The sequence below is a fragment of the Saccharococcus sp. Marseille-Q5394 genome (assembly GCF_946901335.1).
GTDB lineage: Bacteria > Bacillota > Bacilli > Bacillales_A > Planococcaceae > Sporosarcina > Sporosarcina luteola_C.
Genome location: NZ_CAMPPQ010000001.1, coordinates 518,403 through 576,073, shown reverse-complemented (window position 1 = coordinate 576,073; position 57,671 = coordinate 518,403). Strand labels below are relative to the sequence as shown.

Here is a 57,671-nt window from a genome sequence, read left to right as displayed (position 1 = left end):
TGCTTCTGCTCATGCACCGGTTAGTAATATGTTTGAATTTATTACGGCATTTGCAATGATGGTTGTTGGCGCGTTCATCTTACTATTTTTCCTTTACAGAACACCATCCCTTGGGTTGTTTGCATTACCACTAGCTGTTGTGATGATCGGATATGCAAGTATGTTCCCTCGGGAGCTCACGCCATTAATTCCAGCGTTGCAAACCCATTGGTTGACGATTCATGTTATTACTGCAGCAATTGGTGAGGCTATTCTCGCAATTAGCGCGGTTGCAGGTCTCGTATTTCTATTGAAAAACATTGATCTAACGAAGAGATCAAAGCAACGTTTTTGGTTGGAGTCAGTAATGTTCACTCTTATTCTTGTTGTCGGATTTATATTGTCATCCTCCACGTTTGCGATCATGGGGTATGAAGCGAAGTTCACCTATATTAATAAAAATGAACAAACAGCACAAATAGTATATAATTATCCGCCATTATTTGGGATGAATGAGTATGAATCACTTACTCCCGACAAGATGACGCCGCTGGCTGAAATGCCTCCAATCGTTAATGCGAAGACGCTTACGACTTTCGTTTGGTCAGTTGCAACAGGCATAGTCCTTTATATACTGCTAAGACTTATTTTGCGTCGCCCGATTGCAGCATTGTTTCAGCCGTTCGCGAAAAAGGCGAATTCTGAGATTATGGATGAAATTGGTTACAGGTCAGTCCTGATCGGATTCCCGGTATTTACCCTTGGGGCACTCGTTTTTGCAATGATTTGGGCACATGAAGCATGGTCCAGATTTTGGGGGTGGGATCCGAAAGAAGTATGGGCGCTCATTACGTGGTTATTCTATTCAGCCTACTTACATCTTCGGCTCTCCCGCGGATGGGAAGGTGAGAAATCGGCCTGGCTTGCAGTAATTGGTTTTATCATTATCATGTTTAACTTAATTGCAGTTAACTTGATTATTGCAGGACTGCATTCATACGCATGATTCTGAAAAATAAACTGCTGATAATAAAACCTGAGGCATTTTCTATACGGCCATAGAGGAATCTCGGTGCTATTGTCTCTTTTGTTACAGTGGCGATTAAACTAAAATTCCGGTGTGTATGATACTACTACACGCCGGAATTTTTTTATTGGAAATCTATTTCATTTGTCAGTTTGGGAAAATCGATAAACGGATTTCGGTTTCCCTGAATCTCAAAAATAGCTTTATTTCTATGCTTTTCGTAGATGTTTACCGGGAATTGTTCATGCCACCGGACCAATAAAGGGAGACTAATGGTTTTTTTATAGTGCTGTAAGATTTCTGTTGGGTATCGCAATAAGAAATAAAGGGTTGCACGGGCAACTTGTCCTTTACCATACTCTGGTTCAAATTGGTTGATATCAAATAAGCCGCAGTAACTACGTTTTCTAACCGACGCTGCTGATGAATTGAATTCATAATAGGGAAAGTTAGACCGTGTACTATTACACACCGGCTCACATGCAAAGAGATGGTGTAAATCTCCTTTCATAGGTTCCCTCGCTTTAAACCAAGATTGGGGAACAACGTGTTCAGCATTGAATTTATGTTCATTCGAAACTCTTCTGACATGCCTGCCGATTTCTTTGCTAGAGTACCTTTGCTTAAAGACGAGTTTTCGGTACTTTTGAAACCGGTTTTGAACCGTATTGAAATCTTCTTCAATGACTACTTTAGGATTTTTTTGCACACCGGAATAGATGTTTTTTAGTTGACCGTCTGGTTGAAGGTCAACCCAAGTGTAAAGATACTGATCTTTACTTATGTGATAAGGGTGCTGATATTTGTGAGTTTCGGTTACAAGTTTACATAGGTCCTGGAATAAACGCTTAGGTGTAGTTTCACTAAAAGAAATTTGGCAGTAATAATGCTCGATCCATGATTGATCCTGTTCCTCCTTATAATATAGCTCACGGCTTGATGTAATTAGTTGTTGATTTTTTGTTAATTGGGCCACAAGGACATCGGAATCGCATTCCTCCATACACTCTAATTCTTTCAGCTCTTTTTGAATCAAGTCGTTATTCTCCATGACTCCACCGCCTTCAACTACTTTTTGCATAATCTCAGTAGTCCTTAAAGTTTCAGAAGTCTTGCATTGATTGCTACAATGATCGTACTTAAAGACATTAATATGGCTCCTACAGCTGGGCTTAGAACAATGCCGATTGGATAGAGAACACCTGCCGCTAATGGGATTGCAGCGATATTATATCCTGCAGCCCACCACAAGTTTTGTGTCATTTTACGATAGGTAGCCCTTGAAAGCCTGATAATATTTACTACATCAAGCGGATTGCTTTTAACAAGAACGACATCAGCGGTTTCGATGGCTACATCAGTTCCTGCCCCTACAGCAATACCTAAATCTGCTTTTGCGAGAGCAGGTGCATCGTTGACCCCATCTCCAGTCATTGCTGTTCGGAGTCGCTCAACGTTTTGGATATGCTCAATCTTTGCGGACTTCTCGTGTGGAAGGACTTCAGCGAAGATCTCCTCCATTCCAAGTTGTCCTCCTACATATTGGGCTACTTTTACATTATCACCCGTAAGCATGATGGATTTGACGTTCATTTCTTTTAGTATATTGATGGCATCTATGGCCGTCTCACGGACGATATCCGCAAGGGCGATCATACCGGCAAGTTGTTTATCAATCAGCGTGAATACGACCGTTTTTCCTTCCGAAGACCACTGATCGAATTGAACCGTATCAAATTTGAGGTTCAACTCTTTCACATAACCAGGACTGACGACCATAACCTGTTTTCCATCTACTGTCCCTTCAAGCCCTTTACCGGTTAGTGATTGGAAATTCTCCACTCGTTGAAGAGGGATGCCCATCTCTTCTGCTTTCCTAGTGACACCTTTCGCAAGAGGGTGTTGAGATTGAGCTTCGACTGTGGCTGCATAGGAAATGACATCTTCTTCACTGAAGTCCCCAAATGTATAGATGTTGGTTACACCGAACTCACCTTTCGTCAATGTACCGGTTTTATCGAAAACGACGGCCTCGATATTCCGGGCACCTTCAAAAGCGGCTCGATTTCGGATGAGAAGTCCATTTTTAGCTGCAATGGATGTTGAAACGGCCACAACCAATGGAGCTGCCAATCCTAAAGCGTGTGGACAAGCAATAATAAGTACGGTCACCATTCTTTCCATTGCGAATGAAACAGGATAGCCAAGGGAAATCCAAATAATGAATGTAATCAGGCCTGCAGCGAGTGCACCGTAAAACAACCACTTAGCAGCACGGTTCGCAAGGTCTTGGGCGCGTGATTTGGATTCTTGGGCTTCCTTTACTAAGGTAATGACTTGTGAAAGGTATGTTTCGCTACCTGTTTTCGTGACAGAAATAACAAGGGATCCTTCCCCATTAATTGATCCGCCAATTGCCTCTAATCCAGCTTCTTTTTCAACTGGAACCGATTCTCCGGTAAGCATCGACTCGTCAATCGTCGATTTTCCTTCAAGTATTTTTCCATCTACCGGTACCTTTTCGCCAGGTTTAACAAGTACACGATCGCCTTGTTTCAACTCCGTTACGTCAACTTCTTTAATAACTCCATCCTCATCAATGAGATGTGCCTCGGAAGGCATCAACTTGGCTAGCTCTTCCAATGCTTTTGAGGCACCCATTACGGAACGCATTTCAATCCAGTGACCAAGTAACATAATGTCTACAAGTGTAGCCAGTTCCCAGAAGAAATCATTTTCTGCAAAGCCGAATACTGCAGCTGTACTGTACACATATGCAACGGTAATGGCTAATGAAATCAGCGTCATCATGCCCGGGGTTTTATTTTTCAGTTCATCCTTAGTCCCTGCAAGGAAAGGCCAACCCCCATATAAAAATACAAAAGTAGACAGTGCAAACAGGATATACATATCCCCAGTAAAACGCCAGTCCACGTTCAAAAACATTTGAATCATTGGTGACAAGATTAATATAGGGATCGTAACAATGAGCGAAATATAGAAACGCCTTTTGAAATCTTCGACCATATGTGCATGGTGATCATGATGTCCATGATGTTCTTCGTGAGAATGTTTGGAATGCTGATCATGTTTGTGCTCAGGAGCAGAATGTTTTTCCGGTTTGTGGTGATGATGTGAGTGGTTCGACACACCATTACCTCCTCTCTAATGTTCGATTTTAAGTATGTGTTAATTATACCCATTACTTATGCAAAGACTATGCACTTTTTGGAATTTATCATGGAAGTGTGAATTCTGACTGTAGATTAATCATGTAGTTCAGTTTCGCAACATACCCTTATAAGGTATATAGCCGTAGAATGAAATTAGATTATTTGACATTAAAGGTGGGAGATCAATGGGGGATTTTCAGTTATTTGTGCTAGGTTCACTTGGTTTTTTAACGTTCATAGTTGTTATCTGGGCTGGTAGATTGAAAAAAGTATTAGGGACTATGCAAGGCATGATCATTTCAATGTTCTATGGCATGAACGTGGGCTTGACTGCGGGTATTCTACTAGGTGTAACTTATCAAGGGGATCTATTCCTATCAACAATCATCTCAATAGCCATTGGAGTGTTAGCTGGCTCGTTATGTGGCCTGCGTTTTGGAGTCCTCTCTGTATTAGAGGGATTTATGGCTGGATTAATGGGCGGTATGATGGGGGCGATGGTTGGAGAGATGATTCGTGAAGACCAGTCTATAAGTTTGGTTCAGATTTTCTTGTTTTTATCAGTCAGCACTATTTTTATTATAGCTATTGTGAAAACTCCTCGAAATGCAAAGGTGCACACAAAAAAGTGGTTATTAAAACCTTTGGTGATCTCAACATTAGTTGCTGTTTACTTAATTGGTGGCAATTCCATCGCGGAGAAAAATAGAATGCTAGGGGAATCGTCATCATTTAATAGTCATCATTCAGCAACATCTAATCCAACCGAAAAAATTAATAAAGAAAGACAAATTATTGTTGTAGATTCTATTGATATGAAGTACTCAAATAATAAAATTATTGTTGAGAAAGACAGGGAGGTCACCTTGACACTCAAAAACCTTGATAATATAGAGCATGATATTGAAATTAAAGTTCCGTCCCTTCCAAATAATAATGAATCACATCATAATCATGAAACAGGAAGCAATGTAATACATCTCCATGCCTCACCAAAAAGTACTGAAACTCTTACATTTACACCTACTGAATCAGGAGTTTATGAATTTTATTGTACTATTCCAGGGCATAAAGAATTTGGTATGATTGGTCAATTCATTGTAAGCTAGCACTTATCAGAAGGGATGAATGTGATTAAATGGACCGTAGGTATTGTTATAGCAGTACTAATTATCAGTGGATTTATGGTTAAAATGGTCAAGTCAAATACAGAAATAACTGAGCCGATCGATACAGTTCAAGCCGTGTATGTAACATCGGTAATAGATGATGAATCAGGACTTGAAAAAGGAAAAGCACCACCGAATTTTGAGCTTCCTACGCTTTCGGGTGAAAAAGTGAAGCTAACTGATTATAAAGGGAAAATAGTTATTCTTAACTTCTGGGCGTCATGGTGTGGCCCATGCAAGGTAGAAATGCCCCATATGCAAAATTATTATAAGAATAAGAAGGATGCTGCAAATGTGGAAATCATTGCAGTTAATATGACCTCCGAAGAGAGAGGAGGGAAGAAAAGTATTGAGAAGTTTGTCAAGGAGTACGGACTAACTTTTCCTATCCTACTGGATAATGATGGGGATGTATTGGATTTGTATAATATCATAACCATTCCGACCACGTACGTAATTGGCACGGATGGAGTTATTAGTCAAAAGATACTTGGACCTATGGATGAAAAGATGATAAATGAACTTGTTGAGAATCTTAATTAGAAGCTCTCAATAAATGTGATAATCTATATAACGAAAACGCTTAGATGAATATATCTAAGCGTTTTTTGATGTGCTCTTCAAATAATCTCCTTAAAAAATCCTAAGTTTAGTAATGTTAATGTCATGATACTGTAAAGCGGAATTCATATTCTTTGTGCTAAAGTTTACCTATAAACAGGATAGAACAAATAGATAGATAATAATACAGTTGGGGTGGAAAATGAGAATACGAGTTTATCAATTAGTTATGGCAGTGTTTCTTATGAGCACTATACAATTTATGACTCTAAATAAAGTCAGCGCAAGTTCTAATGATATAGCATCCTATGCCGCAAAGTTTTATGGTACGCCGTATAAATTTGGAGGTACAACTCCCAAAGGCTTTGACTGTTCGGGATATATACGGTACGTCTTTAACGAGTTTAACATCAATTTACCAAGAACATCGGCAGACCAGTTTAAAGTAGGAACTTCCATTAGTAAAGAAGATCTGATGCCTGGGGATCTTGTGTTTTTTAAAAATACGTATAAAAAAGGGATTTCACACACTGGAATCTATTTAGGGGATAACGAATTTATCTCAGCCAAGAGCCGTGGTGTTCTTAAGGCAAATTTAAAAACAGATCCTTATTGGGCTCCGAAGTATGCCGGTGCTAAACGCGTGGCAAATATCACCAAAGTAGCTTTTGACCCTGTGCAAGTAAAATCAGATGAAAAGATGAGTGAAGTATTTAGTGATCTTTCTGTAGAACATCCTGCTGTTGAGGCAATTATTGCACTAAACGCAATCGGCGTCATAAAGGGCTATGAAGATTCCACATTCAAACCTGAAAAGACAATTACACGAGGTCAAGCAGCAGCAATGATAAATCGTGAGCTCAAATTAAAGGCAACCACCGAAGTGACATTTACGGACGTTGCGCCTGATCACCAATATGCAGCCGACATTGCGGCTTTGAATGAAGCGGGAATCCTTCAAGGTTATGCAACTGGTGATTTTGGTATTAACGACAAACTTACACGTGCGCATCTTGCGGCAATCGTAGATAGAGCGTTTGATCTTCAAGAAAAAATAGCTGGCAATGTGCAAGTCGCGTCAAATTATAATGATGTACCATCTAATCACTGGGCCTCAGAGTCAATTCATGCACTTAAGACATTGGATCAGACAACAGTGTTTCAATCTAAAAACTTTAGCATCGCAAAAGAAGCGACACGCGCAGAATTCTCAGCTGCAGTATACAGCGCAATTTCCGGAAGATAAAGGTACCAACTCATAGTAATGGCACCCATCTTGTAGTATAGATGGGTGCCTTATTATTTATTATAAAGATTATAGATGATTTTGCATAAGAGAGTGGGAAGCTATGCTCCACACTATACGGTCAACTTTAACACCTTATGGCAATCGAATTTCTACTCAATATGTTCCATAGTATTACCTTTTCCAAATACAGTTCTACAATTCTATTCTGTTGATTAGATACATAGAATTATATTCGGAGGGGAATAAAATGAGAATAGAAGCTAAAATATATTCAGTTTTCATATTAGCACTATTTTTATCTCCAATAATTGTCATAAATTATTCTTCAATACCTTTACAAATAACCAAAGCAGAGCCGATAAAAAAAAGTCTAATAGTGTATGCGGAAAATCTGTCAGAATCCGACGTTCCTCATTTACAACAAAAACCTTCAAAAGCCCTAGTGTTTTTCACACATTCATATGAAGCCTTCCAACCTATAGTGCAAAACAAGGAAAATCTTACAGCCGTCTATCATCCCGCTTCAAATATTATGGCGTTCGAAGATACAATAAAAAATCATTTTGATCTAAACGATATTCAAACGGAATTTCTTGCTATTGATACAATGGAAGAAATGGAAAAGCAGAATAGTGCATTCCGCGAGGCTTATCACGTGGTACGTCCTTTTGTTGAAAAACAAATCAAGGAAAATGAGTATGATTTAATCATTGACCTTCATAGGGATTCCGCTAAAAGGAAGACAACGACACTTACTTATAATAACCAGACGTATGGAAAAATATATTTCGTTTTAGGAGAAAATAATCCAAATTTCCACAAAAACAAAGAATACGCCGAGCAGTTGTCTGCTCAATTAGATAAATTGGTGCCGGGTATTTCGCGTGGGATTTTTGGTAAAAGAGGAGAGCATGTAGACGGTGTCTATAATCAGGACTTGGATCAAAATATGGTTCTTATTGAGCTTGGAGGTATAGATAATACAGAAGAAGAAATAAATCGATCAATTTCTGTTTTAGCGAAAGCGATTTCTACCGTATTACAAGAGTAAAGTTCTTAGTAATAATGAGGTTTAAGGATTTTTTTTCTAAAAGAAAGTACATTTTGCATTTGGTGAAAAGGATATGCGTTCTCTGGGGAAGTGCAAGTTCAATCCAATTATATAGATATACCAATAGTCACTTCTCAGCTGTAGCAACAGAGCAATTTTTGGAAACTTAAGGTATCAAATCATAGCTGAAATTGCGCCCATCTCGGAATAAGGATGGGCGTATTTTTAATGACTTAGATTTGCTTTATATTAGGACTATCAGTAATAATGATATTGCAACTAACATTTGAATAAATGCAAATATAGAATTCAAAGGAGTAAATCATGAAGGATAGTAAAATAAAGATCGCTGTAAATGGTGGCATCAATTATGGGGCTAAGCTCACTGCAAAACAGCTAATGGTATTGGCTAAACATTTAGGAGACGAAGAGGAATTGGAGTTAACTACCTTTCAACAATTATACGTTGAAATACTTGAAGAGAAAAAAGAAGAGATCATTGCAGAGTTTAAAGAAGCTGGACTTCATTGTTATCCAGTCGGGAATTATGTTAAAAGTTTACGAACGTGTAACTTTTGCAAAGGCTCTGAAGAAGAAGGAATGCCTGTTGCGATTGAATTGAACAATAGAATAGCAGGAACTCCAGTTCCTGTCACGTTAAGAACTGCTTATACGGGTTGTCCAGTTGGTTGTGGAGAGCCGCTCATGAATGATATTGGTGTTATGAAGACAAGGGATACTTATAGTCTGTATATCGGTGGAAAATCTAAAGGAAACGATGCTTCAGTCGGACATTTATTCAAGGATAAGCTTTCTCCGGAAGAATTGTATTCAGTTGTTGAACAATTAATTGACTTATACGGCAGACAGGGAAAAAAGCGGGAACAATTTCACAAGTTTGTAAAACGGGTTGGAAACGAAGCTTTACTTGGGCATATCAAATGAAACCGTCGTTAATTTGCAATGGAACTTAACGAAGTAAAGAGTTATAATAGGGGTAAGGGGTAAGGGGTATGAATACTAGTCGGGGGGGGAGAAGAATGCAGGAAACAAATAAATCTACTGTTCAACCAAATAAGCAGCAGCTTCTTAACCGTTTGAAACGCATTGAAGGGCAAGTGAGGGGGGTTCATCAAATGGTTGAAAACGACCGTTACTGTGTGGATATTTTACACCAAATCAGTGCTATTCAATCAGCGATGAATAAGGTTTCTCTCGCTTTGCTGGAAGATCACACTCATCACTGTGTAGCAAATGCGATAAAAGGGCAAGATGGTGAAAATTCCATTAAGGAATTGATGGAAGTCATGAAAACAATGACGAAATAAAGAGCTCTGAATTTTTTTATTTAACAGTTGACATACCATGCGGGGGTATAGTAAATTTAAAGTAATAACTGATTAGGAGGTCGTCAAAATGAATGAAACATTGAAAGTTCAAGGGATGTCATGTAATCATTGCGTCAATTCTATTGAGGAAAGCGTTGGGAATCTTACAGGCGTTTCTGCCGTAAAGGTGAATCTTAGCAGTGGTGAAGTTTCTGTAGAGTTTGACAGCGGGCAAACAACATTGGATCAAATTAAGGAAACGATTGAAGAGCAAGGGTATGACATCGCCTAATCTCGGGTATCGTACTTACGTAAATTGAATCGACAAACAATCTTCCGGTTATACCACTCGGGGGTAGAAGGCGGCGGGTAAGATCGTACCATCTGGTATGGTCTTTCTTTTTAATCTCAATATACCCCCTCTATGTATTGGAGTGATAAAAAATGACAAATAAAGAAAAAACGTTGCAAATCCAAGGAATGACTTGTGCAGCATGCGCCAACCGAATTGAAAAGGGGCTTTCGAAAATAGAAGGCGTTGAACGAGCAAATGTGAACTTTGCATTGGAACGTTCAACAATCGTCTATGACCCAGAGAAAACGAATGTCAATGAGTTTAAGGAAAGGGTTGAAAAGCTCGGCTACAGTGTCGTTCAAGAAAAAGCCTCTTTTGATATTTCGGGCATGACCTGCGCGGCTTGCGCGACAAAGATAGAAAAAAGAATCAGCAAGATGGATGGGGTAGCTAATGCTAACGTCAACTTTGCGCTAGAAACAATTGCAGTTGAATATGACAGTAAACAGGTTCAAACTTCTGACATGATTACTGCTGTTAAGAAATTGGGCTATGAATTGATTCCGAAGCAAGATGGGCAAAACAAAATGGATCATAAAGAACAAGAAATCAAGAGGCAGCAGAGGAAGTTCATTATTTCGCTGATTCTGACGGCTCCTTTATTATGGACGATGGTAGCTCATTTTGAATTTTTGTTATTTATTTATTTGCCTAACGTTCTAATGAATCCGTGGGTACAGCTTGCGCTTGCAACGCCGGTTCAATTTTATGTTGGTGCCCAATTTTATAGAGGTGCTTTCAATGCTTTACGAAATAAAAGTGCCAACATGGACGTCTTGGTTGCACTGGGTACGAGCGCAGCGTACTTCTACAGTCTCTATTTGTCAATCGAATGGATGAGTACAGGTAGTGTCGGGCATCCGGAACTCTATTTTGAAGCTTCAGCTGTCATTATCACTTTAATTGTACTTGGTAAGTTATTTGAAGTTCGTGCAAAAGGGAAAACGAGTCAAGCTATTCAAAAGCTACTTGGTTTGCAGGCTAAAACAGCCCGAGTTCTAAGAAATAACACCGAACAAGAAATCCCAATTGAAGAAGTGGTGGCAGGAGATATAATCCTAGTCAAACCGGGTGAAAAGATTCCGGTGGATGGGGAAATTATTGAAGGACGATCTGCAATCGATGAATCGATGATAACGGGCGAAAGTATACCGATTGATAAAGTTGCGGGCGACGTTGTAATTGGTGCAACGATTAATAAGAATGGTTCGTTGCAAATCAAAGCAACAAAAGTGGGAATAGATACAGCTTTAGCACAAATCGTCAAAGTGGTTGAAGAGGCACAAGGGTCTAAGGCGGATATTCAGCGATTGGCTGACCGAATTTCTGGAGTTTTCGTGCCTATCGTTGTTGTCATTGCAATTGTCACTTTCTTTATTTGGTATTTTGCGGTGACACCGGGTGATTTCCGCTCAGCGCTTATCCCGACCATTTCGATTTTGGTCATTGCTTGCCCATGTGCACTTGGATTGGCAACACCGACTTCTATCATGGCAGGTTCTGGTAGGGCTGCTGAAATGGGCCTTCTCTTTAAAGGCGGAGAACATCTGGAGAACACACAATCAATTGACACAGTCGTATTAGATAAAACAGGAACCGTCACAAAAGGCGAACCTGCACTAACAGATATTCTGGTCGCCGATGGGTTTGATGAAGAGGAAGTTCTTCAATTGATTGGAACTGCTGAAAATCAATCGGAGCATCCATTGGCACAAGCAATTGTTAAAGGTGTAAAGGAGAAAGGTTTAACACTTCTTGAAACGACTGATTTTGAGGCTTTACCGGGATTTGGTATTCGGGCCGAAGTAAATGGTAGAGAAGTGTTAGTTGGCACAAGAAAATTGATGAGAGAGCGTAACATTGCAACTTTGGATTCAGAAGCCTCAATGGAGGAGCTGGAAAGTGAAGGGAAAACAGCTATGCTTGTAGCTGTAGATACTAAACTTGCTGGTGTTGTTGCAGTAGCTGATACAGTAAAAGGAACTTCAAAAGAAGCGATTGCCAGAATGCAGGAACTAGGACTGGAAGTCATTATGCTAACTGGTGACAATCAACGTACTGCAGAGGCCATTGCGCGTCAAGTAAACCTGTCTAACGTAATTGCAGAAGTGCTGCCGGAACAGAAAAGTGCAGAGATTAAAAAGCTTCAAGAACAAGGCAAGAAGGTGGCGATGGTCGGTGACGGCATTAATGACGCGCCAGCGCTTGCCATGGCAAATGTAGGAATGGCAGTAGGGACCGGTACGGATATTGCGATAGAGGCTGCTGACATCACTTTAATGCGGGGAGATTTAAATAGTGTTGCAGATGCGATTATCATGAGCCGAAAAACAATGCGAAATATAAAAGAGAACTTATTTTTCGCTTTCATTTACAACACAATTGGAATTCCGATTGCAGCAATTGGCTTATTAGCTCCTTGGGTAGCGGGTGCAGCGATGGCCTTCAGTTCGGTTTCCGTGGTGTTGAATGCATTGCGTCTACAGAAAGTGAAAATAAGGAATTAAAAATGAAAGGCCTATACCAACTCTTAACTGGAGTTGTTATAGGTCTTTTTATATCTAAAAAAGAACCCATCTTGGTATATTAGGTTGCTTTGATTGTCGTCTAACACATTCTGCTTGCTTGTCTTAATATCGATTGTGTTCACGTTCTGTTCATAAAAGGATGCTACTATAAAGTGTAAAAGAATGAGAGGTCGGATGATGAACAAGCCAATTAAAGTTCTCGTCATCGAGGATGATTCATACATTTGTGATTTGATCAATTTATACGCAGAAAAAAGTGGTTATAAAGTTAGCGTTGCAAACGATGGGGCAACTGGGTTAGATATGTTTCATGAAAGTCCACCTGATCTGGTCATCCTGGATATTATGCTGCCTGAAATGGACGGTTGGGAAGTTTGCAAGGAAATAAGGAGATATGATAAAACGCCTATTATCATGCTGACCGGGAAAGGTGAAAGCTACGATAAGTTAAAAGGTTTCGAACTTGGAACAGATGATTACTTGGTGAAACCTTTTGACCCGAATGAATTAATGGCACGGATAAAAGCGGTTCTTCGGCGAGCCAATCCTATATTAGATACTAATCAGATTATCGAGCTTCCTATGTTAGAGATTAATCTTCATCAATACAAGGTAATTTATGATGAAAAGGAAATCGGTTTGGCACCTAAAGAAATGGAGGTGCTTTATTTTCTCGCCACCCATCCCAATCAAGTATTTACTCGTCAGCAACTTTTGGACCAAATATGGAGCTTGGATTTTGAAGGGGATCCGAGAACGGTTGATGTGCATATCAAAAGGATTCGAGATAAATTAGGAAATGCCAACTCTAACTGGAGAGTGAAAACTATAAGAGGAGTCGGATATAAATTTGAGGTGTACAACCATTGATTCGAATAAAAAGTATTTTTGTTAAGCTGTTTATCACATATATCGTCATATTAATTGTGTCACATTTTATTTTTGCTACTACTTCATATTTGCTATTTCAGAACAACCTTACTGAAATGCACCTTAATCTTGAGGGTATAAACCAATTGAAATACATGTTAATAACTTCTTCTATTATTTCTATAACGATTACAGGTTTATTTACCTATTACATCACTAAAAGAATTACCGCTCCACTTCGGGAAATGAATCGGGTTGCCCTTCAAATCGCTAGAGGAGATTTTAATCAAAGCGTTAAGATCAGGACACATGACGAACTGGGGGAACTGGGACAAACATTCAACCATATGACACATGAGTTGGCCAGCTTGGACAAGATGAGAAAGGATTTTGTCGCCAATGTTTCCCATGATCTACGCTCACCACTCACTTCAATTCATGGGTTTGCCACGGCATTTCTTGATGATAAAATCCCCAATGATAAAAAACGACATTATTTTAGCGTCATTAAAGAACAAACTGAACGAATGATAAAGCTTGTAAATGATATTCTGGATATGTCTCAAATCGAATCGGGACAATTAGAAATTCGTCCAGCACTTTTTAATTTGTCAGAGCTGGTACGCCAAGTCATGGCTCGCATGGAAGTTGAGTTTGTAAATAAAAATTTGAATGTAGAGTTAATATCTAGAGAAGAACAAGATATCTACGTATTTGCCGATGCTGATCGGATAGATCAAGTGATAGTTAATTTAATTCAAAATGCAGTACAATTTTCCACCTACAATAGTTCAATAAAAGTGTTTCTGAACAAGGGAGAACGGGCGGTGGTGTCGATTCGTGATTATGGACCGGGAATCAGTCAAGAAGAAATTCAAGCTATTTGGGAAAGATTTTATAAAGCTGATGCAGCTCGTACAAATAAGGCGGGCACAGGGCTAGGCTTATCCATTGTTAAGCATATATTAGATCTTCATCAAACCGATATTAAAGTGGAAAGTGAAGTAGGGACAGGAACAACCTTTACTTTTTCACTACCATTGAATTTGAACGAGTCTACTAACAGGAAATAGGTAATTCTCTGTTCATCATCCGTTCATAATACATTGTTATACTAAATTGGTATTGGGTTTGAATACTAAGGAGGAAATCTAGATGAAAGAATTATTTTCAAAGATGTGCAACAGAGGAGGATACACATATGGCTGACCGTAAAACGACTTCAAATACACCTCGCTGGGTAAAAGTGTCTGGGATAATCGCAATCGTTCTAGTGTTACTAGTCGTCCTTATTATGATCGTCAGTGGTGGTAAACACGGCCCTGGTCGCCACCTACCGTCTTCAACCGGCGTTGAGCAAAGTGTGGAACAGCCATGGTCATGAAACCCGCTCTCCGCAAGTTAGCACTCACTGTGCATATCACTTCTTCGGTGGGCTGGCTCGGCGCGGTAGTTGGTTTCCTGATACTTGTTGTTGCGGCTCTCTCCAGTCAAGATACTAAGACAGTTCAAGCTGTATGGATAGCGATGGAGTTGACTGGTTGGTTCGCTATTGTCCCGTTGGCTCTTTTCTCTCTACTTACTGGGCTTGTTATGTCAATGGGAACCAAGTGGGGGTTAGTAAGGCATTACTGGGTCCTTTTCAAACTTCTGCTAACTATACTAGCGACTGCCGTCTTGTTGCTGAATATGCAGACAGTGAGCTTCTTTGCTGAAGTTGCGATAGGGACGGGAAGTGCTGATCTTGGAGGGATGTGGGGTGAATTGCTCCATGCCGGGGGCGGCCTGCTAGTATTGCTCATCATCACAATATTATCGGTCTATAAGCCGCGAGGTATGACGCGGTATGGGCTGCGCAAGCAAGAACAACAGCGTAAGGTCACGACGATAGACTAAATAAGAGAACCCATGCCAACTTCTATAAGAGTTGGCATGGGTTTTCTTATTTCGTATTCCACAGACTATGCAAATTCTATGCATTAATTATGACGAATTTTAGACACACCTGTCGCATGCATATTTTTTTCATATGTTCTTGTTATGCTGAAAATAGAAATAATCATAGAGAGGGGAAAAAAGTGATGGGAATCAAGATAACACTTGCCGCAGCGGCAATTAGTATATTGGTTATCAGCGGTTGTAGTAATAACGTTCAGCCTGAGAAGGAAATGGATCATTCAACAATGAATCATGAAATGGAGGAAATGGATCATTCCACTATGGGTGAAATGATGGAAGGGCATATGAGTCATGACGAGGTAGTTATGTTAAACGACTCAACAGGGGAAAATGAATTGAAAATCCCTACTATGCTTGAACAGGATGACGGTGAAGATGTCGTATACACGGTTCGGGCACAAAAAGGAAAGACCGAAATATTCAATGGGACTGAAACTGAAACGTATGGATACAACGGGTCGTATTTAGGACCAATGCTCCGTTTTGAGAAAGGTGACAAAGTTAAAATTAGAACGATAAATGAGTTGGATGAAGCGACGACTTTCCACTGGCACGGCCTGGAAGTACCCGCTGACGTTGATGGAGGACCGCATGATGCACTTGAACCGGGAGAAGAAAAAGTAATTGAATTTGAAGTGACACAAGAAGCGTCAACATTATGGTTTCATCCACATCCCGAAGGAAAAACATCTGAACAGGTATACAATGGACTTGCCGGTTTGATTTATATTGAAGATGATAATTCGAAAAGCCTTGGGTTGCCAAGTATTTATGGTGAGAATGATATTCCTTTAATTTTTCAAGATCGGAAATTTAATGATAAGAAACAATTGAATTACAGTGCTGTCAAGAATGAAGATGGAACAATCGGCAATACACTATTAGTCAATGGGACGTTGAATCCCAAGTTGACTGTCAACAAAGAGAAAGTACGTCTCCGTTTACTAAATGGGTCTAATGCGCGGAACTTTACTTTTAAATTGAATACGGGTGATTCTTTTGTCCAAATCGCTACAGATGGCGGCTTCTTGAATGAACCGGTCACTTTAAAAGAAGTAACACTGACACCTTCTGAGAGGGCTGAAATTATTGTTGATTTTTCACAACTTGATACAGAAAAGGATTTGGCGTTAACGAATGAGGATGGATCTATTCTTTTACCATTTGAGGTTTTAGATAAAAGTAGAGCGATTAGTAAGATTCCAGGAGTAATGAATGATATATCATTAACAGAGGAAGAAATGGATCTGCCAGTCACAAAGAAGATGGAACTCTTTGGGATGATGGATATGGTAACGATAAATGGAAAGAAGTACGATCCGGAGAGAATTGACTTCACACAACAGCAAGGGGTTAAGGAAGTCTGGGAAATTTACAATAAGCCGGACGATATGGGCGGTATGATTCATCCATTTCACATCCACGGAACGCAATTTAAAATAATTTCCAGGAATGGAGAAGCACCGCCTGAAAATGAGCGGGGATGGAAAGACAGTATTGCGATTCAACCAGATGAGACGGTAAAAATAGCTATACAATTTAATCATAAGGGTGTTTATATGTTCCATTGTCATATTCTCGAACATGAAGACAATGGTATGATGGGACAAGTAAAAGTCGAATAAAGATCAATCTATTTAATTGCGTTAGAAAGCAGTAACAGCCAGTGTGTAGTGGTTCACACTGGCTGTTTTGGAATTCTTCTAAGGAAAAAATTTCATTCTATCTAAAGGTAGGCCAAATAATGCTTCCAAAAATCAAGCCATATTCAAAGAATAAGAAGAAAAAGAAAAAGAAAAAGAAAAAGTCCTTGCTCGCTGTTCTTTTATATTTTGCAATTGTATTATTTTTTATTTGGTTACTAATCGTTTCTATGCTTGCTTTATATATTCGGAAAGATGAAAACAAAGAAAATCCCGTGTCTGGAAGTGACTCTTCTTTTTCAAACTTTGAGATGGAAACGTTAGACAATCATTCAGGTATTCCGAATCCAGTTACAGAATTCAACATGTCTATTAATAGCACACCAGATGAAAAAAATATGAAGAGTAAAGAACAACAACCAGATAGAGATGAATTCAAACCGTTCATGAAAGATCTTTTGAAAGATGGTGAGCTTACATTTAAGAATCTTGATGCTATCTTTGCGAATATGAAATCTCCCGAAATGATTCCTAAAGATTCTATACACTCGACTTTCGGCAGAGATGTTATTTTTATTTATCACACACATAACAGGGAATCCTTCTTACCGTATTTAAAAGACAGAAATAAACCGGAAGGAGCGTATCACTCAAAAGCGAATATGACATTGGTTGGTGAAATGCTTGGCAAAGCATTGGAAAGAAGAGGAGTAGGAACGGAAGTGGATTCAACTGATATTGTCCAAGAACTAAGTTTGCGAGGATTAGACTATAATAGTTCTTATCAGCTTTCAGGAGAAATAGTTAGGACAGCGCGTGGCGAAAATAAAGATTTAGATATTTTCTTAGACTTACATCGTGATTCATTGCGGAAAGATTCTACCACCATAAAAATAAATGGGGAAAACTATGCCCGGCTATTGTTCGTTGTGGGAACTGGACATGAAGATTACGCAAAGAATCTTTCTTTTGCTGAGGAAGTACATAATGTTCTTTCAAAGCAGTATCCCAGTTTGTCAAAAGGAATATTGAAAAAGGACAAAAGCCAAGGCAATGGAGTTTATAACCAAGATCTTTCTCCAAATTCCCTTATTGTTGAAATTGGAGGAGTCGATAATACAGTAGAGGAACTACAGCGAACTGTCGAAGCATTGGCTGATGTGTTAAGCGAATATTATTGGCACGGGAAAAGCAATTTAGATAAATGATTTAATGAATATAAGGACTTTTTAAGGAGATGCCCACTTCCCGTTTAAAATAATTCCTTAAGGGAAAAATTACACCGAATGAAAATCTCAGGAGGTGAGACCGTGAATACGAAATACGCAGAAACACTTAAGGTGATTCTAGAATGCCTAGAGGAATGTAATACTTGTTTTGATGCATGCTTGAAAGCAGAAGATGTTAAGATGATGGCTGATTGCATACGATTGGACCGTGAATGTGCCGATGTTTGTGCGTTCACTGCACAGGCTATAACTCGCAACAGCCCATTTACTAATCAGATTTTAGAACTTTGTGCAGAGGTCTGCGACCGTTGCGCGGAAGAGTGTGCTAAACATGACGAGGATCATTGCAAACGCTGTGCCGAATCTTGCAGAAAATGTGCCGAAGCATGCCGTCAAGCGGTGGCTTAAGCAAACTGAAAAAACTTCATTGGAGGAGCTATCCCGAGAAACTACAACAGTTTCTTGGAATAGCTTCTTTCATAAATATGTTAAATTAGAGGTGTATTCAAATGAAGAAGCATTTACTTCTTTTAGGTCTCACGGTAGTCATTGGTTTAAGTGGATGTGGGAATAACGCGACCAATGAGAAAAACACAGACGTCAATAATGAACCGAAACAGGAAGATATGGAAATGGAGATGCACCACCATTCCAGTTCAGGTGAAGTTCCGGCAAACTTAAAAGTAGCGGAAAATCCAACCTTTGAAGTAGGAAGTGAAGCAATTATTGAAACTGGTCATATGAAAGGAATGAAAGGTGCCGTAGCAACAATTGTAGGTGCTTATGATACTGTTGCTTACGCTGTTTCATATACGCCGGTAACTGGTGGAGAAAGAGTGGAAAATCATAAATGGGTTATCCAAGAAGAGATTGAGGATGCTGATGGCAAAACTCTTGAACCAGGGGCTGAGGTCACCTTAGAGGCAGACCATATGAAAGGGATGAAAGGGGCATTAGCTGAAATTGATTCAGCTGAAAAAATTACTGTATACATGATCGATTTTACTCCGACTACCGGTGGTGAAGAAGTAACTAATCATAAATGGGTTACCGAAAGTGAACTCTCTCCAAAATAAAAAGATTTAGTAACTCTCATCCGAATTACGGTTTGGTGATGCTATTTATTTGGATAGCAGTCCACTTTGAAAAGAGCTAAACCAACCCTACGGTTTAGCTCTTTTTCATTTTTAGATATTAATAATTGGGTCTCGTTTATTGTAGAGAATTCGATACAACAATTACAGTTGCAGCTATAGGCAAAAAAACGCCATCCATAACGTAAGCAACCTGGCATGATTAGCAGCAAGTCAATTAATTTAAGACCTATGCAAATGAAACATTTTACAAAATAATGTTTAGCGTTTTTGCGGCTTTGACCGATAGTAAAGGGTGGTTTCTCCAAATCATCAGCCAAGAGGGGCAATGTCTGCGGTTTCCATAGCTGTATCAGTTTCGCCACGCTGATTACAATCCCCGCAGTCGCACTCCTCCTCGCAGTTTAATTAAATGAGAATAGCACATCGGGAATTGGAATAATCCAATTCTTTTTTATTTTATCATTCAAACAGATGTTTGAATAATTTTGAAAAGGGGTTATAATATATTCAAAGGAATATTTTAATGAGAGGGGAAGTTTCATGAAATTACATAAACTTCAGTTCTATTTGATGAATAATCCGATGAGACATTGGTTAAAAAAATATTGAATTTAATACATTCAAGGAGTTTTTAGAAAAGAATAACTCTCTTTTGGGGGAAAGGTGTTAGATGCTGGTTGTGGGTCAGGATACAGCACAAAGCTTATCCAGCAATTCTCTCCCGCTGAACTAATAGAGTATGATTTAATGCCATCGCAAATATAAATAGCAAAACGGAAATATCCGGTATTGGATTTTTTTGTTAGGAATGTGTTACATACACACTTTTATTCTGACAATTGTGGCGCTGTTTTTGTTTTTGGGATTTTGCATCATATCATCTAAAAACATTGGAGATGAAAAAATGATCGTAACGATGCTCACAGCAGCTGCTGTTTATTTAGCGACAGGGATTGACTACCTAATTATATTAATTCTTTTATTTTCGCAAATAAAAAAAGGACAGGCGAAGCATATTTGGATAGGACAATATATAGGTACCGCAATTATTATAGCAGTGAGTCTCTTAGTTGCTTTTGGAATTGCAAATTTCATTCCTCAGCAATGGGTAATAGGATTACTTGGACTTTTACCGCTTTATCTAGGTATTAAAGTTTGGATCAAGGGGGAAGAGGATGAAAATGAAAGTAATATTTTATCTCTATTTTCCTCCAAACGGTTTAATCAATTATATTTGACAGTTACTTTTATTGTTTTAGCTTCTAGTGCGGATGATTTTTCGATTTATGTACCGTACTTCACGACATTAAATACGATTGAAATTCTAGTTGCTATGATTGTTTTTTTAATTATGGTTGGTGTTTTATGCTATGTAAGTTATCGCTTAGCTTCCGTGAGTTACATATCCGAAAAAATAGAGAAATACGAACGCTGGATTGTACCAATTGTATTTATAGGGCTAGGGATTTACATCATGTATGAGAATGGTACATTCAATGCTATATTGTCATTTTTTTAAATGACTGAGGGATTAAAAATGTGTAAAATAGCGTCCTGAATAGATTATAATCATTGTATTAACGGGTGTTAAATTTTCGAGGAAGTTCTATTTAAATGTAGCCTTTATCACATTTGCCAATGGTGGAGACAATATTGGTATTTATGTTCCGTTCTTTTCTACTTTAAGTAACAACCAACTGATCATTACAGTTGGTTGTTACTTTACAAAGGATGCAGTCTGGTGTTTAATCGGCTATCGTTTAGCAAGGTCTAGATATGTTTTTGAAACACTTGAGAAATACGGTCGATGGGTTATTCCAATTGAGTTTATAGAATTATGAATATATATTATGTTAAAACAGAATACACTTTCTAGAATGTGGTCTTTCTTCGGATAATTAGATATTTATATTTCCAGTCATCTAAAGTGTTTATGATGATTTGATACTTTCTCGCTATGGATAAGGTGAAAAGCTTCTGAATGATTATCTAAAATTTCAAAAGGTGGTGTTACATATATGAAACTAAACAAAATTGAATTTATGTTAATGAATAACCCCGCAAGAAGACTTATGCAAAAGAGCCTTGAATTTAAAAAGTTTAAATACTTTCTAAATCGAAATGATATCAATCTAAAGGGAAAATCGATTTTAGATGCAGGTTGTGGATCAGGATATAGTACCTATCTTCTTGAGAAAGAATACTCTCCAAGTAAGCTATACGCTTTCGACTTAATGGAGAGTCAAATTGATTTGGCGAAGAAAAGAAAATTAAACGCTAATTTCTTCGTGGGAGACATTACAAAGATTGGTGTTCATGAGGAAGAATTTGATGCGGTTTTTGTATTTGGAGTTTTACATCATGTTCCAGCCTGGAAAGAGGCCATTAAGGAATTTTCTCGTGTATTAAAACCAGGTGGTGTCTTGCTTCTTGAAGACATGAATGGAGATGCATCTAAATTCTTTAAAAAGTACTTTGGCCTTGACCATCCTAACGAAGCATTTTTCGAGTGGAGTGAATTTACAAGTCATATAGAGGATAATGGGTTGCAAATTCTGTATCAAGAAAAAGTAGTTTTTGAAGGCTTAAGAACGTTTTTATGTATAAAGCCAACGAACTTAAATAATATTTAGGGATTCATTCAAATCCGAACTTCAAATTATTGATTTAATAATCCTTTCATTTAAAACACTGATAACAATTTACGTTTTTATAATAATAATTTCAATTAATGCTAATCCATTAAACTAAATAATTGGACCTGCACTTATGATTGTGCAGGTCCAGGTGAATTAAATAAGCTCTAATTATTTTTTATTCAACATATGAATAGCATGTCCCATAACGCCTTCAGCAGCTTCCATGAGGGGTTCCGGTAAAGTTGGATGAGCATGAATCGTAAGGCTAAGATCTTCTGCTGTTGCTCCACACTCAATTGCAAGAACTGCTTCAGCAATGAGTGAAGATACATCTGGGCCTACCATTTGTACACCTAACACCCGATTGGATTTCTTATCTGCTACAACTTTTACGAAGCCATCAGCATCTGAAACAGCTAATGCTCTGCCGTTAGCTTGGAATGGGAAACGACTGGAAATCGTTTCATATCCTTGTTCTTTTGCCTCCATCTCTGTTAAACCTGTATAAGCTACTTCAGGATCACTAAAAATAACAAAAGGCATGGCCCGATAATCAATGACGCTTTTTTGCCCACTTATAACTTCAGCAGCTATCTTACCTTCGTAACTCGCTTTGTGAGCAAGGAGGTTGCCACCAGCGCAGTCACCAATCGCATATACATGTTCCACGTTTGTTTGACATTTTTCATTTATCTTAATAAAACCGCGTTGATCTAATTCGACCCCGATATTTTCTAATCCGATTTTACCTGTGTTCGGTTTTCTTCCAATGGAGACTAAGCAATAGTCACCCCTAATCAACTCTTCCTCTCCATTAACAAGAACCTTAATGTTTACTTCATCGCCTGTATTTTCTCCACCTTGGACTAAAGCATTCGTTATAAGTGTAATTCCCAGTTCCTTTAATTGACGTTTCACGACATTTGTAAGCATAGGGTCCGTCCCTGAAAGAATTGTATCTGATCCCTCAAGGATAGTTACTTTAGCTCCGAATTTAGCATAAGCAGTTCCTAATTCTAAACCGATATAACCACCACCTACTACAACTAAATGTTTCGGTACTTCTTGAAGCGTTAATGCTTCAGTTGAAGAAATGATTCTTTTTTTATCAAATGGCATACTTTTTAACTCGATAGGTAGAGACCCGATCGCAATAATTAGATCTTTGTAAGAATAGAATTGTTCTTCGTTTCCAATTTTGATTCTGGCAACATGGGGTTCAGTAAGAAACGCTTCTCCACTAATGACTACCACTCCATTGCCTTTCAGCAAAGTCCGAACGCCATTCGTTAGTTTCTCCACTATTCCGTCCTTCCACTTAACTACCTCTGGCATCTCTACTTCCACTTCACCAGAAACCTTGATCCCCATTGTATTAGCATGTTTGATGTGTTTTACTCGTTCGGAAGCGCTGATAAGAGCCTTTGAAGGTATACACCCACGGTTAAGGCAAACCCCTCCTAATTCTGCCTTATCCACCAACACCACCTTTTTCCCCAATTGAGCGGCACGTATGGCAGCTACATATCCCCCAGATCCTGCACCAATAATTAACAAATCAACATTTTTTATTCCTTCAGAAGTCATTTTAGTTTCCTCCTTGGATATTAAGAATGAGAAAATATTATTATTACCTTAGAGTGACAGCGTCTATGTTCCATATGAATATCTATTTGGAATATAAACTGATATTTAACATATACCCAATCTTTCCATTTTTAATTAGGTACGATATTTAGAAGCTATATCTTTAATAAGCATTATTAAAAGGGCTTTCCAATCGTCTGGAAAGCCCTGAGCACTTTATTCTTTCACCCTCATTAGCCGCAAGCTATTTAGGGCAACTATAAGGGTTGCTCCCATATCAGAAAGAATTGCAATCCAGAGCGTTAACCAACCTGGAATAACTAATAATAGGGCAATAAATTTGATAGCAATTGCAAAGGTAATGTTAGCTTTAATGGTATTCAGAGCCTTCCGGCTGAGTTTTACAGTGAATGGAAGTTTTCTTAAGTCGTCTCCCATAAGGGCAACGTCTGCCGTTTCAAGTGCAGTATCCGTCCCAGCTCCACCCATTGCGATTCCAACTGTAGAAGCCGCTAACGCAGGTGCATCATTGACACCATCACCAACCATGGCTACGTTTCCGTACTCGGCCCTTAATTGTTTTATAAACTCTAATTTGTCTTGAGGCATTAGGTCAGCTCGGATATCAGATACCCCAACATGACTACCTATTGCATTTGCAGTTCCTTTGTTATCACCTGTAAGCATAATTGTCTTTTTTATACCGAGTTGATGTAATTTTTCAATAATTTCTTTGCTTGATTCACGGACTTCATCAGCTACTGCAATAACTCCGAGTACTTCCTTTTCGGTTCCAATGACCATAGCTGTTTTTCCTTGATTTTGAAGTGCAGTGACATTTTGTTCTAAATCTTTTTCGAAATCAACAGTTAATAATTCGTTAAAGAGTTTCGGGCTACCGATGTAATAAGTTATCCCGTTTACATTACCTTTGATGCCCTTGCCTGTAATAGAAGTGAAATCCTCTACCAGTATATCGGAATAGGAAATGTTTTCTTCCTCTGCTTTTTTCATAATAGCTGAAGCAAGGGGATGCTGGGAACGATACTCTAAAGCAGTGATGATCGCCAATAATTCTTTTTCATTCATTTGATTACTCAATACAGCATAATCAGTTACAACTGGAATACCTTTTGTTAATGTCCCTGTTTTATCAAATGCTATTGCCTTTAAGGCACCCATTTCTTCTAAATAGACTCCACCTTTGATAAGGACGCCTTTTTTCGCTGCATTCCCGATCGCTGAAACAATAGAAATCGGAGTCGATATGACCAACGCACATGGACAACCAACAACAAGAACGGCTAATCCTTGATAGACCCATGTTTCCCAACTACCACCTAAGAGTAGAGGAGGGAGTAAGGCAACTAATGCTGCAATGATCATAATGATCGGTGTGTAATATTTCGCGAATTTATCAACAAATGCTTGTGAAGGAGCTCTTTCTCCCTGTGCTTCCTCAACAAGATGTATAATTTTGGAAATGGTTGTATCTTCTACGAGTTTCGTTATTTTTACTTCAAGTAATCCTTCTTCATTCAAAGTACCTGCAAATACTTCATCGTCAACTGTTTTCTCAACGGGGACTGATTCACCTGTGATAGCTGCTTGGTTGACGGCAGAGTAACCTTTAATGACTAGACCATCCATCGCAATCTTTTGACCAGGTTTTACAATCATGATATCCCCAACAGCAATATCATCGACATGAATCATCATTTCTTGCCCATTTCTCCTAACAAGAGCTTCTTTAGGAGCGATATCCATTAATGAACGAATAGATTGTCTTGCTCTATCCATGGAGAATCTCTCAAGTGCTTCACTAATTGCAAAGAGAATAACAACAATGGCAACTTCTGCCCATTCTCCAATAATGGCACCACCTATAACAGCCACTGTCATAAGGGTTTTCATGTCAAATTCAAAGCGTAGTAAGTTTTGCAAACCGACTTTAAAAAGTGATAACCCTCCGATAAACATGGATACTAAAAACAATAAGGTAGTAACAATGTTTTCTTCTCCATTGACAAACGAGGAAAGGTAACCGAAGACAATTAGTAAAGAAGAAAAAAGTAGCGTACTATGTTTTTTATAAAACGGTAACTTTTCTTCGTTTTCACCTTCTTTTACTTCTTGTGAAGCATTGCGAGCAGACTTTTCAGGGGTCACTTTAAGGTTTTCGAAAGCACCTGCTTTTTCTAGTTCCTCTATTGTTGCATCTCCGTGTATGGATATCTTAGATGCACCAAAATTTACTTTTGCATCTTGAACCCCCGGAATTTGCTTAACGTTTTTCTCGAATTTACCCGCACAGTTCGCACAGGTAAATCCCTCAACGCGATATACATTTTTGTCCTCTATAACCACTTTTGGAGTTTGCCGTTTAGGTTTTTCAGGAGCCAATTTAAGATTCTCAAATGCACCAGCTTTTTCTAGTTCTTCAATCGTTGCATCACCATAAACCGATATCTTAGATGCACCAAAATTTACTTTTGCCTCCTGAACTCCCGGGAGTTTTTTAACATTTTTTTCAAACTTACCTGCACAATTTGCACAGGTAAACCCCTGAACACGGTAAACATTTTTTTCATTTTCTAATTCTTTTGCTTCAGTCAATTTTAATAACCTCCTTTTGGTGTACAATTGCTATCTTTATTAGATACTTAATTGTTCATGATCTAAGAATTTATTTGTTCCAACCCTCTTTCGAATGTGCTAGCGCAATATTCACTAATTGATGGACATGTTCGTCAACCAACGAATAGAAGACAAGCTTGCCTTTTTTCTCGGAAGCTGTTATTCCCATATCGCGCAAGTAGCGCAAATGGTGGGAGGCGTTTGCAGTAGATGTATTTAAGACATTAGCAACATCACATACACACATTTCCTCTTCCAGGGTTAGTGCATAAGCCACTTTCAATCGATTTGCATCCGCAAGAGCTTTAAAGAGTAGTTCTACCCCGCTGATTTCGTCAATTCTCTCGCTAACACGATTGACAACAGCTTCGTCATAACAATATGTTTCACAAGTTTCAGCTGTAGCAGATCCAGTAGTCTCTTTGATTTTTTCCAAGATCCCTTCACCTCATTCAAATATTCATTTGATTATCTATAGCATATTCAACCGTTGAAATTTTGTCAATTATAATGTTCAAATGGCTGTTTTAATGATTGGCTTTTCTGATACAATTATTTTGGATTCTAGGTGATCTTATCGCTATTGGGAGGAAGGGAAGTAATGAAGAGGATTATTAGTTCGACACTGATTTTATTATTTGCATTTTCAAGCAGTGCCTATGCACATACAGGTTTAACTAGTTCGTCACCTGCCAAAGGTGACGACATAGCTGAAGACGTTTATGAAATTGTATTGGAATTTAATACGAAAATTGAATCGACGAGCACTGTGAAAGTCTTTAATGAGAACAACGAGGAATTTGTCGGAAATACGATGGTGAATGAAAATGTCATGACAAGTGGTTTCAATGAACCTCTAGATAATGGTACATATACAGTCGAATGGAAGATTATTGGTGCAGATGGCCATCCGATTCAGGGAACTTATTCATTCATGGTCAATCAAGAAGAATTAGATGATCCCGCACCATCTGAAGAAACACCTGTATTACCCGCGGAAGAAGTAGAAGAAGAGCCAGTAGAGCAGCCAGTTGAAGTTACATCCAAAATTGCATCAAATGACGTACTTGTTGTAATCCTCATAATATTATTTACTATAGCTGGTGGTTTTTTTTGCTGGGTTATTGGAAGAAGGCAAACTAAATGATTTGGATTTATCTTTCTGAAAGTTTATTGTATCTCTGTTTTTCTTTATTGATGGGAGCTTTTCTCATTCAATTCATTCCGGAACGGTTGAAACCTGAAATATATATCCCTAAGCGCTTACTACAGCTGGCGATATTAGGTGTTGTGTTCTTTTCAGCTGTACCAGTCATTCGGATTATCCTATTTCTTTATGAAGACATCGGTCTAATTATGACGATGCAAAACGTCCTAGGGGGTTTTGAAGTAGGGAAGGCTTGGAATCTAACGGTCATACTTGCAGTTTTCTTTTACCTTTTTGTTTCATTGTTCCCGGTATTGAAAAGCAAAGTGCTTTCCGGTATTTCTATCGCTTTCACTCTTGTCCTGCTCTTAGCATTGGGCTGGGCTAGTCACGCAGCTTCGCTAACCGAATGGAGTGGGTTCGTTTTCCATTCATTGCACTTTTCAGCCGTAACATTGTGGGTTGGAATTCTGCTAATTGTAGGTTGGTGTTCAAAAAACCAAGAGAATTGGCTTTCTTACTTAAAGTGGTTCACCCCTTTGGCAATCGTTTGTTTTCTTACAATTGCAGGAACTGGCTATTTCCTTATGACATTGGTGATAGATGTGAATGAGTATGGGGACGCCTGGATGGTACCATATGGACAAGCCTTATTAGTAAAGCATCTAACGATTATCCCGGTTTTGTTTTTTGCTTTTATAAATGGATTTTGGATCAGACGCAAATTGAAACGACAAGAGCAAATCAACCCAATAGCTTGGTTGAAGTTCGAAAGCATTCTTCTTTTCTTTACGTTTGTTTCGACCGGCGTTCTGGGTCAGCAGGAACCTCCGCATAGTATTGAGATTACACTCGCAGGCAATGGACCCTCGGCTATCTTCAATTATTTCTATTCGGGAGTCATTGATCCATCTATGAGTTTGCAATTCGGGTTGAATACAATTAATATATTGTTTTTCGTTGTTGCGATCATTTTCATGTGGCTTATCATGTATAGTTTTAGGAAAAAGACATCTGCAGTCGTTCCTTTTTTCATGGGAATGTTCTCTGTCATTTCTATATACTTCGGGTTAATGGCAAGCATTCAATAATACATAACAGAGAAGAGGTATTTGATGAAAAAGAATAAGAGTTCAAATATGAAATTTGCAGTTATTATGACTCTTTTGGTAGTAGTATTATTGGCAGCGATCGTTGTTTTAAGTAACAAACAGGAAACATCGACAACTGAAATACAACATATTGATATTACAGGCCAGCCCTCGTTCGGAGAGGAAGATGCTCCTGTGACAGTAGTTGAATTCGGTGATTTTAAATGCCCGTCATGTAAAGCTTGGGGTGAAAGGGTTTATCCGGCGTTAGTAAAAGATTATATCGAAACAGGTAAAGTGAAATTTTCTTTTATCAACGTATTATTCCATGGCAAAGAATCGACTTTAGCCTCGATTGCCGCCGAATCAGTTTTCGAGCGGAATCCGGGAGTGTATTGGGATTTCCATCAGGCGTTATTTGATGCCCAGCCTGTTGAAAATCATGATGCCTCATGGGTAACACCTGAAAGAATTCTTGAAATCGCAAGTGGGTTTCCTGAGATTGATCAAACCCTTTTAAAAGAAGACATGGAACAGCAAGCGACGATGGAAAACGTTAAAATCGATGAAGAATTAGTGCGAGAAGCTGGTGTTTCGATGACTCCGACCATTGTTATAAATGGCAAAGTGATGGAGAATCCTTTTGACTATGAGGCTATTAAGGCAACAATTGAACAAGAAATAAAGGATGAAAACTGATGGACAGTACAGGAAGTAAAAGCAAGCAGCAAGGATTCCTATTATATTTTGCTTGGGTTGTCTCATTAGTTGCTATGTTCGGAAGCCTGTACTTCAGTGAAATCAAAGGATATATTCCATGTGAATTATGTTGGTATCAGCGTATTCTTATGTACCCTCTAACTTTGATATTGGGAATCGGAACATTCCAGAATGACATTTCCGTTAAAAAGTTCGTGCTTCCGTTATCAATAATTGGGGGAAGTATTTCATTCATGCAATATTTGGAGCAGAAGATACCCGGCTTTGGAGGGATCAAGCCATGTGTAAGTGGTGTGCCTTGTAGTGCCCAATATATAAACTGGTTTGGATTTGTTACGATACCGTTTTTGGCGTTAGTGGCATTTGTAATTATTGCCAGCTGTATGATATTCATTAAATCAAAGAAGTCCATTAAGTAAAGAGTGTTAGAGAAGCCAAAGAAATCAACTCAGCATAGTTGTCATTCTTTTGGCTTCTTTGTGTTTTAAACATACTTTTAAGGGGGAGAGGACTATGCGGTACGAGACCATTGTTATCGGGGCAGGACAAGCTGGACTGGCGATGGGATATTATTTAAAACAAAGTGGTGGAAGCTTCTTACTAATAGATAAAGGTCAACAGGTGGGGCAAGTGTGGAAAGACAGATATGACTCCTTAAAATTGTTTACACCTAGAATGTATAGTTCATTACCGGGTCTTCTCCTAGAAGGAGAACAACATGGGTTTCCTACAAAAGATGAAATTGCAAATTACTTAAAGCGCTATGCAGAAAAATTTGCTTTACCAGTAGCACTCAATAGCGAGGTTCTGTCCGTAACAAAACATGGAGAGAGTTTTTGTGTTGAAACAACAATAGGCATGTTCTATTCGTCGAATGTTGTCGTTGCTACGGGCCCATTTCAGAAGAAAAGGATTCCCGCATTTTCGGCTTCCCTTAGTGAAAGAATTTTACAGATGCATTCATCTGAATATAAGAACCCTAAACAGCTTCAAAAAGGAAAAGTGCTTGTTGTTGGAGGCGGTAATAGTGGGGCTCAAATAGCCGTTGAATTGTCGGAGGAGAGAGAAACGTATTTAGCCATAAGTAAAAAGCCAAGTTACTTCCCATTAACGGTTGGAGGAAAGAGTGTATTTTGGTGGTTTGATAAATTGGGAATACTAAAAGTGAGAAACACATTATTCATCGGGAAATTAATGCGCAAAAAGGGTGATCCGATCTTTGGAAGTGATCTAAAAAGTGCCATTACAAACTTTGGGGTTACGTTAAAGGGAAAAGTCGTAAACTGTAAGAACGATCAAATTATATTTGACGATTCAACAATCCTTGAAGTGAATAATATTATTTGGGCAACTGGATTCCAACAAGAGTATGAGTGGATAAAAGTGGAGGGTGTATTTGATAAGCAGAAAAAGATTATTCACGATAGGGGGATAAGCCCGGTAAATGGTCTTTACTTTTTAGGCTTACCATGGCAATCACGAAGAGGATCTTCTTTGCTTCAGGGAGTACGTTACGATGCCAAGTACCTCATTGAACATATGAAATGACGGTGTATATCGTAAAAAAGTAAAACTAAGTTAAATTTATGAGGGCAAGCCTTAAGCATAATTTATATTCCATGGCCATATAAACATATAGACAAAACTAACTAAAGGATGGTTTATTGACTCATGTATGGCTTATCGGCTTTTTATCAACTTTTGCTGGAATTGGTGCAGGAGGAATTCTTGCTAGTTTTATAAATGGTTTTAAAAGAAGCATTGGGACTATCTATGCTGTCTGTACAGGGCTGATCTTAGGGTTAATTAGTTTTGAAATCGTGCCGGAAGCCTTACACCTAGGGAACTGGATTGTTTTTTCTTTAGGTTTCTTAGCTGGCGTTATTATATTTGAGCTAATTCATATGAGGTTGCACAGGAACCCTGATTTAATAAACTCACGAAAACATCATAATGTAAGAATGGGGTTATTTTTAGCTCTCATCATTTCAGTTCACAATTTCCCTGTAGGAGTAATTCTCGGGACCAGTGAACATTCCAAATTTAGTTTAGCTTTATTACAGGCATTAATATTACATAATATCCCTGAAGGCATGATACTTTTTACTCCATTCTTTATTGCCGGCATTAGAATTTATCTGTTGTTTCTTCTTTCTGTTTTCATTGCAGCACCTGTTGCATTAGGCGCTTTGATCGGTGAAATGATCGGTATGCAAAATAATCTTTTATGGTCATTCTTAATTAGTTTGACAATCGGAACTATTTATATGGTTACGATTAAAGAAATCTTGCCGGAATCAATCCGGCAATCGTCCAATATGTATAGTTTTTTCATTTCACTAATTGCTTTTAGCCTGATGGGTGTATACCTAATTTATCTATAAAGGGTTCTATAGTTAAGAGAAAGTAACAAATGCAGAGGCTAGACAAGAAATGACAGTAAAACCTTCTATACGATAAGAAAAGCCGAGGAGTTGTCGATTATTATTTTTTTACATCCAAATCGTTCAGTCACGCAAAAGTAATTAAATAAGCTCACACATAAGTTCAATAAATGTCTGCTTACTTCATTGGACAGAGCTAAAGCTAGAGGTGGATCAACGAGCGGATTATGTGCTGCTCCACGGAGAATTAGTGCACGCCGAGCTTTAGTCTCAAGATTAAACCACTTTTCAACGAATCGAGAGATAACAGGAATGATAATCATTCATGCAGGAAATCCTAACTTTCGTTGCCCAGAATCTCAAAAAGCTCGCCACCTGGACATGGAAACCGCCAGTTATGGCGTGACAGGAACTAATATAGCAAGATAATACGACCGTATTTTCAAAAAGTACCTTCATAATTAACAAAAGGGTTGGAAATCAAATCGATTTCCAACCCTTTTGTCTACGGTCTGAGACCGCTCACTTTATCGTAAGCTGTTATTTAATTTAAATCGATTATTATTGTTCATGTTTCCAACTTGTAGATTGTCCTGTAGAAGGGCAACTAGGAAATTTTTGTCCTGCTGTTAATTCAACATGATGGCCATTTTCGTCAATATAGTGACCTGTTTCCATAACTGTTTCACCAGTTTTATGAGAGTGTTGATGTTCTGTCATTAGTTTTCTCCTCCTATTAATCTGATAATGAAATTTCAACAAAATGAAATATCATCAATAGTTAAATTACCCTAGGATCAGGCCATTTAAACAATTATTAATGATGCCATGAGGGAGGATAGCCTTTTGGTGGATAAGGATTAATTCTGTAACTATCACGAATTCATTTCTGTCCATTTGGTCGGTGAATTACAACTTCAGTGCCATAATAATAACAGCAACAGCCATTGTGTAAAGTGGCTGTTTTTTTGTGTGATTTATTTCTTAATTAATCTTTTTCGTTATGGAGTCCTTATTCTACTTAATTCAACAAATACTATCTCTTTTCCCTTATCAAATAAGATACATAAATGATATATAACTGTAATAAAAAGCGTGAAATACCATGATATAATGAGCTCGCTGTCGAAAAATACACCTCCATGGAAATCGCAAAGTGACAAATAGAAACTATGATTGAAGAGACATCATAGGTAGATGTTTTGATCCTGATAGGTGTAATTATTGTTTGAGATTGTTTTATGTCTTTAACTAAAATACATAGATTAATAGATTTGGAAGGGGAACGAATGTTGAGAAAGTCGAAATGGATGCTCCTGTCAATAGCTACGGTTACCTTATTTTCATTTTCAGGAACTGCTACTCTTGCTAATATGAATGACCTAAAATCAGAACAGAAGAAGTTGGAACAGAAAAAAGATAGTTTAGATTCTCAAATGAAGAAGAAGAAAGTTGAAATATCACAAAATAAATCTGAGATTGATAAATTGATGGAGAAGATCCAGGATCTAGGGAGACAGATTGCTGATACAAACGGCAAAATCGATGGAGTCAATGTAGAAATCACTCAAACAACAAAAGAAATCAAGGAATTGAAGGTTTCCATAGCTGAGCTTGAGAAGAAGATTGCAGAGCGTGATGAAATATTGCGTGAGCGAATCCGTGCTTTACAAGTTAGCGGCGGTTCTGTTAACTATCTCGATGTACTATTAGGTGCTAATAGTTTCTCAGATTTCATTGACCGTTTTTCTGCAGTTAATACATTGATGGATGCAGACCGCCAAATCATGGAAGAACAAGCTGCTGACAAAAAAGCTCTTGAAGAACAAAGGAAAATGGTTGAGGACAAGCTAGCTCAACAAGAAGCGAATAAAAAGAAACTTGTCGACTTAAAATCAAATCTTGATACTCAAAAAATTCAACAGAATAAATTAATTGACCAGCTCGAGGCTGAACAAGAGAAACTGCAAAAAGAACAGGCGTCATTGGAAGATGAATACCACGAAGCGGTTGAGTTGAGTAAAGAAGTTGAAGATAAAATTGTTTCGGAACAGAAACGTCTCGCAGAAATTGCGCGTAAAGCGGAAGAAGAGCGGAAGAGGAGAGCAGCAGAAGCTGTTAAGAAAAAATCCTCCCGTTCTAATACTAATAGCTCAAGTTCGTCTTCCGCACCTGCAATTTCAAGTGGTTATTGGACAAAACCTTCCACTGGACTTTTTACATCTCCGTATGGGAATAGGTTCCATCCTATCTACAATGAGTGGAGAATGCACAAAGGTGCTGATCTTGCCAATGTTGTTGGAACACCGATTTATGCTGCGGGTGCTGGGGTTGTTTCCCATGCAGGTCGGCTTGGGGGATTTGGAAATGCCATTATAATCACTCACTCTGTTGATGGACAAATCTTCACAACGGTTTACGCTCATCTATCCAGTGTAGGTGTTTCCCAAGGACAAAGTGTTGAAAAGGGACAGAAAATCGGAGGAATGGGTTCGACTGGGGATTCCACCGGTTCTCACCTTCACTTTCAACTCCACGACGGGTATTATTCATCCTCGAACACAGTTAATCCTTTACGCTATGTACCGTTTTGATTAATAATGGGCTCTGCATCTGTCTTGGATGCAGAGCTTTTTTATTTTTCCCGAATAAAGGGTGCTTTTCAGACAAGGTAATTGTCCCTTTTTTTATACTACTAATGTAAATCGAAAATGTAGATTGATAAGTGGCTAATAGGTTTAGAGTTTAACAACAAATTTGCGAAGGGTAGCCGATTTTGATACGCTAGAAACATATTCCTTATATATTTTAGTCACTGTTTTCTTGGTGAAAGCCGTTATACTTTTGCATTTGGCAGAATGAGATTCGGCATAAAATTGTTAGCCTTCATATCTTCTATTAATAGGAGGGAAGTTAGGCAGACGATTTCGTCTTAAGTGTGTTGTTAGGCAGATTACCACATATTAATTACGCAATGTGCGTTATATATATTTAAAGTCGATTGAGTCCGTTAGGATGCAATCGGCTTTTTTGTTTTCCTAACTAGTCGAATGAAAGGTGAGGGGCAATCGGATGACTGGAATATTAAAAGTAAACAAGGGTTATTTCAAAACGCATCTTATTTAGCTGAAAGCTAAGTGGATGCTTTTTTTCTACAAAATAAAATAGGAAGGAAGTTGATTAGCATGTCAATCAATCTTGAGAACATGACAGCAGTTCAAAATGAAAACCAAGAGGGAGTACTCGGTCATCTAATGTGGTTCAGTATAGGGAAACAACTGATTAAAACGGCTGACTTAAAAGAACGCCTAATTCAGTCAGGTTTGGAGGAAGATTGGATGCCAAATGCCATTCGGCCAGCTGATGCTTTCAGACGGGCCACGAAAGAGATTGAAACACGAAAAGCCACTTCTCAGACGGGAGTATTTGAAAATTATCTGATCAGGGAGGTCTTTTCGGACAAGGATTATGTGCAACGGAATATTGTTGTTGAATCCGTGAATCAGGCGGGAAAGAGGCTTGAATACAACAGCAAAGCCGGTGTGATTACGTTAGACAAGAAGAATGAGTCAATCACATTCATATCCGAGAATGAGACAGCTAAAGAGCTATGCATGGAAGCTGAGCAGAAATTCAATATCTATAAGGATAATTATTCAGCCCAGCAATTGAGAGTTATGGTCAATAAAATTCTACAGTCTCTTGCACCTACACCTGTTCGTCCAAATGGAGGAATATACTTTGTTCCAGATTCGCATACAGAAGGATTGGCGAAGTTGGTTAAATTCACATCATCCCTCGAAAATAGCGAAGGGTTTAAGATTCCAGTCGTCAATACATTCGACAATCGGAATATGGTCAATGCGAAATTGAATGAGCATTTGGAATCCATTTTAAACGACTGTAAAACAAGCGGAAGTCTGAGAAAAGGGCAAGTGAAAGAAATCATTGAAAATGCGAACTCTGTTATCTCGAACTATAAAAATTATAAAGGAATCGTTCAAGACGAAGCAGTGCAGCTTGAACAGAAAATCATGAGGATCCGTTCCGAAATTACTCGGATGGTGACAGATTTATCTTGAAAAGGGGGGAATTAAAATGCCTGAATTCTTTCAGACGATGATGGGTAGGAAGTTTTTTGAAAGGGATGTAACCGATATAGTTGAACACTTAAAGAAAATATCCAATGAATTGGAGCGTGCGAATGAACATAAAGAACGCGAGTTGCGATTAAAAGAACAGGCGTTACTTGTTTTATCAACAGGTAAACGATGAGCATGGATGAATAAAAGGAAGCGTGTATTGGTAAATCAATTCTGCTTCCTTTTTCATTGTAAAAGAAGAAAATGAAGGGATGGGTTAACAATGACGAATAACTTTTCAAAGCTAGAGGAAATCAAAAATGCGTTGAATGCAAAATTCTTCGAAAGGGAAGATGAAGTGGAGGCAATATTAATCGCCATATTATCGCGGCAGCACATGCTGATGATTGGGCCGGCAGGTACTGCAAAATCGGCTTTATCGGTGGAGTTAGCAAAGATTGTACAAGGCACTGAATACTTCCAGTGGCTGTTGACACGATTTAGTACTCCAGAGGAGGTATTCGGTCCATTATCACTAAAGGACCTTGAACAGGGTGTGTACAAGCGGAATACAGCAGGCAAAATGCCGGAGGCGAACCTCGTTTTCCTGGATGAGATTTTCAAGGCGAACAGTGCCATTCTAAACAGTCTTTTGACCCTGATTAACGAAAGGCTCTTCTATAATAATGGGTCTCCCGTAAAGGTTCCGTTGATGTCTGTCATCGGTGCCTCGAATGAGTATCCGGAAGAGGGGGAGGGACTTGAAGCCCTATTTGACAGATTCCTATTGCGATTTGAAATTGACTATATTGCGGATGAAAAGAATTTTGTTTCCATGATGAAAGGGGATGGAAAACATCAGCCAATGCCGTCCATGACGATGGAAGAATTGGTACAACTACAGTTCTTCACGGACATGGTGACTATTCCTGATGAAGTTTACGAGACCCTGTCAAAAATCCGTATGGAATTAAGGGATGAAGGGATTCGCCCCTCGGATAGGCGTTTCAAGCAATCGTTGAGTGTCTTACAGGCGAAGGCATTGATTAATCAGCGGCAATTTGTAAAGGTTGATGATATTGTCATCCTTGAAAATGCTCTTTGGGAAACGATCGATCAGAAAGACACAGTATCCCTGATTGTCCGTAGTCATGCACAAGACGTCGTGACGAGGGCTATTGAAACCATTCAGAATGAAGCTCAGGAAGTGTTTAATTCCATGCTGAAAGATAATTCAACTGATGCTGGAATGGAAGCCACCCAGAAACTTAAAGCATTGGTAGCCGATTTAAATAAACTCTCTAAACATAATCAGAGCCGGGAAACTGACATTGAGCCAGTACTGAATCAATTAAAGTCCATGCAGCAGGAGATATTGGATAGCATCCTAGAACCGATGGACATTTGAGTCTCATAAATAGAAATCTATCAAGATGCTGTTCCAAAAATAAGTAGAGAGTAAGTTAGATGTCGAGGGTATCTCTTCGGCATCTTTTAAATATCTTGAAGGGGAGTGTTCAGTGTGAACGGATTTAAAACAAATACTGTAAACCGCTCGGTATTAAATACTGACGCATTCGACAAAAGACGTTTCAATGAGATATATAGCATGTCCCAAGGAATACAGAAGGTAAGGGATGAAGGGGAGTTGCCAACCTTCGAACCTCTTTTGGCTGACATATGGGCCTCCTTATATAAAATGAAGCCGGAAATCACGGAAGAAGAGGTTGCTGCCGATCTAAGGGTCAATAAATCATTGATGGAGAGAATCATGGCGGATGAATCCTTTGAAAACTATCGAAGCTTCACTCGTCTGGATGATTTATCATCAGCCGTTGGCACGATGAAATTCGGGGAGAAGACAAATCAATGGCTGGCTGACCAAAAGATGCAGGATAGTGAACTTCGAAAAAAGATGCAAGAAATTCAATCGTTGCAAAGGCAACTTGAAAAACAGGAACAGCAGGAAGGGGTAGGAAATGGAAATGAGCAGTTGCAATCCGATCTAACGCAAGCAATGGCTGGATTAGAAAGTCAGATACAACAAACACTTCAAAATAATAGCCAAAGCTTTTCGGAGCAAATGTCTCAAGCTGTACAAGAAACAAGACAAGCGAAAGCAGACTTGAAATCATTAATGGGAGGTATTGGTTCGGGGAGCGGAGAAGCCGAATTAAAGAAAGTACCCCTTCGCGACCAAATATCCTTAGCTGAAAAAGTGACCACTGATAAACGATTGATGGAAATCGCGGATTGGGCTGGTCGGTTTAAAAGAATAGCGACTAAAAAGCAGAAATCGAAATTCAACGAAGGAATCGAGATGAAAGGTGTTATAACTGGGGATATTATTGAGAAGTTACTGCCAATTGAATTGGGTTTGTATAAACATCCAACAACCAAAATAGATTTCTTGCGGCGGTTTTCTGAGAGACAAACGATGATGTTCGAGCAAAACGGGAAAGACGCACTTGGCAAAGGTCCTATCGTTCTCTGTCTTGACCAGTCGGGAAGCATGCGTAAACGTGACTCTCAATCTAAAGGATTTGCGCTTGCGTTATTATCCATTGCTAAAAAGCAGAAAAGAGATTTTTGTTTGGTCTTGTTTTCCACTCGCACTGTTGTAAAAGTATATGAGAAAGGTAAAATAAAAGCCGCAGACTTGATTGAATTAGCACAAACATTTATAAGTGGAGGAACAGATTTCAACTTACCGTTAACTAAAGCAGTTTCGATTATCGAGGACGGCAAATTCAAAAGATCTGATCTCATTTTTATCACAGACGGAGAGGACAGCCTAAAAGATTCGTTTACCAAATCGTTTATTCAGAAGAAAGAGAACATGGATTTTAATGTGCTTTCTCTTGTGTTGGGGAACAATGCAGAGACAGTTCAGCTTTTTTCTGATGAGGTTATACTGATTACTGCTTTGAATGACGAAGGTAGCTTCAAAGCCTTCACTATATGAGAATACCCTTGACGGAATGAAAGCTGATGATTATTGGTAAAAGGTTTGTTTATTGGGAGAAAACATCAAATGACAATCTTTTCGGAGTCACTAATTCACATATGAATTGGTGACTCCTTTTTTTGTTACTACATCAACGGTTTAAAGAATTTAACACAGTAATTAGCATATCGAACCACGTACAGCCTTAGTAAAATAAGGCTGGTAAACGTTGAGATTTCTGAGCGTTTTTATTTGTATTTATATTGTTAGTTTGTTGTTTAAACATTTGGCCGATTAGTATGATATTTACACTGTCAATAGCGTTTATCACCCGTCAATTGAAAACCGGTTGTTACAGAAGAGTGGGGAATTTCATATTGGTGCCCAAGTGTATATAGAAGAACTTATATTCATAAATAATATAAATTGGAAATTGGCGAATGATGAAGGATTTTCCTGCTCGTATGTCGAAAACTGGCATAAGGGGGGATTCCATTGAGCATATCTACAATAAAGGAAAGATTAGAGTTGCTAACAGATGGTGTTGAAGGACATTTAACTCTTTATTTTGTTAAAAAGGGGAGAAATAAATCCTACACTTCGTTTAAACCAACGCTTAAAGCTGATCTGCAAGAGGAATTACTTAAGTTAATTATCACTGCTTTAGATGAGGTTAAAGATAATCCTATTGTTGATTTCAATCCGATTGCATCATTAGATCAAACTTTAGAAAAATGCACCTATGATTATGTAGAGGCATTAAATGACATATTATTAAGTACTGAAGTAGGTCTTTTACCAGAACCGCCAAAAAATCTTTCTGATTTTAATTTCTACCTCGTTAGAATTAAATTTGATGAAAATCCTCAAAATGATTTTTTGATGTTTAGAAGGGTAACAAAATTTAAAAAGCTACAAAACGGAATCATCGGTAGGATTTTCTATGATGAGTTCGTTAAAGTAAGTTCAGATTTAATTGGGATTGACAATTTCATTGATATCGTTGGATACGAATCCCAATTAACTATTGTTCAACATATAGCCATGGAACGAATTTTTGATATAACAGCACAATATCAAGAAAGTGCTAAAAGAACATTGGAATTAATTAAGCAAACTGACATGATTGAGAACTTTGAAGCGTTCTATGAAGACAGCATATCTGACGGGCGTGCTATAAGAGGTTTAACAAAACTTCTTAGAGATCCTGAAAGAGTACAGCAAGTATATGAAAACTTCGACAAGGTTATTGAATTAGTTTCTAATATGGATTTAGATGTAAAGTTTAATGATGACCAATCGAAACTTGTATACGAAAGTAAAAAACAACTTCAAGAGATCACGTTTATTTTAAGGGATGCTTATTATCAAACTTTTATTACTGAGCGTAAGGGACGAGATGAGCTAGCTTGAAACGAGGGGGAGCATTTTATGGTTACCAAATTTTATAAGTGGCTATTATTTATATCCTCATATGCTCCTCTTTATCTTTTGCTTGCAATTAACAATTATAATTTTGAGGAGTCTATTACTGTAAATATTAGAAAGTCATTTGAAGATAAGCCGCAATTCATTTTTTGGCTTGTAATTATTGTTTTGTTCTTAATTTCACTACTTACTGTGCTGGTTTTGAAGAAATGGTCTTTAAATGAAAAAATGGTTCTTGGGAAATTATCAAATTTCAATGAGAACATTTTGAGTTATATCATTACTTATGTGGTGCCCTTGACTGTAATAAATATAAATGATGTAAATAGCATGGTTGTAAACTTGGTTCTATTTTTAATAATAGGATATATTTATGTTAATAACGATCTAATATATTTAAATGTATTATTACTAATAGTGGGGTTCAGAGTTTATTCTGACGAATCAGGAAACAAGATAATAACTGACCTTGAGAAAAATGAATTGACTGAAAAAGTAAATGAAGGTGTATTAGTTAAATATAGAGAAATAGCAAGAGGTGTCTATCTAATTAGGAAGAAACAAACTTAATTTGAAATACCATCTCATAAAGCAAATCAGTTAGAAAACTAGTAAGGTTGGATTAAACTTAGCTGATTTTGCTACTCTAGATACACTACTGTAAAATAGAAGGAATATAAAAGCTGTGATGAGGTGTTTACATTGGCTAAGATAATTCCTTTTAAGACAAAGCAACAGATTGAAGCGGAGAAGGCGAAAAAAACTATCCGTGAATGGGAAAATTACTTAGAGTGGGAAGAGGCTAAATGGCATAATGTTATAAATAGAGCTGAAGATATCACCGATTTATCAAAAGAAGAGATGGATTGGCTGAATGACTGGTTAGAGAAGAACGATAATTAGTTGATGTTTTTTTATGGATATTATAGATAGAGAGAAGTTCAGCGAGGATCGGACTTGTTTAAACGCAACACAAATACAACACAAGATAGTTGTAAATGCCGTAACAACAACGTTTCTCGGCGTATATTTACGTCCTCCTGGGGAGGACAACTTAAAAGAGTTTTTTAAGATCGTTTATTCAAAAGAAGATGAGAACAAAGCATTTGAATAGAAGGAGGTAAAATCATTTTACACAAATTTTACACATCGACAAGCTAGAATGCTGTTAAATCAATGTTTACACGCGATAATAGAAGTCTGCCTGGGACGTTACAAAAGAGGTTGCCTGAAAGTCAGTGTAAACTGATTCCCGGGCAACCTCTTTAGATTTACGATTTTCTTTCATCAGGATTAATGCCATTCGGTTCTTTCCCGAATTGATTCATCTTTTGGGAACGAATCTCCTCAGGCGTTTCTTGAAATGAGTACCCTTTTTCAAAAATGGTTTCAGGATCAAGTCCATTTGGCTCCTTATTAGACTCAAAACTTTCGTTGATTCCTGTGGGAGGCAGCTGGTCTAAACTCGCTTCATTCTGCATACTGTTTTCCACATATTCGTTTTTAAATTCAGGCTCTTCTTTTCCCTTCGAGTGTTTTTCATCCATATAATCTTTCTTCATTAAGAACATCCTCCTTTATTGTTTCTAGCGTAGTTCTATATTGTTCAATTGCCTTTTTGGACAGAATCAAAACGTTTCCTATTCATATACTAATGGCGAATGACTGAACAAGAAGATTCTGTAAATTAATAAAAGGGTTTTCTTTATCAGTAAAGCATGGTATATTATCAATACGTTAACAGACTAAAGTGTTAAAGCGAGTTTACTAAAAGGAGAGAGATCAATGAAAAAGTATATGACGCTATTCGTCCTATCAATAGTTGCATTGCTCGTCGTAACAGGTTGCGGGAATTCCAAAACAACCGGAAAGTCAGGCGGGAAAGATGTTCTTGTCATCGGTGTGGACGATAAATTTGCTCCAATGGGTTTCCGGGATGAAAACAATAATCTCACTGGTTTCGATATTGAATATGCTGAAGCAGCAGCGGAACATATGGGTATGGAAGTGAGATTCCAGCCGATTGATTGGAAAACAAAAGAAACGGAATTAAGCAGTGGACGAATTGATTTGATCTGGAATGGGTATACAATCACGGATGAACGAAAAGGAAAAGTTCTTTTTACAAAACCATATTTGGAAAACGCGCAAGTTGTAGCAACGTTAGCAAATTCCGATATTGCAGCACTAAAAGATCTATCTGGTAAAAAAGTAGGACTGCAAGGTCTTTCTTCAGCAGCAGACGCTTTGAACGCCAATCCGATCCGTTCTGAAATCAAGTCTGTCTCCGAATATGCGGATAATGTTCTAGCACTATCCGACTTGAAATCTGGCCGTGTTGATGCAGTCATCATTGACGAAGTGGTTATTGATTATTACATGTCCAAGCAAGAAGGTGCGTTTAAAGTATTGGACGAGTCCTTAGCGCCTGAGGAATATGGAGTAGGTGTGAAAAAAGGCAACGAAGAATTGCTTGAAAAGCTTCAAAACGCTCTTGATAAAATGAATGAAGACGGCAGTGCTGCAAAAATCTCCACGAAATGGTTCGGGGAAGATAAAGTACTTAAATAATGAATCGAGCATGCCGGGTTTTCGATAAGAAAACCTGTTTTGCTTTTTAGAAGGAGTCATTACGTATGTCTATAGACTATTTTATTTCCATTTTAATACCAATGCTCGAAGGAGCCCGAGCGACAGTCCTATTATTCCTAATAGCCATCATCGTCTCAATCCCGCTTGGCTTCCTACTGACTTTGATTGTCAGAAGTTCCATCAAACCGTTAGCTTATTTAGCGAATGCATATATTTATTTGATGCGGGGAACGCCGCTCTTGCTGCAGCTCCTGTTCATTGTTTTCGGTTTGCCGCTTATTCCGGTCATCGGGGAATATCTGGTTCTTGACCGGTTTACCGCAGCATGTTTAGGATTCATTTTGAATTACGCAGCTTATTTCGCGGAAATTTTCCGCGGCGGTCTCCTTGCTATCGACAAAGGTCAGTTCGAAGCGGCGAAAGTGCTCGGATTGAATAGATGGCAGACAATGCGAAAAGTTGTATTCCCTCAAATGTTCCGCATCGCGTTGCCCGCAGTGGCGAATGAGTCTGTCACTTTGGTGAAGGATACGGCTTTACTCTATGCAGTAGCGGTCCCTGAACTGTTGCATTTTGCACAAACAGCGGTCAACCGTGACTTCACAATAACACCATTTTTGCTGGCAGGAGTCATCTATTTAATAATTACATTGTGTTTGACTCTGTTCTTCAAATGGTTGGAGAGACGTTTACGGTTTGATTAATTTAAACCTATCCATCTGAAATTATTCGTGATTTAAATGAGGAGTGTATAGAATGCCAATTCTTAAAGTGGAAAACATAAAAAAATCATTCGGTCCGCTTGAAGTGCTTAAGCAGATTAGTTTTGAAGTGAATAAAAACGATGTCATCGCTGTCATCGGTCCATCCGGATCGGGGAAAAGTACGATGCTCAGAAGTCTTGTCCATTTAGAGGAGTTGGATGGGGGAAGTATTTCAGTTAATGGAAATTATATTGTTAAGGATGGCATTTATTCAAAACCTCAGCAATTGAAAGAGATTACTTCCGAAATGGGGATGGTGTTTCAACATTTCAATCTGTTTCCGCACTTGACTGTATTGGAAAACCTGGAACTGGCACCAAAGCTATTGAAAAAGGGAAGCGCGGAACAAACCCGTGAATTGAGCATGGAGTTGTTGTCGAAAGTCGGGCTGTCAGATAAGGCTGATGTATTGCCGTCCAAGCTTTCGGGAGGCCAGAAACAAAGGGTGGCCATTGCCCGTGCCTTAATGAGGAAGCCTGAAGTTCTCCTATTCGATGAACCAACATCGGCTCTTGATCCGGAATTGACGGGGGAAGTGCTTCGTGTCATGAAGGACCTTGCTCAAGAAGATATGACAATGGTTGTTGTCACACATGAAATGGAATTTGCAAAAGAGGTTGCTAACAAAGCCATCTTCATGGATAAAGGGGAAATCGTCGAATCTGGAAGTCCCGTAGATTTATTAAGTAATCCACAAATGGAAAGGACAAAAGCATTTTTATATCGTACACTGTCCAAATGAACAGCCGGTTCCACGATACAGTCGGGAAAGTAGCCCGGCTGTTTTTTTACATTTCGACAACAATGTGAAGTAGGGTTCATAGTGCGATAATTATGGTACACTACGGATAGAAATGTAGTGATTAAGGAGATGTTTTAATGATTCAATCCACTGAAGAAAAGCCGTTCGAAAAAAGAAATTACCGGCCGGCTATCATCATTTTATCAATTGTTTTAATAGGCGTTATCGGACTTTTATCAGGCAGGCAAGGGGTGGAGGATTTCGATGCGTTTGATGTTACCATCCTTCCTTTGATAAATGCCATATTAAATAGCTTCACTTTCCTATTCTTAGTCGGAGCCCTCATTGCCATAAAGAAAAGAAATGTGGGTGTCCATAAGAAATTCATTTATGCCGCATTTTGTACGACCGCTTTATTCCTCGTCACATATGTCGCTTTTCATTATTTGGCGCCATCCACTCCATATGGCGGGAGCGGCATCTTGGCAGGGATCTATTATTTTGTACTCATCACCCATATAATACTTGCAGCTGCAATTGTTCCACTCGCATTAACGAGTGTGGCAAGGGCTTGGAACAGGGAGTATGAGCGTCATCGTAAAATAGTGAGATGGACAATGCCGATCTGGTTATATGTCAGCTTTACCGGTGTTCTCGTTTATATTCTGATCTCTCCATATTATTAACATGTAAAAAGGCTGCTCCCATTACTAGGGAACAGCCTTTTCTAACGTTTAAATGAGTGGTCGATCTGGATAGTCCAAACGTGTATCTCTATACTCACCATCTACTAACACAAGAATCTTACCTTCATTGAAATAATCATTATAGCGATGCGCTTCCTCTTCCGGAATGCCCATCCCGATCAATGCGCCGGCAAGTCCGCCGACTCCCGCTCCTGCAGCAGCACCGGTAATTCCTGCTACAATCGGTCCCGCAGCAATGATCGGCCCGATACCAGGAATTGCAAGCGCTCCGATACCTGCTAAAACTCCACCTAGTCCACCGAGCAAGCCGCCAGTTGCTGCACCTGTAGCAGCACCATCTGCAGCATGCGTTCCTGTTTGTTCCTCAATGTAATCTACATGATCTCTGTCCTTACTAAGGATGGAAATATCATTAGAAGTGTAACCTTGTCGTTTCAACTCTTCAATTGCAGCAACAGCTTCCGATTCGTTGTCATAATAACCTACTACATGTCGTTGTACCATTTAAAAACTCCTCCTGAAAATAATTTTGTTCTAGCGAATTGCTATTCTAGAAAATACCCGAACCTATCATTTTCAAACATGAAGGTTTTAACAGCAACTTTATAGATTTAAACCATAGCTAATCGGGTAACTAACAGGAGTAATAGGAGGGAGAGATATGGATTATCTACTAAATGGAATGAAACTTATTATAGGATTGATAGCTTTAATGGCTGTCATTCGGCTGTTAGGCAAGAAGCATTTGGCTGAAATGACTCCGTATGACATCATCTATTTGATAATGTTTGGTGGTCTACTTGAAGAAACTTTATATGACGAAAAAATCACGATATGGATGTTTCTGTTTGCAGTTACTGTATGGGCTGCAGCTATATTCACAGTTGAAAAGTTGGTGCTCAAATTCAATCGATTGCGTATTCTTCTAAAAGGGGAGCCCGATCAATTAATTTCAAACGGAAAAATTCATCGGAAAGCGTTTAAGAAAAATCAATTGGAAATGGAGCAGGTTCGAACAATGCTTCGTCAACAAGGGATATTTTCCTTGAGGGAAGTCCGCGACATGTACATCGAACCAGGAGGCCAAGTTTCTATTAATACGTTCGCAAAATATAAGTCAGTCGTAGCTGATGATTTGGGAATCGAAAAGAAGGAAGAGGAACCGAGTGTGTTGCTCATCGATAATGGTGAAGTGAAATCGGAAGTCCTGAACGCCATTGGTAAATCCAGCGAATGGCTGCAGGAAGGGATCGGTGCGAAAGGATATGATCATGTGGCTGAGATACTTTACTGTGAATGGTCAGAAACTGACGGGTTCTACATTAAAGGATTTGCTGATACTATAGAGTTGAATGGACATCAGCCAAGCTGAACGATTATAATAACCATTCGAAATTGGAACCAGATGGATTTCTGATAAGAGGTGCAAGTTATGAAAACAGTTGTCGGAGGGATGCAATGGGCGGTTTTTTTAATCGCATCCTCTATTGCGGCTCCTATTGCGATTGCCCATTTGTTTGGAATGGAAACTGCCGAAACCGCGCTTTTCATTCAGCGTACGATTTTTGTACTTGGAATTGCATGCCTCATTCAAGCCTTTATAGGGCATCGACTGCCAATCAATGAAGGACCAGCAGGATTATGGTGGGGTATTTTCGTCGTTTACGCAGGAATGGTAAGCATTGCATATCCTGCGGCCCGGGATGCCCTGCAAGCCTTGCAAAGTGGAATGCTAGTCAGCGGCGTCCTTTTTATTATATTGGCGATTAGTGGATTGATAACGAAAATGAAAAATCTATTCACGCCGTCAGTTACATTTACATATTTAATGCTTCTCACTTTGCAGTTAAGCGGTACTTTCCTTAAAGGGATGGTAGGTGTTGACAGCGTAGGGGATAAGATCGACGGTCTTATATTCCTTGGGAGTTTTGCAGTCTTACTTGTAACGTTCATGACAATGAACAATAAATTTTCTTGGGTCTCCAGATATTCCGTTCTATTGTCAATCGGCTTCGGTTGGATTCTTTTTCTTCTTATCGGTAAGGCAGATAGTGTAAAGCTTGAGGTTGGACAATGGATAAGTTTTCCTGATCTATTTGTGTACGGGAAGCCGGTTTGGGATAGCGGCATGTTCATCACTGCAGGTTTTATCACGCTTTTGCTGATTGCGAATATGATGGCGTCCATCCGGGTAATGGAAAGTTTGCTTAAGCAATCTTTTTCGATCACTCCGCCGGATCGAATGAAGCAGGGGGCAATCGCTTCCGGGATCAATCATCTATTCGCGGGATTTTTTTCGGCCATTGGACCTGTTCCGATTTCCGGTGCGGCAGGATTTGTAGGAGCGACAAGGATGGCTACACTTATACCGTTCATTACTGGCAGTGTTCTCGTTGTACTAATAACGCTCATTCCATCAATCATGTCGGTTTTTGCTGTTTTGCCTGCACCGGTTGCATATGCCGTCACATTTGCCATTTTTACGAAAATGGTGGAAATGGCATTCCGTGAACTTGCTGCCGAGCCGAAACAGGAACGTGCCTATAAGGTGACAGCCGTCGGACTGATGATTGGCATAGGTATCATGTTCATCCCGCAGGAAAGCATGTCAGATCTGCCGAATGCCCTTGCGGCCGTTTTATCAAACGGTCTCATTATCGGCACAATCATTGCAATCATAATGGAACAATTCTATCTGTGGAATGAACGGAGCAGAGTATAATGGCGCAGGGAAAAGGCTGTCAATCACTTGAAAAAGCGATTGACAGCCTGTTATTTTGATTTCATAACCTCGATGGAATGATTCAACTGCAATAATTGCTCATAAGCATCGTCAATGGAATCGGCATAGATGACAAAGTCATTTTCATATGGATGTTTTGTCGTTGAGTGCTCATAGCGGGGATCGTAGTAGTATTCAAGCAATAGCGTAACTGCCGCCTTGAACTTTCCTTCGTCCAAATTTTCTTCGATCTCTTTTGCGATCGGTACATGGATGCGTCGTTTGATTAGATTAAACGCTTCAACGAACTTCTCTCCGACTTCCCATGGATTATAATCAGCCAAAATGTTAGTAACCCGTTGCTCGAGTGGTAGGTTGATGAATACATGGATTCCATTTTCCTTTTTGTTAAATAGGAAAGAGGGGATCAGTACTTTGCCAATCCGTTTACTTTCACCTTCGATATAAACGAAAGCTTCTTCCTTCACCTTTAGCAGTTCATGAATTAGCAATGAATCGAATTTTTTTTGGTTATTCGGCACAAGCCCGATTTGACCGAAGATGGAACCTCGATGTCCTGCGAGCTGTTCCAGATTGATGGAAGGATGACCTTCATCAGCGAGCCGTTTCAATAGAACAGTCTTGCCTGATCCGGTATATCCATTCAATACGATCAGTTTCGGTGTAAAAACTTCCTTTTCCAATTCCTTTACAACCCATTGGCGATATGTCCGGATTCCGCCGCTTAACCGATTTGCTTGGATGCCCATTAAATCAAGGACGGTTGCGGCTGTTTTGCTTCGCATACCGCCGCGCCAGCAAAAGACAGTCTTAGGAGTATCTATCATTTTAAATTGTCGAATGAAAGAAGGAAGTTTAGCTGCGAAAATCTCCAGTCCCCGTTCATTAGCAGCTTCTTTGCTGACCTGTTTATAAAGAGTACCAATTTCTGCCCGTTCCTCATCGGTAAAGACAGGGATGTTTATACTGCCTGGAATTGTCGCTTCGCTAAACTCGGATGGAGATCGGACATCAATGATAGTATGTGGCTCTCTCTCCATTGATGAAAATAGGTCTTGTAAACTAATATCTCTAATCAACGTTTTTCACCTTCTATTATAAGGGTCATTCAACAGTGATCTTTCCTGGATGTTCGCCCGTAACTTCTCCGATTATGGTTGCGTTGACGCCGTTTGCAGTCATCTCGTCAACTAGCTGATCGGCTTCATTAGCCGATACTGCAATGAGGAGACCACCTGAAGTCACTGCGTCACACAAAATATAACGGTCCAATTGATCAAGTTTCTCGGAGTAGGTGACCGAATCAGCAACATGGGCATAGTTGCTTTTCGTGCCTCCTGGAATCCTTCCTTCTTCTGCAAGCTCTTTCGTGCGGGGAAGGACAGGTACTTGCTCATAGAAAATCCGTATGCCCGCATTACTTGCTTTAGCCATTTCAGTCGCATGCCCTAGCAAACCGAATCCGGTGACATCGGTAGCTCCATGAACCTCATAGGCGGACATCACTTCTGCCGCTGTCTTGTTCAGAGTCGTCATAATTGAGGTTACTTGTGTTATTTCCTCATTTGAAAGTGCGCCATGTTTTAATGAAGTTGTATAAATCCCTACTCCGATCGGTTTCGTCAATACCAACTTGTCGCCTGCTTTTGCACCAGCATTTGTACGTATGTGATCGGGATGGACAGTGCCTGTTACTGCTAATCCGAATTTAGGTTCTTGATCGTCAATGGAATGTCCACCGACAAGTGTGACACCGGCTTCTCTTAACTTGTCAGCGGCCCCGCGTAAAATATCGGAAAGGATGTTCTTGTCCAACTTCGAAATTGGAAATGCCACGATATTAAGAGCAGTTATCGGCTTCCCGCCCATTGCGTATACATCACTAATTGCATTCGTTGCAGCAATTTGCCCGAAATCATAAGGATTGTCGACAATCGGAGTGAAAAAGTCAAGCGTTTGCACGATTGCAATATCATCAGTAAGTTTATAAACGCCGGCATCGTCACTCGTATCAAGACCGACTAGAAGATTGGGATCAAAGGCGGCAGGGGGAAGAGATTGAAGAACCTGTGATAGGTCGGCGGGACCAATTTTACAGCCGCACCCCCCTTTTGATGTAAGTGAGGTAAGTTTTACAGAATTAATTGTATTCATCAGCTATTCCGCCTTTCAAGATTAGTTATTAAATAGTTTAGCACACTGGATACATACGTATAGTGTGCCAAGTTTGCAATAATGCTTCCTCTAAATCCAACCCATTGGGCGGGAATTGAATAAATATTAGTGGTACATTTGTATAAAGAAATATGAGGAGGTTAAGAGATGAATACTTTTTCGATGGTTATTGACGGAAAAGAAGTCGGCAAAGACCTTAAGACAATTGATGTTATTAATCCCGCAACGGGAGAATCGATTGCAACCGTTCCTCATGGAGGAGCGAAAGAAGCCATTTTAGCTGTGGATGCCGCATATGATGCATTTCAAAAATGGTCCGCTCTGTCCGCCTATGATCGAAGTTCATTGTTGGTGAAATGGCATGAGCTGATCGATATGCATATGGAAGACCTTGCGCACACGATGACGGAGGAGCAAGGGAAACCTCTATCAGAGGCAAATGGCGAAATAAAGTACGCGAATGGATTCATTTCTTGGTATGCGGAGGAAGCAAAGCGTATTTATGGTGAAATGATACCTTCAAGCCATACAGGGAAACGGATATTCATCCATAAACAACCTGTGGGTGTAACAGCTGTCATCACACCTTGGAATTTCCCTGCAGCGATGATTACAAGAAAAGTCGGACCGGCGCTTGCCGCAGGTTGCACAGTTGTCATCAAACCGGCCGAACAGACACCGATTACCGCAATTCGATTGGCACAGTTGGCATTGGAAGCAGGTATTCCCGCTGGTGTCATTAACGTAGTCACAGGGGAGGCGAGTGCAATTGGCGATGCTTGGCTGCAGGATACTCGTGTACGTAAGCTGACATTCACCGGTTCAACCGAGGTAGGGAAATTGCTTATGCGGGGGGCTTCGGATACGGTGAAGAAAATTTCACTGGAACTCGGAGGCCATGCCCCGGCAATCGTCATGGAAGATTGTGATATCGATAAAGCCGTTGAGGGAGTCGTTGCTGCCAAGTTCAGGAATGCCGGCCAAACATGCGTATGCACGAATCGCATTTACGTTCATGAAACGATTGCAGAGGAATTTTCACGGAAGTTGGTTGAACGGGTAAAACAATTGAAAGTCGGAAACGGAATGGATGAAGGGGTTGCAATCGGTCCGCTTATCGATGAAGAAGCAATCCGTAAAGTACAATTCCACGTAGATGACGCACTTTCAAAAGGCGCAAAAATAGCTGTCGGTGGCTCAAGGAAGGATGGCCTGTTTTACGAACCGACCATTTTACTCAATGTGAATGATAATATGGTTTGCATGAAGGAAGAAACGTTCGGTCCTGTCGCTCCTATTACAACTTTTTATTCCGAAGAAGAGGTACTAAGAAGGGCGAATGATTCGATTTATGGATTGGCCGCTTATGTATTTACAGAGAATCTTTCAAGGGGCATTCGGATGAGCGAAAGATTGGAATACGGAATTGTCGGTTTGAATGATGGACTTCCATCACCCCCCCAAGCGCCATTCGGAGGTTTCAAGCAAAGCGGCCTCGGTCGCGAAGGCGGCCATCATGGCTTGGATGAATATATTGAAGTCAAATATATTTCAGTAGGATTATAATCAAAAGAGAAGTTGGGGGAAATTCTATAAATGTAAGAGTGAGGCTTATTGTTATGGCCATACTGGCAAACCTAACAGTGCCACTCAATCAAAAGGTGCGAGTGCGATAGAAACGATATTTTACGTTCAGCAAATGGGCGCAAAAACGATATAAGGGATTACGCTCGTTTTTCATATATGGGACAGATTGCAAGCAATCACGAGGGGGATAATATGGGGATTTTAAAAGGAAAAATAGCAATTGTAACTGGTGCAAGTCGTTCCCAAGGCATTGGCTCTGCAATTTGCTTAATGCTAGCGGAAGCTGGTGCAGATATCTTTTTTACACATTGGAAATATTATGATGAGAATGAGGGTAATGGATCGGAAAGTGATTTTCCAAATCAATTATGTGAGAGAATCAAAAAATTAGGTGTACGCTGTGAACATATGGAGGCAGATCTATCAGAATTGGAAACACCAAATGCCATTCTGAATTGTTGTGAAGAAAACCTTGGAACGCCAAATATACTGGTGAATAATGCAGCCTATGACAAACTAGTTGATTTTCAGAACTTAAATGCTAAAATCCTTGATGATCACTATATGGTGAACAATAGGGGAACTATATTATTAAGCACTGAATTTGCCAAAAGGTTTGAGAAAGCCTTCCCGCAAAAAAGTGGTGGAAGAATTATTTACCTTGTCTCAAAAGGACCAGACCCCAATAACCTGGCCTATATTGCTTCAAAAGGTATGTTAACTGCTATAACTGAACCATTATCCGTTGGACTTGCTCCTATTGGTATTACCGTAAATTCAGTTGACCCAGGACCGACTGATTCGGGTTGGATGGATAAAGCAACAAAAGAGTCCTTATCACGTCTTTTTCCTACAGGAAATGTTGGAACGCCTGATGATGCAGCAAGGTTAATTAAGTTTCTAGCGAGTGACGAATCTACGTGGATTACTGGTCAAGTTATTAAATCAGAAGGCGGATTTGTAGGAAGATAAAAGTGAGGTGCTTTCTTAGTTGATTGGAGTGAAAGGCGGCGAAGTGCAAAGATATTCTCTCAACGCTTCGCTTTTCCCGCGGAAAGCTGTCCGCGTGTAACGGAGATCAACGGGTTAAAAGTGGTATCACTTATTAACAAGCAATCCTAAAAAAGAAAATAGGGCAAGCAAAAAATGCACATGTCTGTGCGTTTTTGCTTGCTTTTTCTATTGTAAAACCGTGTCTAAAACATATACTAAAACGTTTGTTATTTGACTTGCTATTAGCATTTTTCTCCCAATCAACCGAACTCGTTAGATTTACTTGAATGTCTTTTTTTGTCATTTTTACTTTATGTATATTATAAATATAATATTACTAGGTTAGAGATATTTGATTAATAAAATTATTTTGTCTCAAAATCTATTTATTTGCCTAGATAATAATGGTAGACTGAAATCGACATCAAAGAAGAGGGGGAAATAATTTGGTTCTCAAAAGAACAGCCATGCTCATTATGGCCGTTGTTATGTCGTTTGCTGCTGTGTTCACGGTAACTCCAGGTCAACCAGACGTACGAGCTTCAAGTCCCTATGAGAAACTGGAAAGAAATATTAACGCAATCTTAGCGGATGCCGCAATGAAATCTGTCGTCAGCAGTGTAACAGTACGTAGGGCTTCAACGGGTGAAATAATTTACGAAGCTAATGCGGATGGCAAAGTGACACCTGCTTCTACATTAAAGCTTCTTACATCCGCAGCTGCATTGGAAACGCTTGGCGAGGAATACCGTTTCACGACTGATCTGCTAACGGATGGTTCAATAGCAAAAGGAGTATTGAATGGCAATCTCTATTTGCGGGGGCAGGGAGATCCGACTCTGATGAAAAAGGATTTGGATCAATTTGCCGCCGCATTGGCAAAGCAAGGGGTAAAGACAATAAATGGAGACCTGGTAGGGGATGACAGCTGGTTTGACTCTGTACGGCTCTCTCCCGGAATTGATAAAAGTGATGAAACGTTTTACTATGCCGCACAGATTTCCGGATTGACTTTATCCCCGAATTCTGATTATGATGCCGGCACTGTGATCGTAAATGCCAGCCCAACGAAGAAAGGGTATAAAGCCAAAGTGACAATGACGCCTGATACGGGCATCATTAAAGTCGTCAATAAAAGCAATACTGTTCCGAAAGGTTATAAAAACACCTTATCCATTAAGCGTCAACATGGAACGAATACTATTGTTATTGCGGGTAACGTACCTATTGGAAGCACGGGAAAAAAAGAATGGGTGACCGTCTCTAATCCGACAGCGTATACGCTAGACGTATTTAAAAAGTCGCTCTCAGCAAAAGGGATCAAATTCACCAAATCATCGAAAGTGGCAAGACGGGAAGTTCCACAAAGCGCGAAAGTAATTACTTCCAGACAATCGATGCCTTTGAAGAGTTTGATGAGACCATTTATGAAATTAAGTAATAATACACATGCCGAAATATTGGCGAAGACGATGGGAAAACAAGTTTATGGGGAAGGAAGCTGGAATGCAGGTCTGCGGGTCATGCGTGAATTTGGACAATCCGTAGGGTTACGTTCAACTGAATGGAATTTTGAGGATGCATCAGGCATGTCCCATAAGAATAAAGTGACATCAGCACAAATGACAGAATTGCTGTTTGCTGCGCGACAAGCACCTTGGTATGGCAGTTTCGTGCAAGGCTTGCCGGTGTCAGGCATGAATGACCGCTTCGTCGGCGGAACGTTGAAAAACAGATTAACGGGTTCAGCTGTAAAAGGGAAAGTAGTAGCCAAGACGGGTAGCTTGAACGGTGTCAATTCATTGGCGGGCTATGCTGAAACAAGAGATGGGGAAACGTTGATTTTCAGCATTCTGACCCAAGGCCAAAAAACAACTGCACTCCCGGCAATTGATCGGATAGCGACAATCATTACTACGACAACTAAGTAGAACCGCAAGACGGCATTGTATCGCCGTTTTGCGGTTTTTTTATTAGATAAGAAGCTCAAATAATGTGCTATCTTTATTCACTTCGGTGAATGGAAAACCGTTCTGTTCCATTCGGAGCAAGAGACCGGCATAATCTTCCTTCCGTTTTAATTCAATACCGACAAGCCCAGGTCCATTTTCCTTGTTATGCTTCTTTGTATATTCAAATGTTGTAATATCATCGTCCGGTCCTAGCACTGAGTCAAGTAACTGCCGTAATGCCCCCGCCCGCTGTGGGAAGTTGATGATGAAATAATAGAGCAGACCTTCATGCAGTAGGGACTTCTCCTTGATTTCCTGCATACGGCCGATATCATTATTCCCGCCACTAATGATACAAACGACGGATTTCCCTTTAATTTCTTCTTTATAGAAGTCGAGTGCAGCTATTGGCAAAGCGCCTGCAGGTTCGGCGATGATGGCATGTTCATTATATAGATTTAAAATAGATGTGCAGACTTTTCCTTCTGGAACACTCAAAAAATCATCGACATACTTCCGGCAGATTTCATACGTTTGGGCACCGACACATTTGACAGCAGCGCCGTCGACAAATTTATCAATATTATCCAAAGCTATAATGGCGCCGTTCTGAATGGCGGCATTCATACTGCTTGCTCCCTCCGGCTCAACACCGATCAGCTTTGTCTTAGGGGAAAGGTTTTTAATATATGTGCTGACTCCTGCCATCAGGCCGCCGCCACCGATGCTTGCAAACACATAATCGATTGGCTCCTCAATATCATTCATTACTTCGACAGCGACCGTCCCTTGACCTGCAATGATATCCTTGTCGTCGAAAGGATGGATGAAAATCCGATCTTCCAGTTCCGCGCAATTCACTGCATGAATGGAAGAGTCATCAAACGTATCACCGACAAGGATGATTTCAACGAATTCTTTCCCGAACATTTTCACTTGGTTGACTTTCTGTTTAGGCGTTGTTTGTGGCATAAAGATTTTGCCGCTAATTTGCAGATGTGCACATGCATAGGCGACGCCTTGCGCATGATTTCCCGCACTTACACAGACAATGCCCTTTTCGCGTGCGTCTTTTTCAATCCGCTTGATTTTATAGTAAGCGCCGCGTAACTTGAAAGAACGTACATATTGTAGATCTTCCCGCTTAATATAAACATTGCAGCCATATTTCTCCGATAGCCTCTCGTTTTTTTGCAAAGGTGTATGGTTCACAACATCTTTGAGCAATTGATTGGCGATTAGGATATCTTCCACTTGTACGGTATTCGTTTCACTTTTAGCCATTTTCGTCATATGCTCTTTCCCTCCGGTATCATAAATGAATATTTTATTATATTACCATGAAACGTCGGAGAAGGACACAAGAATGTTCATAATTAACAATGAATTTGAATGAATTCTTCAAAGTGAACTATTCAGTTAAAAATGTAAGCGTTTTCTTTATGAGAAAATCAACTTTTAGATGTATCGACCAGGTTCAGTGCTTTTGTTCGGATTGAGAGATGAATTCTATCAGCATGAAAGATTTCCCCATCAATGACATACGGTAATTTACGATTTCCTTCAATAATAAATTCCTTGCCCTTCAAATAGGTGACTTCTTTAGCAATTATAGGTTCTCCTTTCAGTAGGTCGGGAAAAAGTCTCGATAAAACTTTCCACCGTTTAGCATTATGTAAAATGGTCGCATCTATTAATCCATCGCTATAATCTGCATAAGGACAAATTGTCAGACCGCCCCCATACATTTTTAAGTTGCCACCTGCAAAGAGCCATAAGTCTGTCTGAAGAATTAGGCTCCCATCAACGAAAATTCTTCCTCGGAATGGCTTGAATATCAGCAATTCAATGATTGCGGAAATTGTATAAGCAACGGAACCACGGTTGAATTTATTGAGCAATCTTTTATAAAAGGAACGATCAGCCCTTATACCGATTTCCGCATCCATCCCGATTCCGGCTACAGTTATTCCATAGGTTCCATTTACATATAATAGATCCGCCAATATCTTTTCATCAGCAGCCAGCAACTCGACAAATTGCTCTGGTTCGGCAACCAAACCGAAGTTTCTAGCGACATCATTTCCCGAGCCTGCTGGAAAAACAGCCAATGGAATGTTCCAAACGGCCAATTGTTGTAGAACAGAGCTCACTGTACCGTCCCCGCCGACTACAATGAAAGCCTTAATTGATTGTGATGAATATATTTCCATTATATACGTTCTTGTCAACTCCGGGGAAACGCATATATGTGCTTCATAATGGATTTTCCTTGCGAGAAGCGTCGATTCGATATCACGCCAGATCTTCAATGCCGCCCCTTTTCCAGACGTCGGATTGATGATAAATACGTACATCTTACTACCCCATTTCTACTTACTAGTTTAGCATATTTGAACTAAGTAATTAATCGAATATCGAATTGTCAGTTTAGGGATTCCCGAAGTCGGGAATTCTGTATAGAAAGGTACAGAGTAAAGGAGAGAGAGTTATGCAAAAATGGGATAGTAGACCAGACAAGCCAGATTCCGGTCAATGGGCAGCACTAGGAATCTCGTTGCTAATCATACTTATTGTCATCTTCGTAAATCTTATGTAATTACGTAAAGCTTCTTTCCAATAGGAGAGGGGCTTTATTCATTTGTTTAAAAATGGATTTCTCTTTATAATGAATAGATAGAATAGTAGTGCAGTTCGAGAGGGTGGGGAGAGAAATGAAAAATTTAGAATCGATTCTGAGCGCAGATGCTTTCAAAATAAGGGAAATGATCCTGGACGGAGAGATATCTGTTTCTGACGTCACTTCTATATTCATTGATCGGATGAAAGAAAAAAATCCAGCGGTGAATTTCCTTGCGGAAGAACGTTTCGACGCAGCAATGGAGCAAGCAGGACAGGCAGATGTTATATTATCGAACGGAAAAGCAAAAGGGGCACTGTTCGGCGTTCCCATAAGCATGAAAGAGTCATTTGATGTCGTTGGAATGCAAACGACAGGAGGATTGCTTAGCAGAAGAGGGTCCGTGCAGAAAGAAGATTCCGTTGTTGTAAGGAAGTTGAAGGCTGAAGGGGCAATCATCATCGGCAAGACAAATACACCGGAATTATGTTTTTGTCAGGAGACGGATAACAAATTGTATGGCAGGACAAATAATCCATGGAATCTAGGGCGAACAGCGGGCGGATCTAGCGGTGGGGAAGGGGCAGCTATAGCTATAGGTGCAGCGGCTGCCGGACTCGGATCCGATATAGGCGGGTCCATCCGGTTTCCTAGTCATTTTAATGGAGTCATAGGATTCAAATCAGGAAGAGGGCAAGTGTCCCAAGTTGGCAGCTTCCCGTTTGTAGAAGATCCATGGCAGCAAAGGATGCTTGGAATCGGACCGATCGTCAAAACAGTAAGGGATGCAAAACTAATCTATTCGATTATCGCGGAACACCAAATTGAAGATCGGGACATCGCAGATTTTTCGATTAATGTATTCCGAACTACCGAACTACCGATCTCCGATGAGACGGTAAAGTTATTGAACAAC

General features: G+C 39.4%; 55 protein-coding genes and 1 pseudogene (2 of these 56 cut by a window edge). 44 read left to right on the top strand and 12 right to left on the bottom strand.

Annotated elements, in window-relative coordinates:
• On the top strand, positions 1-985 hold the 3' portion of the coding sequence (gene ccsB / locus OC538_RS02855) for a c-type cytochrome biogenesis protein CcsB (RefSeq protein ID WP_262173203.1). It extends 200 nt beyond the left edge of the window; only the last 985 of its 1,185 coding nucleotides appear in the window; its start codon lies beyond the left edge, outside the window; its stop codon occupies positions 983-985.
• A 145-nt stretch (positions 986-1,130) separates the two neighbouring features.
• On the opposite strand, the gene OC538_RS02850 is transcribed toward ccsB, so the two are convergent.
• Both OC538_RS02850 and OC538_RS02845 read right to left on the bottom strand, forming a co-directional pair.
• Positions 1,131-2,087 carry an endonuclease I family protein gene (locus OC538_RS02850; protein WP_262173201.1) on the bottom strand — a complete coding sequence of 319 codons (957 nt, stop codon included), beginning with the start codon at positions 2,085-2,087 and terminating at the stop codon, positions 1,131-1,133.
• A gap of 14 nt (positions 2,088-2,101) precedes the next feature.
• On the bottom strand, positions 2,102-4,156 hold the full coding sequence (locus OC538_RS02845) for a heavy metal translocating P-type ATPase (protein ID WP_262173199.1): 2,055 nt from the start codon (positions 4,154-4,156) through the stop codon (positions 2,102-2,104).
• Between the two features lie 208 nt (positions 4,157-4,364).
• Between OC538_RS02845 and OC538_RS02840 the strand changes: the two genes are divergently transcribed.
• The 19 genes and pseudogenes from OC538_RS02840 (at position 4,365) to OC538_RS02750 (ending at position 21,851) form a co-directional block, all read left to right on the top strand.
• Positions 4,365-5,288 (top strand): plastocyanin/azurin family copper-binding protein, encoded by a 924-nt coding sequence (locus tag OC538_RS02840; RefSeq protein WP_262173197.1) that lies wholly within the window; start codon positions 4,365-4,367, stop codon positions 5,286-5,288.
• Between the two features lie 21 nt (positions 5,289-5,309).
• Positions 5,310-5,891 (top strand): redoxin domain-containing protein, encoded by a 582-nt coding sequence (locus OC538_RS02835; protein WP_262173196.1) that lies wholly within the window; start codon positions 5,310-5,312, stop codon positions 5,889-5,891.
• A gap of 220 nt (positions 5,892-6,111) precedes the next feature.
• Positions 6,112-7,155, top strand: coding sequence for a C40 family peptidase (locus OC538_RS02830; protein ID WP_262173195.1), 1,044 nt, complete (start codon positions 6,112-6,114; stop codon positions 7,153-7,155).
• A gap of 250 nt (positions 7,156-7,405) precedes the next feature.
• Positions 7,406-8,209, top strand: a complete 804-nt coding sequence (gene spoIIP, locus OC538_RS02825) for a stage II sporulation protein P (RefSeq protein WP_262173193.1) — start codon at positions 7,406-7,408, stop codon at positions 8,207-8,209.
• 324 nt (positions 8,210-8,533) lie between these two features.
• A complete protein-coding gene (locus tag OC538_RS02820; protein WP_262173192.1) occupies positions 8,534-9,154 on the top strand; it encodes a nitrite reductase in 621 nt (206 codons plus the stop codon).
• A gap of 95 nt (positions 9,155-9,249) precedes the next feature.
• Complete coding sequence (locus tag OC538_RS02815; protein WP_262173191.1) at positions 9,250-9,537, top strand: metal-sensitive transcriptional regulator; 288 nt, start codon at positions 9,250-9,252, stop codon at positions 9,535-9,537.
• A gap of 88 nt (positions 9,538-9,625) precedes the next feature.
• Positions 9,626-9,829 carry a copper chaperone CopZ gene (copZ, locus tag OC538_RS02810; RefSeq protein WP_262173190.1) on the top strand — a complete coding sequence of 68 codons (204 nt, stop codon included), beginning with the start codon at positions 9,626-9,628 and terminating at the stop codon, positions 9,827-9,829.
• 152 nt (positions 9,830-9,981) lie between these two features.
• Complete coding sequence (locus tag OC538_RS02805; RefSeq protein ID WP_262173188.1) at positions 9,982-12,399, top strand: heavy metal translocating P-type ATPase; 2,418 nt, start codon at positions 9,982-9,984, stop codon at positions 12,397-12,399.
• Between the two features lie 198 nt (positions 12,400-12,597).
• Positions 12,598-13,290, top strand: a complete 693-nt coding sequence (locus OC538_RS02800; protein WP_262173187.1) for a response regulator transcription factor — start codon at positions 12,598-12,600, stop codon at positions 13,288-13,290.
• Positions 13,287-14,363: a sensor histidine kinase gene (locus OC538_RS02795; protein WP_262173186.1), complete on the top strand. Its 1,077-nt coding sequence runs from the start codon at positions 13,287-13,289 to the stop codon at positions 14,361-14,363. Before OC538_RS02800 ends, OC538_RS02795 begins: the two co-directional genes overlap by 4 nt.
• A gap of 128 nt (positions 14,364-14,491) precedes the next feature.
• The gene (locus OC538_RS02790) at positions 14,492-14,674 is read left to right on the top strand and encodes a hypothetical protein (RefSeq protein WP_251700461.1); all 183 of its coding nucleotides are present in this window, start codon (positions 14,492-14,494) and stop codon (positions 14,672-14,674) included.
• The gene (locus tag OC538_RS02785) at positions 14,665-15,186 is read left to right on the top strand and encodes a DUF2269 domain-containing protein (RefSeq protein ID WP_262173185.1); all 522 of its coding nucleotides are present in this window, start codon (positions 14,665-14,667) and stop codon (positions 15,184-15,186) included. Before OC538_RS02790 ends, OC538_RS02785 begins: the two co-directional genes overlap by 10 nt.
• Positions 15,187-15,371: 185 nt before the next feature.
• Complete coding sequence (locus OC538_RS02780; protein WP_262173184.1) at positions 15,372-16,874, top strand: multicopper oxidase domain-containing protein; 1,503 nt, start codon at positions 15,372-15,374, stop codon at positions 16,872-16,874.
• Positions 16,875-16,993: 119 nt separating this feature from the next.
• Positions 16,994-18,100, top strand: coding sequence for a stage II sporulation protein P (locus OC538_RS02775; RefSeq protein WP_262173183.1), 1,107 nt, complete (start codon positions 16,994-16,996; stop codon positions 18,098-18,100).
• Between the two features lie 102 nt (positions 18,101-18,202).
• On the top strand, positions 18,203-18,529 hold the full coding sequence (locus tag OC538_RS02770; protein WP_262173182.1) for a four-helix bundle copper-binding protein: 327 nt from the start codon (positions 18,203-18,205) through the stop codon (positions 18,527-18,529).
• A gap of 101 nt (positions 18,530-18,630) precedes the next feature.
• Positions 18,631-19,197 carry a YdhK family protein gene (locus tag OC538_RS02765; protein WP_262173181.1) on the top strand — a complete coding sequence of 189 codons (567 nt, stop codon included), beginning with the start codon at positions 18,631-18,633 and terminating at the stop codon, positions 19,195-19,197.
• Positions 19,198-20,122: 925 nt separating this feature from the next.
• Positions 20,123-20,737: a CadD family cadmium resistance transporter gene (locus OC538_RS02760; RefSeq protein ID WP_262173179.1), complete on the top strand. Its 615-nt coding sequence runs from the start codon at positions 20,123-20,125 to the stop codon at positions 20,735-20,737.
• 79 nt (positions 20,738-20,816) lie between these two features.
• A pseudogene (locus tag OC538_RS02755) lies at positions 20,817-21,059 on the top strand (cadmium resistance transporter); the annotation flags it as partial.
• Between the two features lie 177 nt (positions 21,060-21,236).
• Positions 21,237-21,851, top strand: coding sequence for a class I SAM-dependent methyltransferase (locus OC538_RS02750; RefSeq protein ID WP_262173178.1), 615 nt, complete (start codon positions 21,237-21,239; stop codon positions 21,849-21,851).
• A 174-nt stretch (positions 21,852-22,025) separates the two neighbouring features.
• On the opposite strand, the gene lpdA is transcribed toward OC538_RS02750, so the two are convergent.
• From lpdA to OC538_RS02735, 3 genes are all read right to left on the bottom strand, one after another.
• Complete coding sequence (gene lpdA, locus OC538_RS02745) at positions 22,026-23,444, bottom strand: dihydrolipoyl dehydrogenase (protein ID WP_262173177.1); 1,419 nt, start codon at positions 23,442-23,444, stop codon at positions 22,026-22,028.
• Between the two features lie 216 nt (positions 23,445-23,660).
• Positions 23,661-26,060 (bottom strand): heavy metal translocating P-type ATPase, encoded by a 2,400-nt coding sequence (locus OC538_RS02740; protein WP_262173176.1) that lies wholly within the window; start codon positions 26,058-26,060, stop codon positions 23,661-23,663.
• A gap of 70 nt (positions 26,061-26,130) precedes the next feature.
• Positions 26,131-26,517 (bottom strand): ArsR/SmtB family transcription factor, encoded by a 387-nt coding sequence (locus OC538_RS02735; RefSeq protein WP_251695103.1) that lies wholly within the window; start codon positions 26,515-26,517, stop codon positions 26,131-26,133.
• Positions 26,518-26,682: 165 nt separating this feature from the next.
• On the opposite strand from OC538_RS02735, the gene OC538_RS02730 reads away from it, so the two are divergent.
• From OC538_RS02730 to OC538_RS02705, 6 genes are all read left to right on the top strand, one after another.
• Positions 26,683-27,228, top strand: a complete 546-nt coding sequence (locus OC538_RS02730) for a copper resistance protein CopC (RefSeq protein ID WP_262173175.1) — start codon at positions 26,683-26,685, stop codon at positions 27,226-27,228.
• On the top strand, positions 27,225-28,319 hold the full coding sequence (locus tag OC538_RS02725) for a copper resistance D family protein (protein ID WP_262173174.1): 1,095 nt from the start codon (positions 27,225-27,227) through the stop codon (positions 28,317-28,319). Before OC538_RS02730 ends, OC538_RS02725 begins: the two co-directional genes overlap by 4 nt.
• Before the next feature lie 24 nt (positions 28,320-28,343).
• Positions 28,344-29,018: a DsbA family protein gene (locus OC538_RS02720; RefSeq protein WP_262173173.1), complete on the top strand. Its 675-nt coding sequence runs from the start codon at positions 28,344-28,346 to the stop codon at positions 29,016-29,018.
• Positions 29,018-29,458 (top strand): disulfide oxidoreductase, encoded by a 441-nt coding sequence (locus tag OC538_RS02715; protein WP_262173171.1) that lies wholly within the window; start codon positions 29,018-29,020, stop codon positions 29,456-29,458. The genes OC538_RS02720 and OC538_RS02715 overlap by 1 nt, the downstream gene beginning before the upstream one ends.
• Positions 29,459-29,552: 94 nt before the next feature.
• Entirely contained in the window at positions 29,553-30,587 is a 1,035-nt protein-coding gene (locus OC538_RS02710; RefSeq protein WP_262173169.1) for a flavin-containing monooxygenase, read from the top strand.
• Positions 30,588-30,703: 116 nt separating this feature from the next.
• Positions 30,704-31,423, top strand: coding sequence for a ZIP family metal transporter (locus tag OC538_RS02705; protein ID WP_262173168.1), 720 nt, complete (start codon positions 30,704-30,706; stop codon positions 31,421-31,423).
• A 561-nt stretch (positions 31,424-31,984) separates the two neighbouring features.
• Here OC538_RS02705 and OC538_RS02700 read toward each other — a convergent pair.
• Positions 31,985-32,143 (bottom strand): hypothetical protein, encoded by a 159-nt coding sequence (locus OC538_RS02700; protein WP_251695095.1) that lies wholly within the window; start codon positions 32,141-32,143, stop codon positions 31,985-31,987.
• A 569-nt stretch (positions 32,144-32,712) separates the two neighbouring features.
• On the opposite strand from OC538_RS02700, the gene OC538_RS02695 reads away from it, so the two are divergent.
• The 8 genes from OC538_RS02695 (at position 32,713) to OC538_RS02660 (ending at position 40,783) form a co-directional block, all read left to right on the top strand.
• Entirely contained in the window at positions 32,713-34,017 is a 1,305-nt protein-coding gene (locus OC538_RS02695; protein ID WP_262175119.1) for a murein hydrolase activator EnvC family protein, read from the top strand.
• A gap of 591 nt (positions 34,018-34,608) precedes the next feature.
• Complete coding sequence (locus OC538_RS02690) at positions 34,609-35,505, top strand: DUF6744 family protein (RefSeq protein ID WP_262173167.1); 897 nt, start codon at positions 34,609-34,611, stop codon at positions 35,503-35,505.
• 16 nt (positions 35,506-35,521) lie between these two features.
• Complete coding sequence (locus OC538_RS02685; RefSeq protein ID WP_262173165.1) at positions 35,522-35,698, top strand: hypothetical protein; 177 nt, start codon at positions 35,522-35,524, stop codon at positions 35,696-35,698.
• A gap of 90 nt (positions 35,699-35,788) precedes the next feature.
• Positions 35,789-36,913: an AAA family ATPase gene (locus OC538_RS02680; protein WP_262173164.1), complete on the top strand. Its 1,125-nt coding sequence runs from the start codon at positions 35,789-35,791 to the stop codon at positions 36,911-36,913.
• A 114-nt stretch (positions 36,914-37,027) separates the two neighbouring features.
• Positions 37,028-38,470 (top strand): VWA domain-containing protein, encoded by a 1,443-nt coding sequence (locus OC538_RS02675; protein ID WP_262173162.1) that lies wholly within the window; start codon positions 37,028-37,030, stop codon positions 38,468-38,470.
• 477 nt (positions 38,471-38,947) lie between these two features.
• Positions 38,948-39,865 (top strand): DUF4868 domain-containing protein, encoded by a 918-nt coding sequence (locus OC538_RS02670; protein ID WP_262173161.1) that lies wholly within the window; start codon positions 38,948-38,950, stop codon positions 39,863-39,865.
• Between the two features lie 18 nt (positions 39,866-39,883).
• On the top strand, positions 39,884-40,450 hold the full coding sequence (locus tag OC538_RS02665) for a hypothetical protein (protein ID WP_262173159.1): 567 nt from the start codon (positions 39,884-39,886) through the stop codon (positions 40,448-40,450).
• Between the two features lie 132 nt (positions 40,451-40,582).
• Complete coding sequence (locus OC538_RS02660; protein WP_262173157.1) at positions 40,583-40,783, top strand: hypothetical protein; 201 nt, start codon at positions 40,583-40,585, stop codon at positions 40,781-40,783.
• Positions 40,784-41,151: 368 nt separating this feature from the next.
• Here OC538_RS02660 and OC538_RS02655 read toward each other — a convergent pair whose 3' ends face one another.
• Positions 41,152-41,442, bottom strand: a complete 291-nt coding sequence (locus OC538_RS02655; protein WP_262173155.1) for a hypothetical protein — start codon at positions 41,440-41,442, stop codon at positions 41,152-41,154.
• A 223-nt stretch (positions 41,443-41,665) separates the two neighbouring features.
• Between OC538_RS02655 and OC538_RS02650 the strand changes: the two genes are divergently transcribed.
• The 4 genes from OC538_RS02650 (at position 41,666) to OC538_RS02635 (ending at position 44,664) form a co-directional block, all read left to right on the top strand.
• Positions 41,666-42,451: an amino acid ABC transporter substrate-binding protein gene (locus OC538_RS02650; protein WP_262173153.1), complete on the top strand. Its 786-nt coding sequence runs from the start codon at positions 41,666-41,668 to the stop codon at positions 42,449-42,451.
• Positions 42,452-42,516: 65 nt separating this feature from the next.
• A complete protein-coding gene (locus tag OC538_RS02645) occupies positions 42,517-43,176 on the top strand; it encodes an amino acid ABC transporter permease (protein WP_251694510.1) in 660 nt (219 codons plus the stop codon).
• A gap of 52 nt (positions 43,177-43,228) precedes the next feature.
• Complete coding sequence (locus OC538_RS02640) at positions 43,229-43,978, top strand: amino acid ABC transporter ATP-binding protein (protein WP_285846975.1); 750 nt, start codon at positions 43,229-43,231, stop codon at positions 43,976-43,978.
• Positions 43,979-44,115: 137 nt separating this feature from the next.
• On the top strand, positions 44,116-44,664 hold the full coding sequence (locus tag OC538_RS02635; protein ID WP_251694511.1) for a DUF420 domain-containing protein: 549 nt from the start codon (positions 44,116-44,118) through the stop codon (positions 44,662-44,664).
• A gap of 48 nt (positions 44,665-44,712) precedes the next feature.
• On the opposite strand, the gene OC538_RS02630 is transcribed toward OC538_RS02635, so the two are convergent.
• Positions 44,713-45,189, bottom strand: a complete 477-nt coding sequence (locus OC538_RS02630) for a general stress protein (protein ID WP_251624365.1) — start codon at positions 45,187-45,189, stop codon at positions 44,713-44,715.
• A gap of 157 nt (positions 45,190-45,346) precedes the next feature.
• Between OC538_RS02630 and OC538_RS02625 the strand changes: the two genes are divergently transcribed.
• Both OC538_RS02625 and OC538_RS02620 read left to right on the top strand, forming a co-directional pair.
• Complete coding sequence (locus OC538_RS02625; RefSeq protein ID WP_251694512.1) at positions 45,347-46,057, top strand: DUF421 domain-containing protein; 711 nt, start codon at positions 45,347-45,349, stop codon at positions 46,055-46,057.
• 60 nt (positions 46,058-46,117) lie between these two features.
• The gene (locus OC538_RS02620; protein WP_262173146.1) at positions 46,118-47,407 is read left to right on the top strand and encodes a purine/pyrimidine permease; all 1,290 of its coding nucleotides are present in this window, start codon (positions 46,118-46,120) and stop codon (positions 47,405-47,407) included.
• A 50-nt stretch (positions 47,408-47,457) separates the two neighbouring features.
• Here OC538_RS02620 and mnmH read toward each other — a convergent pair whose 3' ends face one another.
• Both mnmH and selD read right to left on the bottom strand, forming a co-directional pair.
• Positions 47,458-48,507, bottom strand: coding sequence for a tRNA 2-selenouridine(34) synthase MnmH (gene mnmH, locus OC538_RS02615; protein WP_251694514.1), 1,050 nt, complete (start codon positions 48,505-48,507; stop codon positions 47,458-47,460).
• Between the two features lie 25 nt (positions 48,508-48,532).
• Positions 48,533-49,573 carry a selenide, water dikinase SelD gene (selD, locus tag OC538_RS02610; RefSeq protein WP_410055859.1) on the bottom strand — a complete coding sequence of 347 codons (1,041 nt, stop codon included), beginning with the start codon at positions 49,571-49,573 and terminating at the stop codon, positions 48,533-48,535.
• Between the two features lie 177 nt (positions 49,574-49,750).
• Here selD and OC538_RS02605 point away from each other — a divergent pair, with 177 nt between their 5' ends.
• The 3 genes from OC538_RS02605 to dacB all read left to right on the top strand — a co-directional run bounded on the left by OC538_RS02605 (position 49,751) and on the right by dacB (position 54,114).
• The gene (locus OC538_RS02605) at positions 49,751-51,169 is read left to right on the top strand and encodes an NAD-dependent succinate-semialdehyde dehydrogenase (protein WP_262173143.1); all 1,419 of its coding nucleotides are present in this window, start codon (positions 49,751-49,753) and stop codon (positions 51,167-51,169) included.
• A gap of 213 nt (positions 51,170-51,382) precedes the next feature.
• Positions 51,383-52,162 carry an SDR family oxidoreductase gene (locus OC538_RS02600; RefSeq protein ID WP_262173141.1) on the top strand — a complete coding sequence of 260 codons (780 nt, stop codon included), beginning with the start codon at positions 51,383-51,385 and terminating at the stop codon, positions 52,160-52,162.
• A 467-nt stretch (positions 52,163-52,629) separates the two neighbouring features.
• Positions 52,630-54,114: a D-alanyl-D-alanine carboxypeptidase/D-alanyl-D-alanine-endopeptidase gene (gene dacB / locus OC538_RS02595; RefSeq protein WP_262173140.1), complete on the top strand. Its 1,485-nt coding sequence runs from the start codon at positions 52,630-52,632 to the stop codon at positions 54,112-54,114.
• A 42-nt stretch (positions 54,115-54,156) separates the two neighbouring features.
• Here dacB and ilvA read toward each other — a convergent pair whose 3' ends face one another.
• Both ilvA and OC538_RS02585 read right to left on the bottom strand, forming a co-directional pair.
• Positions 54,157-55,419 carry a threonine ammonia-lyase IlvA gene (gene ilvA, locus OC538_RS02590; protein WP_251695274.1) on the bottom strand — a complete coding sequence of 421 codons (1,263 nt, stop codon included), beginning with the start codon at positions 55,417-55,419 and terminating at the stop codon, positions 54,157-54,159.
• 167 nt (positions 55,420-55,586) lie between these two features.
• A complete protein-coding gene (locus OC538_RS02585; protein WP_262173138.1) occupies positions 55,587-56,492 on the bottom strand; it encodes a diacylglycerol/lipid kinase family protein in 906 nt (301 codons plus the stop codon).
• A 357-nt stretch (positions 56,493-56,849) separates the two neighbouring features.
• On the opposite strand from OC538_RS02585, the gene OC538_RS02580 reads away from it, so the two are divergent.
• Positions 56,850-57,671, top strand: partial view of an amidase gene (locus tag OC538_RS02580; RefSeq protein ID WP_262173135.1) — the 5' portion only. 597 nt of this gene lie beyond the right edge of the window; 822 of the gene's 1,419 nt are visible here — the first part of the coding sequence; the start codon lies at positions 56,850-56,852; the stop codon falls past the right edge of the window.

Bases quoted from the DNA above. Each gene is read 5' to 3' on its own strand.
- OC538_RS02850 (WP_262173201.1), bottom strand. From the start codon at position 2,087: ATGCAAAAAGTAGTTGAAGGCGGTGGAGTCATGGAGAATAACGACTTG.
- OC538_RS02840 (WP_262173197.1), top strand. From the start codon at position 4,365: ATGGGGGATTTTCAGTTATTTGTGCTAGGTTCACTTGGTTTTTTAACG.
- OC538_RS02830 (WP_262173195.1), top strand. From the start codon at position 6,112: ATGAGAATACGAGTTTATCAATTAGTTATGGCAGTGTTTCTTATGAGC.
- spoIIP (WP_262173193.1), top strand. From the start codon at position 7,406: ATGAGAATAGAAGCTAAAATATATTCAGTTTTCATATTAGCACTATTT.
- OC538_RS02820 (WP_262173192.1), top strand. From the start codon at position 8,534: ATGAAGGATAGTAAAATAAAGATCGCTGTAAATGGTGGCATCAATTAT.
- OC538_RS02815 (WP_262173191.1), top strand. From the start codon at position 9,250: ATGCAGGAAACAAATAAATCTACTGTTCAACCAAATAAGCAGCAGCTT.
- copZ (WP_262173190.1), top strand. From the start codon at position 9,626: ATGAATGAAACATTGAAAGTTCAAGGGATGTCATGTAATCATTGCGTC.
- OC538_RS02805 (WP_262173188.1), top strand. From the start codon at position 9,982: ATGACAAATAAAGAAAAAACGTTGCAAATCCAAGGAATGACTTGTGCA.
- OC538_RS02800 (WP_262173187.1), top strand. From the start codon at position 12,598: ATGAACAAGCCAATTAAAGTTCTCGTCATCGAGGATGATTCATACATT.
- OC538_RS02790 (WP_251700461.1), top strand. From the start codon at position 14,492: ATGGCTGACCGTAAAACGACTTCAAATACACCTCGCTGGGTAAAAGTG.
- OC538_RS02785 (WP_262173185.1), top strand. From the start codon at position 14,665: ATGGTCATGAAACCCGCTCTCCGCAAGTTAGCACTCACTGTGCATATC.
- OC538_RS02780 (WP_262173184.1), top strand. From the start codon at position 15,372: ATGGGAATCAAGATAACACTTGCCGCAGCGGCAATTAGTATATTGGTT.
- OC538_RS02775 (WP_262173183.1), top strand. From the start codon at position 16,994: ATGCTTCCAAAAATCAAGCCATATTCAAAGAATAAGAAGAAAAAGAAA.
- OC538_RS02765 (WP_262173181.1), top strand. From the start codon at position 18,631: ATGAAGAAGCATTTACTTCTTTTAGGTCTCACGGTAGTCATTGGTTTA.
- OC538_RS02760 (WP_262173179.1), top strand. From the start codon at position 20,123: ATGATCGTAACGATGCTCACAGCAGCTGCTGTTTATTTAGCGACAGGG.
- OC538_RS02750 (WP_262173178.1), top strand. From the start codon at position 21,237: ATGAAACTAAACAAAATTGAATTTATGTTAATGAATAACCCCGCAAGA.
- lpdA (WP_262173177.1), bottom strand. From the start codon at position 23,444: ATGACTTCTGAAGGAATAAAAAATGTTGATTTGTTAATTATTGGTGCA.
- OC538_RS02730 (WP_262173175.1), top strand. From the start codon at position 26,683: ATGAAGAGGATTATTAGTTCGACACTGATTTTATTATTTGCATTTTCA.
- OC538_RS02725 (WP_262173174.1), top strand. From the start codon at position 27,225: ATGATTTGGATTTATCTTTCTGAAAGTTTATTGTATCTCTGTTTTTCT.
- OC538_RS02720 (WP_262173173.1), top strand. From the start codon at position 28,344: ATGAAAAAGAATAAGAGTTCAAATATGAAATTTGCAGTTATTATGACT.
- OC538_RS02715 (WP_262173171.1), top strand. From the start codon at position 29,018: ATGGACAGTACAGGAAGTAAAAGCAAGCAGCAAGGATTCCTATTATAT.
- OC538_RS02710 (WP_262173169.1), top strand. From the start codon at position 29,553: ATGCGGTACGAGACCATTGTTATCGGGGCAGGACAAGCTGGACTGGCG.
- OC538_RS02700 (WP_251695095.1), bottom strand. From the start codon at position 32,143: ATGACAGAACATCAACACTCTCATAAAACTGGTGAAACAGTTATGGAA.
- OC538_RS02695 (WP_262175119.1), top strand. From the start codon at position 32,713: ATGTTGAGAAAGTCGAAATGGATGCTCCTGTCAATAGCTACGGTTACC.
- OC538_RS02690 (WP_262173167.1), top strand. From the start codon at position 34,609: ATGTCAATCAATCTTGAGAACATGACAGCAGTTCAAAATGAAAACCAA.
- OC538_RS02685 (WP_262173165.1), top strand. From the start codon at position 35,522: ATGCCTGAATTCTTTCAGACGATGATGGGTAGGAAGTTTTTTGAAAGG.
- OC538_RS02680 (WP_262173164.1), top strand. From the start codon at position 35,789: ATGACGAATAACTTTTCAAAGCTAGAGGAAATCAAAAATGCGTTGAAT.
- OC538_RS02665 (WP_262173159.1), top strand. From the start codon at position 39,884: ATGGTTACCAAATTTTATAAGTGGCTATTATTTATATCCTCATATGCT.
- OC538_RS02655 (WP_262173155.1), bottom strand. From the start codon at position 41,442: ATGAAGAAAGATTATATGGATGAAAAACACTCGAAGGGAAAAGAAGAG.
- OC538_RS02650 (WP_262173153.1), top strand. From the start codon at position 41,666: ATGAAAAAGTATATGACGCTATTCGTCCTATCAATAGTTGCATTGCTC.
- OC538_RS02645 (WP_251694510.1), top strand. From the start codon at position 42,517: ATGTCTATAGACTATTTTATTTCCATTTTAATACCAATGCTCGAAGGA.
- OC538_RS02640 (WP_285846975.1), top strand. From the start codon at position 43,229: ATGCCAATTCTTAAAGTGGAAAACATAAAAAAATCATTCGGTCCGCTT.
- OC538_RS02635 (WP_251694511.1), top strand. From the start codon at position 44,116: ATGATTCAATCCACTGAAGAAAAGCCGTTCGAAAAAAGAAATTACCGG.
- OC538_RS02630 (WP_251624365.1), bottom strand. From the start codon at position 45,189: ATGGTACAACGACATGTAGTAGGTTATTATGACAACGAATCGGAAGCT.
- OC538_RS02625 (WP_251694512.1), top strand. From the start codon at position 45,347: ATGGATTATCTACTAAATGGAATGAAACTTATTATAGGATTGATAGCT.
- OC538_RS02620 (WP_262173146.1), top strand. From the start codon at position 46,118: ATGAAAACAGTTGTCGGAGGGATGCAATGGGCGGTTTTTTTAATCGCA.
- OC538_RS02605 (WP_262173143.1), top strand. From the start codon at position 49,751: ATGAATACTTTTTCGATGGTTATTGACGGAAAAGAAGTCGGCAAAGAC.
- OC538_RS02600 (WP_262173141.1), top strand. From the start codon at position 51,383: ATGGGGATTTTAAAAGGAAAAATAGCAATTGTAACTGGTGCAAGTCGT.
- ilvA (WP_251695274.1), bottom strand. From the start codon at position 55,419: ATGGCTAAAAGTGAAACGAATACCGTACAAGTGGAAGATATCCTAATC.
- OC538_RS02585 (WP_262173138.1), bottom strand. From the start codon at position 56,492: ATGTACGTATTTATCATCAATCCGACGTCTGGAAAAGGGGCGGCATTG.